The organism is Caballeronia sp. INML1, assembly GCF_023631085.1.
GTDB lineage: Bacteria > Pseudomonadota > Gammaproteobacteria > Burkholderiales > Burkholderiaceae > Caballeronia > Caballeronia turbans.
Window position 1 is genome coordinate 1 of record NZ_JALQDT010000066.1, and the last position, 57,231, is coordinate 57,231.

Annotated in this window: 53 protein-coding genes (1 of these 53 only partly in view); 23 read left to right on the forward strand and 30 right to left on the reverse strand. The window is 63.7% G+C overall.

Annotated elements, in window-relative coordinates; translation table 11 throughout:
- Positions 1–141: 141 nt before the first annotated feature.
- Entirely contained in the window at positions 142–891 is a 750-nt protein-coding gene (locus NCR38_RS26730) for a hypothetical protein (RefSeq protein WP_250477830.1), read from the forward strand.
- Between the two features lie 123 nt (positions 892–1,014).
- A complete protein-coding gene (locus tag NCR38_RS26735) occupies positions 1,015–1,992 on the forward strand; it encodes an aldo/keto reductase (protein ID WP_061116384.1) in 978 nt (325 codons plus the stop codon).
- A gap of 30 nt (positions 1,993–2,022) precedes the next feature.
- Here NCR38_RS26735 and NCR38_RS26740 read toward each other — a convergent pair whose 3' ends face one another.
- The 3 genes from NCR38_RS26740 to NCR38_RS26750 all read right to left on the reverse strand — a co-directional run bounded on the left by NCR38_RS26740 (position 2,023) and on the right by NCR38_RS26750 (position 6,162).
- Complete coding sequence (locus NCR38_RS26740; protein ID WP_061116385.1) at positions 2,023–3,579, reverse strand: phospholipase D family protein; 1,557 nt, start codon at positions 3,577–3,579, stop codon at positions 2,023–2,025.
- A gap of 14 nt (positions 3,580–3,593) precedes the next feature.
- Entirely contained in the window at positions 3,594–4,934 is a 1,341-nt protein-coding gene (locus NCR38_RS26745; RefSeq protein WP_061116386.1) for a TAXI family TRAP transporter solute-binding subunit, read from the reverse strand.
- Positions 4,935–5,103: 169 nt separating this feature from the next.
- Positions 5,104–6,162, reverse strand: coding sequence for a hypothetical protein (locus NCR38_RS26750; RefSeq protein WP_061116387.1), 1,059 nt, complete (start codon positions 6,160–6,162; stop codon positions 5,104–5,106).
- A 259-nt stretch (positions 6,163–6,421) separates the two neighbouring features.
- Here NCR38_RS26750 and NCR38_RS26755 point away from each other — a divergent pair, with 259 nt between their 5' ends.
- Positions 6,422–7,375, forward strand: a complete 954-nt coding sequence (locus NCR38_RS26755; protein WP_061116388.1) for a D-2-hydroxyacid dehydrogenase family protein — start codon at positions 6,422–6,424, stop codon at positions 7,373–7,375.
- Between the two features lie 9 nt (positions 7,376–7,384).
- Here NCR38_RS26755 and NCR38_RS26760 read toward each other — a convergent pair whose 3' ends face one another.
- Together NCR38_RS26760 and NCR38_RS26765 are read right to left on the reverse strand one after the other, a co-directional pair.
- A complete protein-coding gene (locus NCR38_RS26760) occupies positions 7,385–7,939 on the reverse strand; it encodes a TetR/AcrR family transcriptional regulator (RefSeq protein ID WP_061116389.1) in 555 nt (184 codons plus the stop codon).
- Positions 7,940–8,002: 63 nt separating this feature from the next.
- Entirely contained in the window at positions 8,003–8,428 is a 426-nt protein-coding gene (locus tag NCR38_RS26765) for a hypothetical protein (RefSeq protein WP_061116390.1), read from the reverse strand.
- A 158-nt stretch (positions 8,429–8,586) separates the two neighbouring features.
- Between NCR38_RS26765 and NCR38_RS26770 the strand changes: the two genes are divergently transcribed.
- Positions 8,587–9,726, forward strand: coding sequence for a peptidyl-alpha-hydroxyglycine alpha-amidating lyase family protein (locus tag NCR38_RS26770; protein WP_409219311.1), 1,140 nt, complete (start codon positions 8,587–8,589; stop codon positions 9,724–9,726).
- Positions 9,727–9,743: 17 nt separating this feature from the next.
- Here the strand turns inward: NCR38_RS26770 and NCR38_RS26775 are convergent, their stop codons facing one another.
- Positions 9,744–11,753, reverse strand: coding sequence for an EI24 domain-containing protein (locus NCR38_RS26775; protein WP_061116532.1), 2,010 nt, complete (start codon positions 11,751–11,753; stop codon positions 9,744–9,746).
- Positions 11,754–11,925: 172 nt separating this feature from the next.
- Complete coding sequence (locus NCR38_RS26780; protein ID WP_061116533.1) at positions 11,926–12,849, reverse strand: DNA-3-methyladenine glycosylase; 924 nt, start codon at positions 12,847–12,849, stop codon at positions 11,926–11,928.
- Positions 12,850–13,013: 164 nt separating this feature from the next.
- Between NCR38_RS26780 and NCR38_RS26785 the strand changes: the two genes are divergently transcribed.
- On the forward strand, positions 13,014–13,181 hold the full coding sequence (locus tag NCR38_RS26785) for a hypothetical protein (protein WP_250477831.1): 168 nt from the start codon (positions 13,014–13,016) through the stop codon (positions 13,179–13,181).
- A 15-nt stretch (positions 13,182–13,196) separates the two neighbouring features.
- On the opposite strand, the gene NCR38_RS26790 is transcribed toward NCR38_RS26785, so the two are convergent.
- Together NCR38_RS26790 and NCR38_RS26795 are read right to left on the reverse strand one after the other, a co-directional pair.
- Positions 13,197–13,559: a hypothetical protein gene (locus tag NCR38_RS26790; protein ID WP_061116393.1), complete on the reverse strand. Its 363-nt coding sequence runs from the start codon at positions 13,557–13,559 to the stop codon at positions 13,197–13,199.
- 84 nt (positions 13,560–13,643) lie between these two features.
- The gene (locus tag NCR38_RS26795) at positions 13,644–14,399 is read right to left on the reverse strand and encodes a GntR family transcriptional regulator (protein WP_061116394.1); all 756 of its coding nucleotides are present in this window, start codon (positions 14,397–14,399) and stop codon (positions 13,644–13,646) included.
- A gap of 164 nt (positions 14,400–14,563) precedes the next feature.
- Between NCR38_RS26795 and NCR38_RS26800 the strand changes: the two genes are divergently transcribed.
- The 7 genes from NCR38_RS26800 to NCR38_RS26830 all read left to right on the forward strand — a co-directional run bounded on the left by NCR38_RS26800 (position 14,564) and on the right by NCR38_RS26830 (position 24,531).
- Positions 14,564–15,784, forward strand: coding sequence for an alanine--glyoxylate aminotransferase family protein (locus NCR38_RS26800; protein ID WP_061116395.1), 1,221 nt, complete (start codon positions 14,564–14,566; stop codon positions 15,782–15,784).
- Positions 15,781–16,545, forward strand: coding sequence for a 2-keto-4-pentenoate hydratase (locus NCR38_RS26805; protein WP_250477832.1), 765 nt, complete (start codon positions 15,781–15,783; stop codon positions 16,543–16,545). Before NCR38_RS26800 ends, NCR38_RS26805 begins: the two co-directional genes overlap by 4 nt.
- Before the next feature lie 54 nt (positions 16,546–16,599).
- Entirely contained in the window at positions 16,600–19,638 is a 3,039-nt protein-coding gene (locus NCR38_RS26810; RefSeq protein WP_250477833.1) for an FAD-binding and (Fe-S)-binding domain-containing protein, read from the forward strand.
- 250 nt (positions 19,639–19,888) lie between these two features.
- Positions 19,889–21,175, forward strand: coding sequence for an MFS transporter (locus tag NCR38_RS26815; RefSeq protein WP_250477834.1), 1,287 nt, complete (start codon positions 19,889–19,891; stop codon positions 21,173–21,175).
- A gap of 64 nt (positions 21,176–21,239) precedes the next feature.
- A complete protein-coding gene (locus NCR38_RS26820) occupies positions 21,240–22,049 on the forward strand; it encodes an enoyl-CoA hydratase-related protein (protein ID WP_086960719.1) in 810 nt (269 codons plus the stop codon).
- A gap of 1 nt (position 22,050) precedes the next feature.
- The gene (locus NCR38_RS26825) at positions 22,051–23,289 is read left to right on the forward strand and encodes a CaiB/BaiF CoA-transferase family protein (protein WP_061116399.1); all 1,239 of its coding nucleotides are present in this window, start codon (positions 22,051–22,053) and stop codon (positions 23,287–23,289) included.
- A 93-nt stretch (positions 23,290–23,382) separates the two neighbouring features.
- Complete coding sequence (locus NCR38_RS26830) at positions 23,383–24,531, forward strand: DSD1 family PLP-dependent enzyme (protein WP_061116400.1); 1,149 nt, start codon at positions 23,383–23,385, stop codon at positions 24,529–24,531.
- Here the strand turns inward: NCR38_RS26830 and NCR38_RS26835 are convergent.
- The 7 genes from NCR38_RS26835 to NCR38_RS26865 form a co-directional block, all read right to left on the reverse strand.
- Positions 24,528–25,577, reverse strand: coding sequence for an aromatic acid exporter family protein (locus tag NCR38_RS26835; RefSeq protein WP_061116401.1), 1,050 nt, complete (start codon positions 25,575–25,577; stop codon positions 24,528–24,530). The two genes, NCR38_RS26830 and NCR38_RS26835, sit on opposite strands and share 4 nt — an antisense overlap.
- Before the next feature lie 214 nt (positions 25,578–25,791).
- Positions 25,792–25,977 (reverse strand): hypothetical protein, encoded by a 186-nt coding sequence (locus NCR38_RS26840; RefSeq protein ID WP_035505719.1) that lies wholly within the window; start codon positions 25,975–25,977, stop codon positions 25,792–25,794.
- Between the two features lie 145 nt (positions 25,978–26,122).
- Positions 26,123–27,340, reverse strand: coding sequence for a c-type cytochrome (locus tag NCR38_RS26845; protein ID WP_250477835.1), 1,218 nt, complete (start codon positions 27,338–27,340; stop codon positions 26,123–26,125).
- Positions 27,341–27,414: 74 nt separating this feature from the next.
- A complete protein-coding gene (locus tag NCR38_RS26850) occupies positions 27,415–29,154 on the reverse strand; it encodes a methanol/ethanol family PQQ-dependent dehydrogenase (RefSeq protein WP_061116402.1) in 1,740 nt (579 codons plus the stop codon).
- Positions 29,155–29,393: 239 nt separating this feature from the next.
- The gene (pqqD, locus tag NCR38_RS26855) at positions 29,394–29,675 is read right to left on the reverse strand and encodes a pyrroloquinoline quinone biosynthesis peptide chaperone PqqD (RefSeq protein WP_061116403.1); all 282 of its coding nucleotides are present in this window, start codon (positions 29,673–29,675) and stop codon (positions 29,394–29,396) included.
- Between the two features lie 65 nt (positions 29,676–29,740).
- Positions 29,741–29,815 carry a pyrroloquinoline quinone precursor peptide PqqA gene (gene pqqA / locus NCR38_RS26860; RefSeq protein WP_008347847.1) on the reverse strand — a complete coding sequence of 25 codons (75 nt, stop codon included), beginning with the start codon at positions 29,813–29,815 and terminating at the stop codon, positions 29,741–29,743.
- 206 nt (positions 29,816–30,021) lie between these two features.
- A complete protein-coding gene (locus NCR38_RS26865; protein ID WP_250477836.1) occupies positions 30,022–31,965 on the reverse strand; it encodes a sigma-54-dependent Fis family transcriptional regulator in 1,944 nt (647 codons plus the stop codon).
- Between the two features lie 347 nt (positions 31,966–32,312).
- Here NCR38_RS26865 and NCR38_RS26870 point away from each other — a divergent pair, with 347 nt between their 5' ends.
- Positions 32,313–32,507 (forward strand): hypothetical protein, encoded by a 195-nt coding sequence (locus NCR38_RS26870; RefSeq protein WP_061116404.1) that lies wholly within the window; start codon positions 32,313–32,315, stop codon positions 32,505–32,507.
- A gap of 122 nt (positions 32,508–32,629) precedes the next feature.
- On the opposite strand, the gene NCR38_RS26875 is transcribed toward NCR38_RS26870, so the two are convergent.
- The 9 genes from NCR38_RS26875 to tauA all read right to left on the reverse strand — a co-directional run bounded on the left by NCR38_RS26875 (position 32,630) and on the right by tauA (position 42,781).
- Positions 32,630–33,274: a LysE family translocator gene (locus NCR38_RS26875; RefSeq protein ID WP_061116405.1), complete on the reverse strand. Its 645-nt coding sequence runs from the start codon at positions 33,272–33,274 to the stop codon at positions 32,630–32,632.
- Positions 33,275–33,384: 110 nt separating this feature from the next.
- The gene (locus NCR38_RS26880) at positions 33,385–34,908 is read right to left on the reverse strand and encodes a sensor domain-containing diguanylate cyclase (RefSeq protein ID WP_086960757.1); all 1,524 of its coding nucleotides are present in this window, start codon (positions 34,906–34,908) and stop codon (positions 33,385–33,387) included.
- A 272-nt stretch (positions 34,909–35,180) separates the two neighbouring features.
- Positions 35,181–36,020 (reverse strand): hypothetical protein, encoded by an 840-nt coding sequence (locus NCR38_RS26885; RefSeq protein ID WP_061116407.1) that lies wholly within the window; start codon positions 36,018–36,020, stop codon positions 35,181–35,183.
- A 192-nt stretch (positions 36,021–36,212) separates the two neighbouring features.
- On the reverse strand, positions 36,213–37,970 hold the full coding sequence (locus NCR38_RS26890; protein ID WP_061116408.1) for an IlvD/Edd family dehydratase: 1,758 nt from the start codon (positions 37,968–37,970) through the stop codon (positions 36,213–36,215).
- A gap of 378 nt (positions 37,971–38,348) precedes the next feature.
- On the reverse strand, positions 38,349–39,179 hold the full coding sequence (locus tag NCR38_RS26895; protein ID WP_061116409.1) for a siderophore-interacting protein: 831 nt from the start codon (positions 39,177–39,179) through the stop codon (positions 38,349–38,351).
- Positions 39,180–39,195: 16 nt separating this feature from the next.
- The gene (locus NCR38_RS26900) at positions 39,196–39,831 is read right to left on the reverse strand and encodes a PadR family transcriptional regulator (RefSeq protein WP_250477847.1); all 636 of its coding nucleotides are present in this window, start codon (positions 39,829–39,831) and stop codon (positions 39,196–39,198) included.
- A gap of 267 nt (positions 39,832–40,098) precedes the next feature.
- Entirely contained in the window at positions 40,099–40,974 is an 876-nt protein-coding gene (locus NCR38_RS26905) for an ABC transporter permease subunit (RefSeq protein WP_096031946.1), read from the reverse strand.
- Complete coding sequence (locus NCR38_RS26910) at positions 40,971–41,750, reverse strand: taurine ABC transporter ATP-binding protein (protein ID WP_061116410.1); 780 nt, start codon at positions 41,748–41,750, stop codon at positions 40,971–40,973. The genes NCR38_RS26905 and NCR38_RS26910 overlap by 4 nt, the downstream gene beginning before the upstream one ends.
- The gene (gene tauA, locus NCR38_RS26915; RefSeq protein WP_061116411.1) at positions 41,747–42,781 is read right to left on the reverse strand and encodes a taurine ABC transporter substrate-binding protein; all 1,035 of its coding nucleotides are present in this window, start codon (positions 42,779–42,781) and stop codon (positions 41,747–41,749) included. The genes NCR38_RS26910 and tauA overlap by 4 nt, the downstream gene beginning before the upstream one ends.
- 372 nt (positions 42,782–43,153) lie before the next feature.
- Here tauA and epsC point away from each other — a divergent pair, with 372 nt between their 5' ends.
- From epsC to NCR38_RS26930, 3 genes are all read left to right on the forward strand, one after another.
- Entirely contained in the window at positions 43,154–44,098 is a 945-nt protein-coding gene (gene epsC / locus NCR38_RS26920) for a serine O-acetyltransferase EpsC (RefSeq protein WP_061116539.1), read from the forward strand.
- 217 nt (positions 44,099–44,315) lie between these two features.
- On the forward strand, positions 44,316–44,960 hold the full coding sequence (locus tag NCR38_RS26925) for a peroxidase-related enzyme (protein ID WP_061116412.1): 645 nt from the start codon (positions 44,316–44,318) through the stop codon (positions 44,958–44,960).
- A gap of 78 nt (positions 44,961–45,038) precedes the next feature.
- Complete coding sequence (locus NCR38_RS26930) at positions 45,039–46,370, forward strand: LLM class flavin-dependent oxidoreductase (protein WP_061116540.1); 1,332 nt, start codon at positions 45,039–45,041, stop codon at positions 46,368–46,370.
- Between the two features lie 78 nt (positions 46,371–46,448).
- Here NCR38_RS26930 and NCR38_RS26935 read toward each other — a convergent pair whose 3' ends face one another.
- Positions 46,449–47,624, reverse strand: a complete 1,176-nt coding sequence (locus NCR38_RS26935) for an acyl-CoA dehydrogenase family protein (RefSeq protein ID WP_061116541.1) — start codon at positions 47,622–47,624, stop codon at positions 46,449–46,451.
- 370 nt (positions 47,625–47,994) lie between these two features.
- Between NCR38_RS26935 and NCR38_RS26940 the strand changes: the two genes are divergently transcribed.
- Positions 47,995–49,053 carry an LLM class flavin-dependent oxidoreductase gene (locus NCR38_RS26940; protein ID WP_061116413.1) on the forward strand — a complete coding sequence of 353 codons (1,059 nt, stop codon included), beginning with the start codon at positions 47,995–47,997 and terminating at the stop codon, positions 49,051–49,053.
- A gap of 54 nt (positions 49,054–49,107) precedes the next feature.
- Here the strand turns inward: NCR38_RS26940 and NCR38_RS26945 are convergent, their stop codons facing one another.
- From NCR38_RS26945 to NCR38_RS26960, 4 genes are read right to left on the reverse strand one after another with little or no spacing between them, the layout of a single operon-like run.
- Positions 49,108–50,349: an acyl-CoA dehydrogenase family protein gene (locus tag NCR38_RS26945; RefSeq protein ID WP_250477838.1), complete on the reverse strand. Its 1,242-nt coding sequence runs from the start codon at positions 50,347–50,349 to the stop codon at positions 49,108–49,110.
- A gap of 18 nt (positions 50,350–50,367) precedes the next feature.
- Positions 50,368–51,372, reverse strand: coding sequence for an NrtA/SsuA/CpmA family ABC transporter substrate-binding protein (locus NCR38_RS26950; RefSeq protein ID WP_061116415.1), 1,005 nt, complete (start codon positions 51,370–51,372; stop codon positions 50,368–50,370).
- 34 nt (positions 51,373–51,406) lie between these two features.
- Positions 51,407–52,075, reverse strand: coding sequence for an ABC transporter ATP-binding protein (locus tag NCR38_RS26955; protein WP_096031947.1), 669 nt, complete (start codon positions 52,073–52,075; stop codon positions 51,407–51,409).
- 47 nt (positions 52,076–52,122) lie between these two features.
- On the reverse strand, positions 52,123–52,962 hold the full coding sequence (locus NCR38_RS26960) for an ABC transporter permease subunit (protein ID WP_061116417.1): 840 nt from the start codon (positions 52,960–52,962) through the stop codon (positions 52,123–52,125).
- An 18-nt stretch (positions 52,963–52,980) separates the two neighbouring features.
- On the opposite strand from NCR38_RS26960, the gene NCR38_RS26965 reads away from it, so the two are divergent.
- The 6 genes from NCR38_RS26965 to NCR38_RS26990 all read left to right on the forward strand — a co-directional run.
- Positions 52,981–53,208, forward strand: a complete 228-nt coding sequence (locus tag NCR38_RS26965) for a hypothetical protein (RefSeq protein WP_143756274.1) — start codon at positions 52,981–52,983, stop codon at positions 53,206–53,208.
- 64 nt (positions 53,209–53,272) lie between these two features.
- The gene (locus tag NCR38_RS26970; protein WP_086960721.1) at positions 53,273–54,355 is read left to right on the forward strand and encodes an ABC transporter substrate-binding protein; all 1,083 of its coding nucleotides are present in this window, start codon (positions 53,273–53,275) and stop codon (positions 54,353–54,355) included.
- A complete protein-coding gene (locus NCR38_RS26975; RefSeq protein ID WP_061116419.1) occupies positions 54,352–55,191 on the forward strand; it encodes an ABC transporter ATP-binding protein in 840 nt (279 codons plus the stop codon). Before NCR38_RS26970 ends, NCR38_RS26975 begins: the two co-directional genes overlap by 4 nt.
- Positions 55,192–55,281: 90 nt before the next feature.
- On the forward strand, positions 55,282–56,049 hold the full coding sequence (locus tag NCR38_RS26980; RefSeq protein ID WP_250477839.1) for an ABC transporter permease: 768 nt from the start codon (positions 55,282–55,284) through the stop codon (positions 56,047–56,049).
- On the forward strand, positions 56,042–56,920 hold the full coding sequence (locus NCR38_RS26985) for a transporter substrate-binding domain-containing protein (RefSeq protein WP_086960760.1): 879 nt from the start codon (positions 56,042–56,044) through the stop codon (positions 56,918–56,920). Before NCR38_RS26980 ends, NCR38_RS26985 begins: the two co-directional genes overlap by 8 nt.
- A 54-nt stretch (positions 56,921–56,974) precedes the next feature.
- Positions 56,975–57,231: the beginning of an LLM class flavin-dependent oxidoreductase gene (locus tag NCR38_RS26990; protein ID WP_061116421.1), read on the forward strand. It continues 1,138 nt past the right edge of the window; the window shows 257 of its 1,395 coding nt (coding positions 1–257); it begins with the start codon at positions 56,975–56,977; its stop codon lies beyond the right edge, outside the window.

Sequence of the window (57,231 nt, forward strand, 5' to 3'; positions counted from 1 at the left end):
GTTGCTTGTACTGGGTTCTTTCGTTCATCGCAACACCTTATATGAGACAGGTGTTGCACTTCAGATTTGAGGCCGCCGTTCGATTGGCTTTATAAGAGCCTGATTTATTCGGGTGTAATTTCGCGCAGCGGAATAATCGCGGTGTGCAATCCAGACATCGCAAATGCGTTGCCAGACGACGATCGCATCACGATCATTCCCAGCGTGCCCTATGCGCAACGCCATTCCGAATGGAGCGGCTACAAGTTCATCAATTCCGTCGCGAACCTGATCGAGCAACCCGTGCTCGATGCGTGCAAGCGTTTCGAATTCGTCCTCAAGACCGATTGCGATACATTCGTCACGCCCGCCTTGCGCGACTTCCGTCCATCGGGACTGTGCGCGGGCGTGGGCGGCTATGCGTACCAGGATGACGTGCGTGTGAAGTTATCGGAAGTGAGCGCGCGATGGGGTTATCCGCATTCTGGAATGCATAACGTCGGTGCGTCGGTGCTCGGTTCGGCGCAGTGCGTGACGAACTTTCTCATCGCGCAGATGCAAGCATGCAATCGCTTGTGGCGCGAAGAGTTTAGCGAGTACGAGGGCGTGTGGCCCGGATGGTGCAAGCAGGTGGTCACAATGTACGCGGGCGAGCTCGCGCTTCGCAGCACGTATCCGCAACGTTGCTCTCTCGGGCTGCTGGACGCGTTCCCTACGTCTGACAGAAAGCTGTCGAGCGACGTATTGCATGTCCATGCGTGGCAGACAGATAGCTACTGGTCCAAACACATTTATCGCGCGGGTGGGTATGCGCATATCGAGCGCGACAGCATCGACCGCGCGACGCTCGGCGGCTATTGTCACTGGCTCGCGGAAGCAAGCATCGACGAAATCAGGCGCGCGGCACAGTAATACATCGCGTTGTTCTGTCAGGGTCGTCAAAGCACGCGATGCCAACCTGAGGTAATGTCTAGCGTTTCGTCGCCATGCGCAAGCATTCGCGCATGCCTTTCGGTTTGCAAGGAGATTCGCACGATGGATTACGTGAAACTGGGTTCGACCGGCCTCGACGTATCGCGGCTTTGTCTTGGTTGCATGACTTACGGCGTGCCCGATCGCGGGACGCATCCGTGGACGCTGGACGAGGAAAAGAGTCGCCCGCTCATCAAGCAGGCGCTTGAAGCGGGTATCAATTTCTTCGATACGGCCAACGTCTATTCGGACGGCACGTCTGAAGAAATCGTCGGACGCGCGCTGCGCGACTTCACGAAACGCGATGACATCGTAATTGCGACGAAAGTCTTCAATCGCATGCGTCCCGGTCCGAATGGCGCGGGGCTCTCACGCAAGGCGATCTTCAACGAGATCGATAACAGCCTGAAGCGCCTGGGCACCGATTACGTCGATCTCTATCAGATCCATCGCTGGGATTACGGCACGCCCATCGAGGAGACGCTCGAAGCGCTGCATGACGTCGTGAAGGCGGGCAAGGCGCGTTATATCGGCGCGTCATCGATGTATGCGTGGCAGTTCAGCAAGGCGCTCTACACATCGCGCGCGAACGGCTGGGTCGAGTTCAAGACGATGCAGAATCATTTGAATCTGCTGTATCGCGAGGAAGAACGGGAGATGGTGCCGCTTTGCAAGGACCAGGGTATCGGCATGCTGCCGTGGAGTCCGCTGGCACGCGGACGTCTTACGCGCGACTGGGACGCGACGAGCGAGCGGCAGGAGTCGGATGCATTCGGCAGCACGCTCTATCGCACGGACGATGCGGATCGCGCGGTGGTCGAAGCCGTGGCGGCCGTGGCGAAGGCGCGCGGCGTGCCGCGTGCGCAAGTGGCGCTGGCGTGGGTCGCACAGAAGGCGCCGGTGACGGCGCCGATCATCGGCGCATCGAAGCCGAATCATGTGAGCGATGCGGTCGCGGCGTTGACACTGAATCTCACGGCGGACGAGATTGCGCAACTCGAAGCGCCGTATGTGCCGCATGCGGTCGCGGGCTTCAAATGATGCAGCGATGAAGGACCCTCAGCGCGCGGCTTACAACTGCGATTCGATAGGCAGGATCCCCAGCATCCAGATGCCCGCGCGCTTGAACGCAGACACGCCCGGCTCGCTGTCGAGCTCGGTCGTGTTGCCATTGGCGTCGGTGTCGATCCACACCATGCGCGTGCCGCCGTTGCCGTCATCGTGCAACTCGACACGCCACGCGATGCGATCGATATTCGTGCCGATTCCATCCGCCACTTGCGCGGCCGCTTCCGCGCTTTCGCAATAGACGCCGATTTCCGTGTTCAGCTCCACGGAACGCGGATCGAGATTCATCGAGCCGATAAAAATGCGCGTGCGATCGAACACATATGTCTTCGCATGCAGCGACGCTTTCGACGATCCGAACGTGGACTTCTTCGCGCTTCTGTCGCTTTCGGCCGATGCGACGGGCTTCAACTCGTAGAGCCGCACGCCCGCTTCGAGCATGTCCTTGCGATAACGCTGATAGCCCGCATGCACCGCGGCGACATCGGTGGCGGCGAGGGAATTCGTCAGCACGGTGACGCGCACGCCGCGCGATGTCATCGAACGCAGCCATCGCACGCCTTCCTCGCGCGGCACGAAATAGGGCGACACGATCAGCATGTCCTTGTCGGGAGCGAGATTCAATGCCTTGAATTGCGACATTAAATGGCCTTCCGTGTCGCCGGGCGCACGCGTGATCTTCGCGGGATCGTCGTAGAGCAACGTCGCCTTGCCCCACGAAAATTCGGTGTCGCGCCGCTGGATCACGCTCGCGAGACGTTCACGGACTTGCGCCACATAAGGTGAATGCTCTTCCGACAGAAGATAAGCATCGAGCTTCGCGCGATAACCCGCAAGCGCGTCAGGGTCGGCGTGACGTCGCATCAGGTTATCGATCGGATAGGCCGCATCCGAGTTCCAGTACAGATCGAACGCACTCGATACCTCGCGCACGACAGGCCCGTGCACCAGCACATCGAGATCGCCAAAGGCGACCGTGCTCGATGCGCCGAAGTACTCGTCGCCGATATTGCGGCCGCCGAGAATCGCGGCCTGGTTATCCGCGATGAGCGCCTTGTTATGCATGCGACGATTCACGCGAAAGAACTCGGCCGCGGACCCGAGCTTCTTGAAGGTGCGATTCGCCACCGGATTGAAAAGGCGCACCTGCACGTTAGGATGCGATGCGAGCGCGAGCAGGAACTGATCGTCGGCATTGGTGCCGAGGTCGTCGAGCAAAAGGCGCACCCGCACGCCGCGATCGGCGGCACGCATGATCGACGCGGCCATTTCGCGGCCCGTCAGATCGTCGTGCCAGATGTAGTACTGGAGATCGAGCGTGCGATCGGCGGTCTCGCTGAGGATCACGCGCGCGATGAGCGCATCCGTGCCATCGGATAACAAGTGAAACGCATTGTCGCCGGGATGCGCAGCCTCGCTCGCCGCGAAGGCCGTGCCGAGCCGCGTGTTGGCAGTGTCGGTGAGGGCGTGCGTCTGCACGCGTCCGGTTTGAGGCGGAAGGCTCGCGCAGGCCGTCATCAACAGCGTCAATGCAATGGCGAACCATGAACGAAGTTTCATCGCTTGACCCTTGGTTAGACCGTGCTTTTTTCCCGCCGCGCCGCTTCGGTCAGACGCGCGCGCACGAAGCTGACATGCTCGCGCAGGACATAGAGTGCATCGGCATAGGCGAGCGGCAACCTGAGCGTATCGAGCGATTCCTCGATGTAATCGAGCTCGACGAGCAGCGCGCGACGCTCGTCTTCGTTGTTGACGCGCATCGCGCCGCGCTCCACTGCGATTAACGCGCCGTAGTAACGATAGATGCGCGAGCGCACGCGCCAGCGATACAGTGCGGGCACGAGCCGCAGCGCGGGAAAGATCAGCACGGCGGCGGGCAGCAACAGCACGAGCGCGCGATCCGCGAGATTCGCGAGCCAGAACGGCAGCGTCCGATACAGGAAGCTCTTGCCGGAGCGGTAATAGCGGCTGGCATCCTCGCTGATGGGAAACTCGTGCGCGACAGGACTCGGAAACTGACCTGTGCGCTGCAGCAAGCCAGCCGTACCGTGCACTTCCTGCGCCGCTTCGATGAGCAGGTCGGACAGCGCCGGATGCAGGGTCGGCCGCGCAATCAGCTCGACCGTCGGACTGATCAGATGCACGGCCTGCGGCGGGATGCGCCGGCCGAGATCGAGTACGCCGGGCGGCAGTTCGATTTCGTCGAGATAAGGGAAAAGGCGCGTATAGGCGCGTGCTTCGTTGAAGTCCATCACAGAGATGCCGGGCACGCGCAAGAGGCGCAGCATCAGGCCGCGCGTCGCGGAGTCGCCGGAGAGAAAGACCGCGTCGGCTTCGTTGCTGACGAGTTGCGTGGCGGCTTGCAGCCCGTCCGTCGGCAGAAGCTGCGTGGTGCCGCCCGGATAGATGCCGTTGGCCTCCAGTAGCTTCAGTGAAAGCATGCGTGTGCCGCTGCCTTCACGGCCGATCGCGATGCGCTTGCCCTCCAGTTGCGACAGCAGCGTGAGCCCCTTGCCGCGATAGAAGACGACGAGCGGCACATACGACACGCTGCCGAGCGACATCAGCGTCGACGCTTCTTCCTTCGTTGCAATGCCGCCCTGCACGAGCGCAAGATCGACGTGCTGCTTCGGATCGAGCAGTCGTTCGAGGTTCTGCACGGAGCCGTCCGAGGGCAGCACTTTCAGCGTGATGCCGCTGCGCGCGAGCAGCTTCGCATATTCCTGCGAGATGACGTAGAACGAGCTGTCGGGCTGGCCCGCGCTCATCGTGATGGTTTTCGGCGGCGCGGGATCGACGAGCCAGTAGACAAGCGCGACGATGGTCGCAATGACCAGCACGACGGGACCGGCGGTCCAGGTGATGTCGTGCAGCACGCCTTTCGCATGATCTCGAGGCAGATGCGGGCGTTTCATGCGATGTCTCGTCGTGAGCGTACGGTGGCGACTGCTTGCGTGCCGTGAAAGACATCGAGCACGTCGTGCCTGTGTCGAAAGCGGCGTTGATCCGCAGTGTAACGCGAGGCGCGCGCAAAACGAGAAGGCCGGCGCGCATGCGGCCGGCCTTTAGATGTTGCTGTCCTTGTTATGCCCAGTGCGCGGGAATCCAGAATCTGCCGACCCAGTGGCCCGGGATCAGAACCGCGCGGTGCGGCACGACATAAACGGTCTTCGCGGGCGGCGGCGGTGCGATATACACGGTCTTGACCGGAGCCGGAGCCGGCGCGACATACACAGTCTTTGCCGGCGGCGGTGCGACGACGACGGTCTTGGCCGGCGGCGGGGGCGGCGTCACCACGACCGTCGACGAAGCCGGGGGAGGTGCGACCACCACGGTCGTCGAAGGCGGCGGGGGCGGCGGCACGATCACGGGCGCGGCAACGACTGTGGTTCCGGTGACGACCGGCGCCGTCGCCACCACCGTCGTGCTCGACGTGACTGTGCCGCCGCCGACCACCGTCGTGCTGTGCGAGCCATTGGCGACCGTCGCCGTGCCCGAGGTGGTGACCACGCCCGGCGCGACGCTCGTCGCGCTGCCTGAATGCGTCACCGTCCCGCCGTTCGCCGTGTTGACGGTGCCGGAGCGGTTGCATGTGTAACCCGCGCAGTTCGTCGATGCCGAGTGCGTCGACGTGTTGCCGTTCGGGCCGGTCACCGAGCCCGACGACGAGTACTGTCCAGGCGCCGTGCGCGTCACCGTATCGCTGCCGGTCGCGGTCTTGCCGTTCGGGCCGGTCGCACTGCCGGTGTGCGAGCAGCTTCCCCCGGCGCAGCTCGTATCGCCCGCGTGCTGCACCGAGCGGCCGTTCGGGCCGTAGGCGGTGCCGGAGTTCGAGAACTGGCCGGGCGCGGTGCGCGTCACGGTGCCTGAGTTGGTGGCGACGCGGCCCCACGGATTCTCGACGCCGCCCGCATGCGAGCAACTGCCGCCGCCGCAGGAGCCGACGTGCGCGCCCTGATACTCGCCGCGGCCGGTGTAGGCCGTGCCGCCGCGCGCCCAGCCGGCGAAGGCGGAACTGCTGCACAGCGTGAGAGCGGCGGCGGCCGCGACGACGAGCAAATGGCGCACGCGGCGCTTGCTGGAACTCGCGTCGCAGACGGAGGCAACGCGGCCGTTTGAAGCGAAAGTCGATCTGTTTTTCACGGGATGTCCTTCTCGGTTCTGTAGGCCACGTTGCGTTTCGTGTGGCGACGGAAGTGACTATAGAGAAGGGGCCGCGCGAAGTCCCGCGGTAACTTATTTCACGCCATGTCATGCATTTGGGATTCCCGCTAGCGCTTATGGCGCAAGGCTTTGCGGGATTTCAGAAAGGCTCGCGACGGCCGTGCGCGACATGAATTCGCGCATTGCGTCACACTAGCTCCTGCCGTTCACTCCATTCGTCATAACAAACGAAATCCCCATGACCCCATCCAACCCGATCAAAGTCGCCGTTCTCGACGACTATCAGAACATCGCGCTTTCCATGGCCGACTGGTCGCCGCTCGACGGGCGCGCGACGCTCACCGTGTTCAACGATCACATCGCCGGGCGCGAAGCGCTGCTCGAACGCCTGCGCCCCTTCGACGTCGTGTGTGCAATGCGCGAGCGCACGCCGTTCTCGCGCGACATCATCGACCATCTTCCGAACCTGAAGCTGATCGCGTCGACGGGCGCGGCCAATGCATCGATCGATCTGGATGCCGCAGCCGCACGCGGCATCGAAGTGCGTCACACGGGCTACTCGTCCACGCCGACGATCGAATTTACCTGGGCGCTGATTCTCGCGATGATGCGCAATATTCCCGCCGAAAACCGCTCGCTGAAGGAAGGCGGCTGGCAAGTGGGCCTTGGGACCGAACTGGCGGGCAAGACGCTCGGCCTGCTCGGACTCGGGCGCGTGGGATCGGCGGTCGGCGTGATCGGACGCGCGTTTCGCATGAACGTGATCGCGTGGAGCCAGAACCTCACGCGCGAGCGCGCCGAAGAAAAGGGCGTGCAACTCGTCGACAAGGACACGCTCTTCAGTACCTCCGATGTGCTCACGGTTCACCTGCGCCTGAGCGAGCGCACGCGTCATCTCGTCGGCGAGAAGGAGCTCGCGCAGATGAAGCCGACGAGTCATATCGTGAACACATCGCGCGGCCCGATCGTCGATAGCGCGGCGCTGGTCGATGCGTTGAAGTCGGGGAGGCTCGCGGGCGCGGCCATCGACGTGTACGACGAAGAGCCGCTCGCGGCGAACGACCCGCTGCGCGCGCTACCGAACGTGCTGGCGACGCCGCATATCGGCTATGTCGCGCAGGAGTTGTATCGCACGTTTTATGGCGATACGGTGCGCAATATCGTCGAATGGCTCGACGCGCGCAAGGCGTGACTACTGCGCTTATGACGTTTTCGGTTCGGCGGGCGGCAACAATGAAAACAACAATTCGATTGCGCTGCTCGCGCGGCGCTTGCCGTCCGCGCGGCCGACCGCGAGATCGATGACCGCAAGCCCGACGACGAGCGCGTGCACCATTGACACATGCTCTTTCGTGACGGCGAGGCCCATCGCTTCGAGCATGCGCGTGATCCGCACAGCGACGCCTTCCGCGAGCTCGCGAAAGAGGCTGCGTATGGTCGGCTCTTCGTCGGCGGCTTGCGCGAGCGCCATCAATACGCGGGTGTTCTCATGGCGCATCGCGACATTGGCGATCGATGCAGCCGTGACCTTGGCAGACGCTTCGCCCGCAAAGGCATCGACAGCGGCGAGCTGGCCGTCGATTGCGGTGCGTGCTACGGCTTCGATCAATGCGAGGCGCGTCGGAAAATAGTACGTGAGATGACTCTGCCGCACGCCCGCGCGCGCAGCGACGCGCGGTTGCGTGAAGCCCGAATAGCCTTCTTCGCGCAATGTGGCGAGCGCGGCTTCGAGTATGGACTGTCGACGATCCTGCACGGGGCGCGATCCATGTTTGGTTGATTTACCAAACCTTAGCGTGCGCGATGCAAGGCGTCAACCTCATGAATTGTTATACGAAGGCGGTTGCGGATTGTGCGCGGGGTTCGTGTCGAACTTGCGGATATCGATGAGCGCATCGCTTCTGAGCGATTGAAGATCGGCTTCCAGTGCATCGGCGAGCGCCTTGTCATAGACTTCATCGCCATTCACATAGAGCGTGAACGCTTCCAGATATTTCGCTTTCTTAGCGGGATTCTCGATGGTTTCGCGCGTCCAGCGATAAAGCGGATAGTGTTCGACGCCGTCGCGTTGCGCTTGCGCCACGTAGTCGGCGAAGGCGTCGTACTGGCATTTCATATGAGCGCCGTGCCGCATGAGCAGCGTGTTGATCGGCGCAAGCTTTTCGTTCGCCGGGTCCTGACGCGCCAAGGCTGCGTACTCGGGCGCGAGGCGGATTCGAACTTGATATTGCCAGGATTCGGTCATGATGTCCTTTCAGCATTGAAAGCGATAAAAGCACGCGGATGTGAATAATGCGGTTCATGCACTACACTTCCTCTCGCATCGCGAAGCAAGCCGGCCATCGGTGTTCATCATTGCAGGCGACGAACAAGAGGAGGGTAACAGTGAGTCTTCGACACCCGATGTACTGCCCATGTTGCGACATCGCGCCGGGCGCTGCAAGCCGCCGGCGCTTCCTGATGCTCGCGGCCCAAGGGGTCCAGGGCGCTGCCGCGCTCGCGCTCTTTCCGCATCTCGCGTACGCCGACAACGACGTGCCGGCCATAGCCTACGATTCCGTTCCCGATCCGGTGCGTTTGCCGCGCGACGTCTACTTCGGCGAATGCTCTGGCGTCGCGCTCAATTCGGCGGGGCATATCTTCGTGCTTTCGCGCGGCAATAGCATCGGTCCCGCATACGGCGCAGCCGCGGCCCAGCTGCTCGAATTCGATCGCAACGGCCGCTTCGTGCGCGAGATCGGCCATAATCTTTATGCGTGGTCGTTTGCGCATACGGTCAAGGTGGATCGGCAGGACAACGTCTGGGTCACCGACAAGGGCTCGGACATGATCATCAAGTTCACGCCCGAAGGCCGCGTCGCGATGGTGTTCGGACGCAAGCAGGAGGCATCGGACGAAGAGACCGCGCCGCTCAAGCATCCGAATCCGCCGCTGCCTTCGGAGCCCGGACGCTTTCGACAGGTGACAGATGTCGCTTGGGATACCGCGGGCAATACGTATATCAGCGACGGATACATCAACTCGCGCGTCGCGAAGGTCGACAAGGACGGCAACTGGCTCAAGTCGTGGGGCGAGCGCGGCAAGGAGCCGGGGCAGTTCCATACGCCGCATAGCATTGCAGTCGATAGAAACGGCATGGTCTATGTTGCCGATCGCAGTAACCGGCGCATTCAGGTCTTCGACGGCGAAGGGAATTTTCAGCGGCAATTCACGATCGACGTGCCCGTGCCGTCGGATGCGCGCCCGGCTATCGGCAACATGCCCGATGAAGCGGCAATTGCAGCGGGCACGTTTGCGCCGGGATCGCCTTGGGCCATTTGCATATCGCCGGGGCCGAATCAGGTGTTGTATTGCGCCGATGCGTTTCCCGGCCGCATCTACAAGTTATCGCTCGATGGGAAACTGCTCGGCGTGCTCGGTCGATCGGGCAAGCAACTGAAGCAGTTCGGATGGATTCACGAGATGGCGTGTCCGGCGGAGAACACGTTGTTCGTCGCGGAGTTGCTCAACTGGCGAGTGCAGAAACTCGTGCTGCATGGATAACTTCGCATCGGTCCGCATTACTTAGGCGCAGCCTTCGCCCGCATCGACATGATTGGCTTCGGCTGCGCATCGCATCGGTTCTCGCGCCATGCACGCAGCGTATCGAGCGCGACTGAGTTGCGCACATAGCGATGCCACACGAACGCGAGATCGAAGATCAGAATCGCGAGCCACCACGCATAGAGAAAGAATGCACCGCCGAGCACGACGGGCCATAACTGCTTGCCCGCCAGATCGCCCCATAACCTCACGCCGACGATCAACACCATCATCAGCGTGCCGAGCGCAACGAGAATGCGCCGTCCCCAATGCGGTTTGCGCGGAGCGAGCCATCCGCTCAACGCGCACACCAGTCCCGCGAGCACGAATACAGCCTTGCCGACGGCAGGATCGGCGACATCGCGATGCACAAAGTCCGCAAACGGACTCGCGAGAAACGCGGCCACGCCGCTCAAGAGCACGAACCAGAAGATCAGCGCGCCTGCGACGAACGCCAGAAGCGCGACGATGCGCCAGCGCAGCCACGCGCCCGTGCGTCTCACGCCGCGCGCCTTCACGAGACGCGGAAGGCGCGCGGCGACCGTCGTTCCCATCAGCAGGCATGCGAGTGCGAACACCGAGCGTGTGAGATAGATGAACTCGGGCGCGGTGCTCGTGCCCCCCGCGCCCGAATCGGACGATGCCGTGACGGCTTTGTAAATGAAGAACACCGCGAGAAGATGCAGCGAGAAGCTCAGCAGATAAGGAATCGCCGTGCTCACGATGCCACGAAAGCGCCTGTTTTGCGGGGCTTTTGCCGTGTCTTTGTCGAGCACGACGTTCTCGATGAAGTGGCCGAAGACATCGCCATCGGTCCAGTAGTCCGTATGCGCCTTGCCTGGCAACCAGTAGCGCGAGAAGCCGATGTCATGCACCGGTTCGAACTCGAACGCACGGCAGCCGCGATGATCGAGATAGGCGCGCGCCGTATCGAGTGCGAAGCCGACCGGATCGCCGAAGTCGTAATAGTTGCGCCACCTGATGCGCGAGGGCAGCGTGATCGGTCCGCCCGGACGTTCCGCTTGCGTCACGGCATCGCCCTGCATGTCGCTTTTCAGCGCCATGCCTTCCCAGAGTTTCGGCCATAGCAGGATGTGCTTGTCGATCGGCGAGCCGATGGTCATGAAGCCGCGCAGACTTTGCACCCAGTCGGTGCTGATGACCTGCTTGCCGTCCTTCGGGTCCGACACGGTCGGTGTGGACAGCGCCTGCAGAATGCCGAGAAAGCTGATGACGGTTCCCTCACTGTGCGCGACGATATATACCTCGGGCGCGCATTGGCAGCGCGCGGTGGCGAGCGCGACGAGCCGCTCCATTACGCGATGAAACCGAAAGACGATCGTCTCGCGATGCTGCCTGAAATCCGCGACCAGCTGCACGTCGCCGACATAATCGCGGAGCATCGGCGCGAGATCGAACTTGAAGATGCCGGCCTTCTCGGTAACCGCGAGCAGGCTTTGCATGACGGCCACCGTTTCGATGACCTCCTCGACGACGCCCGACGCAAGCGAGAAATCGGCGGGCTCGAGCTTGCGTTCGTCGACGTTGAGCATATAGGCGGCCTGCGCGCGACTCACGATCGAAAGTCCCCATGCCTTGCTTTCCTCGAGCGTGTCGTCCTGCTTCACGACCTCGCGCGGAATGTCGGCCCAATATACTTCCGCGAAACCGAGCGCGGAATAGAAGTCGCGCTGCTCGGCTGTGTAGGGGCCGCCCTGCGGAAGATCGAGCTGGCGGACGTCCACTTCACCGACGCCCGCGATGTCGAAATAGCCGAGCGGCATGACAGGCAGCGGCGGGTCGTAGCGCGCACCGAACTGGCTCGCCACGGAACGCACCGTGTCGCTGTGCAACTGATTGCCAATGCCGTGTATCGCGACGACGATCTTCTGCACGCGTGGCGCGATCGGCATGTCGGACGCGGCCGTCGTCGGCGATGCCGCGTGTTCGTTCTTGATGTCTTGCGCGTCAAGGGACGATGCGTTCATGAGCGTCTCCCGATGGCGTTTCGTCAGCGCTGCTTCGTATCCTGTCCCTGCGCTGCGCACGCGGATACGCGCCCGCGGCGGCGCCCGGTCTCTCGAAGCAGATTAGTCTATTTTTCAGTTTGCATGCATGCGTATTGCACGCAAGATGCGATCTAATCGAATGCATGCGATATCAGCCGCCGCGTGCAAGTCCCGTTTCCATCGCCACGCCGTTCCACAGGTGCATGGCCGCATAGGCGCGCCACGGACGCCAGCGTTCGGTGCGCGCACGCTGCAGGACGGGCCTTGCAAGCGACGGATCGCGGCGCGCGATCGCCTGCATGAGAACGAGATCGGCGTCCGGCCACGCGTCGGGATCGCGTAGCGCACGCATCGCGACATAGCCGACGGTCCACGGCCCGATGCCCGGCATCGAGAGCATGTCGCGCTTCAGGCATTCGAGATCGGCGCCGTGCTCATCGAGCGGCAGCGCGCCCGTTGCCACCGCGTGTGCGAAGCGTTGCACGGTCTCGATGCGCTTCGTCGGCATGCCGATCTTCTGCAGGTCCGCAACGGCGAGCTCGGCGGGCGTGGGAAAACGCCACGCGGTGCCTTCGTGCGGGTGGCCGTCGATCCTTCTTCCCGCGCGCTGCACGATGCGGCTCATGATCGTCGAGGCGCCTTTCACGCTCACCTGTTGTCCGACGATCGTCCGCACCACGAGTTCGAAGCCGGACCACGCGCCCGGCACGCGCAGGCCGGGTGCGGACGCGACGAGCGGCGCGAGCATGGGGTCAGCCCCGAGGCATCGGGCGATTTCGCGGGGATCGGCATGCAGATCGAACATGCGCGCGAGCGGCGCGGCGAGCGCGCCGGCGTGGCGTGCCGCTGCGCCATCGACATGCACGACGAGCCGATGCCTGCTTTCATGCGGCCTGACGTCGACAGTGCCGTCGTCGCCTTGCCATTCGATCGCGCGTCGATACACGCCGCCCTCGACCGACTCGACGCCCGCGGACGCGCGCCCGCCGATGAATGTCAGCATGCGCATCCAGTCGAAAGGCCTCTTGAAGGGCAGTTCGAGGGTGGCGGTCGATGTGTCGATGGTCGAATGCATTTTGGATGCCGTTTGCGCGATGGTCGATTGCATGCCGATCTTACTCCGGCGTTCTGCATGGTCGCCGCGCTGCGATGCTCATTCGCCGCTAACTCTGCGCGACGACAATGCCTCACATCGACAGCAAACGACCCAGCAACGTCAGCCAGCCAAAGGAGCCGAACATGAACGCCATCTCGATCAGCATCGTCGCCATCGTCATCACCGCCGCGCTTGCGGCCATTGCGCCGGTCACGCATTACACGCAGCATGAGATTGCCGTGCTGGGCGCGCATGCGGCGAGCTCACGCGCCGAGGTTCATCTCGGCGCGGGCAGCGGTCTGACGGCTTGATCGATGCGCGCCGTATCAGGGGCGCCGCGCCAGTTCCATCGTGCTCGTGTTGAGCATGGGCCTGAATTCGGGGTGTTGGGAAAGAAGCTGGGGCCCACTCGTTACGAGTTGAGGACGGCGGTCCCATTGATCGGAACGCACGACGCAACGCGCGAGAACATCGCCGTAGATGGGAGCCAGCCCCTCGCGATCGTGCAGCGCGGTCAGTCGGGCGATGCCGACTTTCTCGTCACGCGTGAGTCCACGCGTGAGGCAGTCGACCGTCTGGCGGTCCATTGCGGCCTGCGCAGTCTCGAAGTCCGACGAGTGATAGAAAGTGAAGTCCGTGATGACGAGCACCGCGCCCAGCGCAATGCATGCTGCTCGAATCCTGGTCAACGTTTTCCCCGTTTGCAGGCTCTGGCGGCCGTGAGCCGGTATCGTACCCCTACCTTTTGAGGAATCGCGCAACCGTTCTATTCGCTAGCGCTCATCCGCTGCCGACTTGTCCGCCGCACGCTTTTTCTGCGTCGCGGGTTTCACCGTTGTCATGGTGCGCTCGGCGAGCACCGCATCGCGCTTGGACAGCAGATGCTTGCGCAGAATCTCGCCCATGCGCCTGCCGTCGCGGGTCTCGAGCGCCTCGATCATCTCTTCATGATCGCGAATGGCGCTGTCCCATTTCGGCGTCTGGAAATTCGAGCGAAAACGCAGTGCCATCAAACGCCGGTTGATCGACACATAGGTCTGGCGCAAGGCCGTGTTGCGCGCGGCCTCGTTGATCTTGTCGTGAATCGCCTGATTGCGGCTGTAATAGCCGGAGAGATCGTTTTGTGCGCGGCACGCGAGCATCGCGTAGTGCAGCGCCTTGATCTCCGCGATTTCGAGCGGCGTAATGCGCTCGCATGCGAGTTCGCCTGAAAAGGCCTCCAGCCCGCTCATCAACTCGAACATCTCTCGTATTTCGAACTCGCTCATCTGCGATACCGATGCGCCCCGGTTCGGCGAGATCTCGATCAGGCCTTCGGCGGCCAGCACCTTCAATGCCTCGCGAAGCGGCGTGCGCGAAATGCCGAGCGTCTCGCACAGCTTGCGCTCGTTGAGCTTCACGCCCGGTGCCAGCAGGCCTTCGACGATGAAGCCGCGCAAATGATCGACGACGGTGTCGTGCAGGCGCAGACGCTCCACCTTGGGCAGCGGCGACGAAACATGCACTTCTGGAAGATCGGGATTTTGCATTCAATACCTCTAATCGCGTTTGCGGCAATTTTAACCCAGTGCTAGCGGGAAAAACCGCCAGCGGGTTATCCCTAGGCCGTCTGGCCTATGTATTCCTTTACGCGTCTCGATCGCTGCGTTATTGTATTTTGCATGCAAAATTACATCCAAGAGGACTCGGACCCATGTTGAAGCTCGATTTCCATCCTGCTGGCCGTCACTTCCTGCAGATTCCGGGGCCGAGCCCCGTACCCGATCGCATCCTGCGGGCGATGAGCTATCCGACGATCGATCATCGCGGCCCGGAGTTCGGCGCGCTGGGGCTCAAGGTGCTCGAAGGCATCAGGAAGATCTTCAAGACGAGTCAACCGGTGGTCATCTATCCGGCATCGGGGACGGGCGCATGGGAGGCCGCCTTATGCAACACGTTGAGTTCCGGCGATACGGTGTTGATGTACGAGACGGGCCACTTCGCGACGCTGTGGAAGAAGATGGCCGAGAACCTCGGGCTCAAGCCTGAGTTTCTGGGCTTGCCCGGCATCGAAGGCTGGCGTCGCGGCGTGCAGGCCGACATGATCGAAAAGCGCTTGCGCGAAGACACGCAATGCGTGATCAAGGCCGTGTGCGTCGTGCATAACGAAACGTCGACGGGCGTGACGTCCGATATCGCCGCCGTGCGGCGCGCCATCGACGCCGCAAAGCATCCCGCGCTGCTGATGGTGGACACGATTTCGGGCCTTGCATCGGCGGAGTATCGCCACGACGAATGGGGCGTAGACGTGACGGTCTCCGGCTCGCAGAAGGGTTTGATGCTGCCGCCGGGCATCAGCTTCAACGCGGTATCGGAGAAGGCGCGTGAGGCGTCGAAACGCGCCACGCTGCCGCGCGCGTTCTGGGACTGGACCGAGATCATCGAGATGAACAAGCAGGGGTACTGGCCTTACACGCCGAACACGAACCTCCTCTATGGGCTCTCGGAAGCGCTCGACATGATCCTCGGTGAAGGGCTCGAGAACGTGTTCGCTCGTCATCAACGGCTCGCGGCGGCGTGCCGCGCGGCGGTCACCGCATGGGGCCTCGAGATTCAGTGCGCCGATACCGCCGTGTATTCGCCGGTGCTCACAGGCGTGATGACGCCCGAAGGCGTCGATGCCGATGCAGTGCGCAAGCTCATCTACGAACATTTCGACATGTCGCTTGGCACGGGGCTCGGCAAGGTGAAGGGCCGCATGTTCCGCATCGGGCATCTCGGCGATTGCAACGATCTCACGCTGATGGCCGCGCTCTCCGGCTGCGAAATGGGCTTGAGGCTCGCGGGCATCGAATTGAAGGGCAGCGGTGTCACGGCGGCGATGGACTATCTGACGAGCCACGTCGCGAAGCCCGCATTGAAGGCGGCCGCATGAGCGCCGCGTTTGACGCCAACGCGCTCGCAAGGCTCTTCGTCGAGGCCCGCGCGCACCGCGCGAAGCTCGACGTATTGCCGGAAGGCGCACGTCCGCACGCCGCCGAAGAAGCGTACGCCGCGCAGGAAGCGACGCTGCGCGCGCTGGGCGCGGAGATCGGCGGATGGAAGGTCGGCGCGAAATCGCACGATGGCCCGATACAGGGCGCGCCGCTTCCCGCCGATGGCATTCATTATTCCGGCGCGCGGCTGTCGATGCACGCGTTCGGCAAGGCCGGACTCGAACTCGAAGTCGCTTTCAAGCTTGGCCGGCGGTTCGAACCGGGCAGCGGTCCCTATAGCGATGACGACGTGATCGCCGCCATCGAATCCGTGCATGCGGCAATTGAAGTGGTGGCGAGCCGTTTCGCCGCATGGCCCGATGTGGAGAAGCCCTGGCAACTCGCCGACTTGCAGAATCATGGCGCGTTGATCGTGGGGGATGCCGTGCCATACGACGCGGCGTTTCCCTTCGTATCGCCCGCGATGACCTTCACGTTCGAGGGCGCGCCGCTCTTCCACGGCGCTCCGGCGAACCCCGCGGGCGACCCGCGTCGCCTGCTCGCATGGACGGTGAACCACAGTGTCTCGCGCGGGCTTGCCGTCGAGCGCGGGACCGTGCTCACGGCGGGTTCGTACACCGGCATGGCTTTTCCCGATGCGCCAGGCACGGCCGTGGGCCGCATCGAGGGCTTGCCTGCCGTCGAATTGCATTTCGCATAACGCATTCATAAGGCCAGGAACCGCACAGCGCTCTGGCACTCACCGACAGCGACGATGCTCAATTCCCCCACAGACCGGCTCGTCAAGCCGATCCATCTGATGCCCGCTTCCGCGCGCGCGCGGCTCGCATCGACGCCGACGCCATTGCAGGCGCGACTGCAACGCGAACTGAAAGGCGATGTGCTGTTCGATCACGCATCGCGCGGGCGCTACGCCACCGATGCGTCGATCTATCAGATCATGCCGCTCGGTGTCGTCGTGCCGAAGGATCAGCACGATCTGCGCCTCGCTTTGCAGATCGCGCGCGACAGCCACGCGAGCGTGCTTGCGCGCGGCGCGGGCACGAGTCAATGCGGGCAGACGATCGGCGAGGCGCTCGTCATCGACACGACGAAGTGGCTGAACAACATCATCCACTTCGACAAGGACGCGCGCACCGTCACGGTCGAACCGGGCGTCGTGCTCGATCATCTGAACGCGTGGCTCAAGCCGCATGGCCTGTGGTTTCCGGTGGATGTGTCGACGAGCGCGCAATGCACGATCGGCGGCATGGCGGGCAACAACTCGTGCGGCTCGCGCTCGATGGAATACGGAATCATGGTTCATAACGTCGAGGCGATCGACGCGATCCTCGCCGATGGCCACGAAGCGCGTTTCGGCAAGGTCTCGACCATGATGAACGATGCACGCACGCGCGATCTCATCGATAGCGTGCGTGGCATCGCGATGCGCGAGCAGCAGGAAATGCGCGAGCACATTCCAAAGGTGCTGCGGCGCGTGGGAGGCTACAACCTCGATCTCTTCGATTGTCAGAGCCCGCTCGCTTTCAGCGACGACGGGGAGCCGAATCTTGCGAACCTGCTCGTCGGCTCGGAAGGCACGCTTGCGTTCAGCCGTCAGCTGACGTTGAAGCTCGCGCCGTTGCCCGCGCACAAGACGCTCGGCGTGGTGAACTTCCCGAGCTTCTACGATGCGATGGACATGACGCAGCACATCGTCAAGCTCGGACCGGTGGCGGTGGAACTCGTCGATCGCACGATGATCAATCTCGCGATGTCGAATCCCGCGTTCCGCCCCGTGATCGAAAAGGCGTTGGTCGGCCAGCCGAAGGCTGTCCTGCTCGTCGAATTCGCGGGCGCGGATCGCGATGAACAAGTCGCGCAGCTCGCGCAGCTCGTCGAGTTGATGAGCGATCTCGGCTTGCCCGGCTCGGTCGTGCAGATGCCCGACGCCGGTCCGCAAAAGGCGCTATGGGAAGTGCGCAAGGCGGGCCTCAACATCATGATGAGCATGAAGGGCGACGGCAAGCCGGTGTCCTTCATCGAGGATTGCGCAGTGCCGCTCGAGCATCTGGCCGAGTACACGAGTCGGTTGACCGAAGTCTTCAGGCAGCACGGAACCGAAGGGACGTGGTACGCGCATGCGAGTGTCGGCACGTTGCATGTGCGGCCGATTCTCGATATGCGTCGGGACGGAGCCATCAAGATGCGCGCAATCGCGCAAGAAGCCGCGGCGATGGTGCGCGAATACAAGGGCGCATTCTCTGGCGAGCACGGCGACGGTTTGTGCCGCGGCGAATGGGTCGCATGGCAATATGGCCCGCGTATCAACGAGGCTTTTCGCGACATCAAGCAGCTCTTCGATCCGGAGAACCGGCTGAGCCCGGATCGTATCGTCGCTCCGCCGAAGATGGACGATGCGCGCAACTTCCGCTTTCCGCCTTCCTATGCCGAGCGCGCGTTGACGCCGCAGCTCGACTGGTCGGCGTGGAATGTGACGCGCGATCCGTCGACGGGCGACGAAGGCGTGCCGGGATCGGGCGGCGACCTGTCGGGCGGACTCGCGAAAGCGGTCGAGATGTGCAACAACAACGGCCATTGCCGCAAGTTCGATGCAGGCACGATGTGCCCGAGCTATCGCATCACGAAGGACGAGCAGCATGTCACGCGCGGCCGTGCGAACACCTTGCGGCTCGCGTTGTCGGGACAGCTGGGCGATGACGGCCTCGCGAGTCAGGATGTGAAGGACGTGCTGGACCTGTGCGTGTCATGCAAGGGGTGCAAGCGCGATTGCCCGACAGGTGTCGACATGGCGCGCATCAAGATCGAGGCGCGCGCCGCATGGACGCAGCGTCATGGCGTGCGCCTGCGCGAGCGGCTGATCGCATTCCTGCCGCGCTACGCGCCCTATGCGAGCCGCATGCCGGCGCTGTCGAACGCATTCGAAGCGAATATGCCCGGTGTTGCACGCTGGCTCAAGTCGAAGCTCGGCCTCGCGCCGCAGCGAGCGTTCCCCCGTTTCGCGAAACCCTATCTCGCCGATGCGGCCGGCAAGCCAGTTGCATCTGCAACTAATGAAGTTCTGCTCTTCGTCGATACGTTCAACAACTTCATGGAGCCCGACAACGCGCGTGCCGCGAAGCGTGTGCTCGAAGCGGCGGGATACACGGTTCATCTGAACGTCAAGACGGGCGAGCGGCCGCTGTGTTGCGGGCGCACGTTCCTCTCGTCCGGTCTCGTCGATGAAGCGAAGGCCGAAGCGCGCCGCGCGCTCGATGCGCTCATGCCTTATGTCGAGCGCGGTGTGGCGATCGTCGGCCTGGAGCCGTCGTGCCTGCTCTCGTTGCGCGACGAATTTCTCGGGTACGGCTATGGCGATGCAGCTCGCAAGCTCGCACAAGCGTCGTTCCTGTTCGAGGAGTTTCTCGTGCGTGAAGAGGCGGCAGGGCGCTTGCGACTGAAGCTGAAGGCGCTGGATCGATCAAGCGCCTTGCTGCATGGACATTGCCATCAAAAGGCATTCGATGCGGTGCGTCCCATCGAGAAAGTTCTCGGCTGGATTCCAGGGCTCGATGTGAAGACGATCGAATCGTCATGCTGCGGCATGGCGGGCAGCTTCGGTTATGAGGCGGAACATTACGCCGCCTCCCAAGCGATGGCGGAGCTGTCGCTGCTGCCGGCCGTGCGTGCGGCCCGCGATGCGCTCATCGTCGCGGACGGCACGAGTTGCCGTCATCAGATCGCGGATGGCGCGCAAAGAGAGGCGCTGCATGTTGCGCGCGTGCTCGCGATGGCGCTCGATGCAAAGGATTGAAGACAGCTAGACGAGAGTTTCATTCACCGAAGCAAAACAGCGGACACGAACGAGCCGCGACCAGGAGACGAGCAATGACATCACCGCGCAAACCACGCATACGCAAGCTGCGCAGAAGAACGCTATAAGCAGGCTCATACCGAGCCCGCAGTCCTCATCCGACGTACCCACGCGAAGTTCCGCATGCAGTGCAGGGCGCCTCTCGAGAACCGAAGGCGTCGCGCGCACGCACGCGGCCAACAAGGAGACGATGATGTTCCGTCGAGCCACGACACGCGTTCTGCTGCTGCTATGCGCGATGTATTTCATCACCTATATCGACCGGGTCAATGTCAGTACCGCGGCGGCCCAGTTCGGCGCCGAGCTTGGCCTGTCGCACACGCAAGTCGGCTTCGTGTTTTCCGCCTTCGCGTATCCGTATCTCGTGTTCCAGATCATCGGCGGATGGGTGGGCGACCGCTTTGGGCCGCGCCGCACGCTCACGCTATGCGCCATCATCTGGGCAGGCGCCACGGTGCTCACCGGTCTGTCCGGCGGCTTCGTCTCGCTGGTCGTGGCGCGCGTGCTGCTCGGCCTCGGCGAAGGTGCGACCTTTCCGACTGCGACGCGCGCGATGTCGAACTGGATGCCCGCCGATCAGCGCGGTTTTGCACAAGGTATTACGCATGCAGCATCACGCATCGGCAATGCGGTGGCGCCGCCGCTCATCGTCTGGCTGATGGTCGCGACGAGCTGGCGCGGCGCGTTCATCATCACCGGGATCATCAGTTTCCTGTGGGCGCTGGCGTGGGTCTTCTACTTTCGCGACAATCCGCGCGATCATCCGCGCATCACGGATTCCGAATGCGCGACGCTCGCGAGCTACTCTGGCGTGAAGCAACGCGTGCCGGTTCCGTGGCGCACGCTGCTCGGCCGCATGGCTCCCGTCACGGCGGTGTATTTCTGCTATGGATGGGTGCTGTGGCTGTTTCTTGGCTGGATTCCGCAGTACTTCCTGCATAGCTACCACATGCAGCTCGGCAAGTCGGCGCTGTTCGCGTCGGGGGTGTTCTTCGCAGGCGTGCTCGGCGACTGGCTCGGCGGTTCCCTCACCGACCGCATCCTGAGAAAGAGCGGCAACGTGCGGCTCGCGCGCAACGTGATGGTGGGCGTGTGCATGCTGCTGACGCTACTGTCGCTCGCGCCGATCATGCTGATCTCCGACATTTCGATCACGCTCGCGGCGGTGTGTCTCTCGGCCGGCTTCTTCTTCAACGAAATGACGATCGGTCCGATGTGGTCCGTGCCGATGGACATCGCGCCCAAGCACTCGGGTACCGCGTCCGGCATCATGAATTCCGGCTCGGCGCTGGCGGCCATCATCAGCCCGGTCGTGGGCGGCTGGCTGATCGACCGCACGGGCAACTGGAACCTTCCGTTCACGGTGTCGATGATCCTGATGGCCGCCGGCATCATCCTCTCGTTCATGATGCGCCCGGACCGCGCGCTCGAAGTCGAGGAAACGAAAGACGCGGCAGACGCGCGCAAGTTCGTCTAATCGACGGGCGCGGCGGTTCAATGCATTTTGCATGCATTGAACCGCATCGGATAACGCATTCAGCATGCAGCATTCAATTCAAGGAGGCGATGTGGCGGAACCATCCATCCTGGTCGAGCGCGAAGGCGACATCTCGACGGTCGTGATCGATCGGCCCGAGAAGCTCAACGCGATGACGAAGCCGTTGTGGCACGCGCTCGGTGAGACCATCGAAACGCTTTCAGGCGATGACACGTTGCGCTGCATCGTGCTGCGCGGCGCCGGCGAAAAGGCGTTTTCGCCGGGGAACGACATTGGCGAGTTCCGCACGGATCGCTCGAATGTCGAGCAGGCGCGCGAGTACGGCGCCATCATGCATCGCACTTTGAATGCATTGCGCCAGTGCCGGCATCCGATCGTCGCGATGATTCATGGCATCTGTGTCGGCGGCGGCCTCGAAATCGCGGCGATGTGCGATCTGCGCATTTGCGGCGAGTCGAGCCGCTTCGGGGTGCCGATCAAGAATCTAGGCCTCGTGATGGCGCATGCGGAGATGGAAGGGCTCGTACGTCTGGCGGGGCCGGCCATTGCGCTCGAGATGCTGCTCGAAGGACGCATTTTCGATGCGAGGGAAGCGCTTGCGAAGGGGCTCGTCACGCGCGTCGTCGCGGATGGCGACGTCACCGCGCACGCATATGAAACCGCGCGACGCATCGCGGACGGCGCGCCGCTCGTCGCGCGCTGGCACAAGCAGTTCGTGCGCCGCGTGATGGACCCCGCGCCGCTCACCGGTGAAGAGCGCGACGAAGGCTTCGCGTGCTTCGGCACGGAAGATTTCCGCACCGGCTATCAGGCCTTCCTCGACAAGATCAAACCGCAATTCAAGGGACGTTGACATGACAGACACGAAACCGGCAGCCGCGCCCGGCGAGGGGCCGCTTGCGGGCTTGCGCGTGATCGAGCTCGCACACATCATGTCGGGGCCGATCTGCGGGATGATGCTCGCGGACATGGGTGCCGATGTCATCAAGGTCGAAAAAATTCCAAACGGCGATGATTGCCGGCGTTTCGCGCCGATGCTCCCGAGCGGCGAATCCGCGTCGTTCCTGATCGTGAACCGCAACAAGCGCGGCGTCGCCCTTAATCTGAAGACGGACGGCGGCAAGGACGTGCTCAGGAAAATGCTCGCGAGCGCGGATGTCGTGACGGAGAACTACCGGCGCGGCACGATGGAAAAACTGGGCATGGGTTACGAAACGCTCAGGGCGATGAATCCGGGCCTCATCTATTGCGCGATTTCCGGTTACGGCCGCAGCGGACCGATGGCCGATAAAGGCGGCTTCGATCTCATAGCGCAGGGCATGAGCGGCCTGATGAGCATGACCGGCGAGCCGGGACAGGCGCCGATCAAGGCGGGCTCGCCCGTCACCGATATCAACGCGGGCATTCTGGCGGCGCTCGGCATCAGCGCGGCCTATGCGAGAAAGCAGACGACGGGCCTTGGCCAGATGGTCGATACGTCGCTCTTCGAAGCCGGCCTGCAACAGATGTACTGGGCCTTCGCCAACTATTTCGCGGACGGCACGGTACTGCCGAAGGCGGGCTCCGCCAATCCGACGAGCGCGCCGTATCAGGCGTTTCGCACGCGCGACGGCTGGATCAACATCGGCGCGGCCAATCAGAGGAACTACGAGCGGCTGGTCGGCGTGTTGAACATTCCCGGTCTCGCCGAGGACGAGCGTTTCCAGACCAATGCGGGCCGCCTGAGGCATCGCGAGTTGCTCGTCGAGATCCTGAGCACGCGCCTCGCCGAGCGGACCACTGACGAATGGCTCGTCACTTTCGACGAAATCGGCTTGCCGAGCGGCGCGGTGCTGGGCGTACCGGAGGCGTCGTCGCACGAGCAGGCAATCGCGCGCGGGATGATCGTCGAGACGGAGCATCCGCTCGCGGGGCCGATGCGGGGCATCGGTTTGCCGATTCACTTCTCCGAAGGGTCGACGAAGGCTTCCCGTCCCGCGCCGCTTCTCGGGCAGCACACCACCGAGGTGCTCAACGAATACGGTTTCGACGATGCACGCATTCAGGCGCTCAAGGATGAAGGCGCGATCCTGGAAACGGAAGTTCCGGCATGATCTCGATATCAATCGTGCCGGTTTTTTGCATTCGACATGCAAAATTCGGCGCTATGATCGATGCCTGATCCCGCTTCATCGACACGACCCGCCATGACGCTCCTACCGCCGCCCGCCGCCCGCGTGGGCGACCCGCTCGTATCCGTTGCCACGCCTTCGCTGACGATCGACCTCGATGCCTTCGACGCCAATCTCGCGGCAATGTCGGCGTTCGTGGCGCGGCACGGCGTCGCGTTGCGTCCGCATGCGAAGGCGCACAAGTCCAGCGAGATCGCGAGGCGTCAGATCGAAGCGGGCGCGGTCGGCGTGTGCTGCCAGAAGCTGTCGGAGGCCTATCCGTTCGCGGCGGCGGGCATCGCGAGCATTCATGTGAGCAACGAGTTCGTCGGCATGGACAAGCTGGCCATGGCCGTCGAGCTGGCATCGCACGTGCGCCTTTCGGTTTGCGTGGATGCGTTGCCGCAAGTGCATGCGCTCGGCGACGCGGCGGCGCGTGCAGGTGTGACGATAGACGTGCTGCCTGAAATCGATGCCGGGCAACATCGCTGCGGCGTGACGAGCGAGGATGCGCTGCTCGCACTCGTCGATGGGATCGCATCGCAGGGCGCGTTGCGCTTTGCGGGCATTCAGGCGTATCACGGCGGCATACAGCACGTCGCCGACTGGGCGGCGCGCAAGGACGAAGCAAGCCGTGCCGCCGACGCTGCCGCACGCTACGTGCGCGCGCTCGATGTACGCGGCGTGCGTTGCGGCATCGTGACGGGCGGCGGTACCGGCACGGTCGAGTTCGATGCCGCGAGCGGCGTCTTCACGGAGCTGCAACCCGGCTCGTATCTCTTCATGGACGGCGATTACGGCGGCATCGGCTGGGGCGGCGAATTGCACTGGCGTCACAGCCTTTTCGTGCTGTCGACGGTCATGAGCGCGACGCGGCCCGGCATGGCCGTGTGCGATGTCGGCCTGAAAGGGCTCGCAGTGGATTCAGGCTTGCCGCGCAGCGTGCAGTGGCTCGATGCGATCGACGAGCCAGCGCTGACCTATATTTCTGCGAACGACGAACACGGCATGTTGCAGGCGCAGCACGAATCTGAAGGCGACTTCGCGCGACTCGTCGGCAAGCGACTTCTGTTGCCTCCCGGGCATTGCGATCCGACCGTGAATCTCTACGACGAATACGTGTGCCATCGAAACGGCCGAGTGACGGACCTATGGCCGATCGATGCGCGCGGTCTTTCACGCTAGGCCGATGGCTCCTTGGGCGGATAGATCGTAGTAGTCAGCGCATCCAGATCCGCGACGATCAGGCCGACGACGAACTGCGCCACTTCCTGCGCGCCGTGCGTTGCCTCCTGCTTCGCAAGTATGTTCTTGAGTTCATTCACGGCAAAGCGCGCGCGCGCGAGCCCTGCATCGTCCTGACGATTCGATGCAAGCACGCTTGCGAGCGTCTCGAACAATGACTGCACTTCGCGGCCCGTGGTGCCGAACCGTGCCGCGCAGGTATCGCGATCGAGGCGCGATACCGCTTTCGCAAGAAAGAGCGCATCGCTATGCAGACGCCGCAAAAAAGGCGCGGCCTTGTCGATTGCATCCGCGCGGCGATTCTGCACGAGCACGATGATGTGCTCGCGCTCCGCTTCCTTCAGCGCATCGTCGAACGCTTTTTGCGCGTCGGTGCTTTGCGTTTCGAGGCGCCTCGCACGCGCGTCGTCCCGTTCGCCCGACAGATACAGCCCGATCAACCGACCGAGGCTCTTCAAAGTATCGGCGACGCTGGCATGTGCGGCCGCGAGCGCACGATTCGGCCAGACCGCCGAGACGACGAACGACGATGCCGCGCCGATCAGAATCTCCAGCACGCGATGCATGGGCCGTTCGAAAGGCGAGCCCGGTCCTCCCGGAATCAGTACGACGATCACGAGCGTCACGCACGCAAGCCTGAACGCGGGACGTTTGGCGCTCAACGCTGCAAGCGGCACGAGCGCGACGGAGAAGACGGCGAGCGGCGGCGCGCCGCGTTCCATTGCGACGATACCGAGCACGCCCGTCACCGCACCGATGAATGCGCCGATGATCTGATCGCGGGCGATATCGACGGCTTGCGTGAGGCTCGGTTGCGTCACGATAACGAGGGTCGTGATGAGCGCCCAATAACCTTCTGGCAGCGCCGCGAGCCGCGCGGCGGCGTAGCTGATCGCGCAACTCATCAGCGTACGAAGGAGGCGCCTCGCTTCCGGTGCGCCGAAGAAGGCGCGCACGCGGCGTCGGGTGCGGGTGATCGCGATCATGCGGTCTCTATCGGTGATGAAGCGGAATGGTTGGCGAAGACGCGACGCACACGCGCGCCCGCTGCTGCATTATGCCAATGCGCAGGGCGCGAAATGAAAGAGGATGTCAGGGACGAGGAGAAACAGGGCGGCACGCATGCTCTGTGTTGCCGAGCATGCTGCCGCCCTTGTGCCGCGACGAACCGAAGTCTCGACGAAGCGTCAGGGTGTGTCGTCAGGTGAGCATCGGCACCGCTTCGATCAGTGCAAGCCCGAGTAACGCCCCGATGGCTGCGCTGATGAGCTTCGGATGCCAGCGATCCAGATGCAGCGCCGTGAGCAGCGCGCCGATCAGGATAACGCCGAGCAAAGCGAAAACGACGACAAGGTAGCCGATTTCAAACTCGTTATTGATAAGCACGACGCTGGCCTCCCGCCGGTTGGAACCGGCTGACTTGCACATTGCGCCGCGTTGCGGCCCATGTCGATCCGCCCGCGCGACAGTTCCATTATATGTCACGGTGTGATGTATTAAAAGTCGCGCGGCCGAAGTGCGGAGCTCGAAGTTAGCGGGCGGGCCCCGCGTTGAGCGGCAATTTCGACGCGCGCGCGCTGTCCGCCGTCATCTTCGCTCCGCCTGGCTTGTAGCCGTTCGACATCAAAAGGAAGGCCATGATGTCGGCGTAGTCCTGATCCTTCATCTTGCCGGGACGATCCGCGGGCATGTTGGTCGCCATGTAAGTGAAAATGCCGCCGACGGTGAGATGCGAATTCGATGGCGGCGCGAACGAAGGACCTTGCAACGCGGGCGCGGTCACGCCCTGAAGCTGCGCACCGTGGCACTTCGCGCACGAACTCGAATACAGTGTCTTGCCGTGCGTGGTTTGCGCCTGTTCGAACGATGGCGGCTCGGCGCCGCCCTCATTTGCGACCTTGATGAAGCGGCCTGCGCGCGCTGGGTTCGTATCCGCGAGCATGATGCCCGCGTGCGCGGACGATGCGGTCGACGGCGTGTCGAGATAGCGTGTTGCGGAGGCGGTTTGCGCAGACATGGACCATTGCATCGTCAATGCTTGCAAGCTGCCATCGTTGGTCATCGACGTGAGCGCGTCGTCGATACGTGTGCGCAAGGCCGCGGCCCTGTCGCCGAACGCGAAGGCAAGATGCCAGTCCGCATAGGGCGAATCGGCGGTCGTGACCGTGAAGCTGCGCTCCGGATGCGCCATGCGATAAGCGACGACGGCGGGATACCACACGATCGCACGTTGCGCGCGTCCCTTCGCCACCGCTTCGACCGTCGACGCCGATGTGTTCTCCAGATCGAACGTCACGTCGTGCTGTTGCACGGCGATCAATTGTGCGGGGCTCGCATAGGTCGCGGCGACCGTGTGCTTTGCGGCGTCCCCGAGTTTCGCACCGGGCGCTTCGATGCTGACATAACCCGCGCGCAGATAGCCGCGCGAGAATTGCATCTTGCCGCCGGATGCGTCGGCGACTGTCGAACGCGGAAAGCCCGCGATCACATCGCAATCGCGCGCGAGTGTCTTGTCGAGTTCGCTAAGCGACACGCCGTCGTCGTCGCCTTCACCGATGCCGTGCGAAACGATCGATGCCGCGATATGGGCGCGCGCGAAGACTGCCTGCGCGACGCTGCGATCCAGCGACGCCGACGGGCTGCCGGGGAACGTGCAGATCTTCACTGCTGCATCGGAGGGCGATGGCGCGAGCGCGATGCATGCGGCGAGCATGCCCGCTGCGCGTATGGAGTGGAGAGGATGATTCATGTCGAAGCGTCCGGTGATGTCGGTGAACACCGCAAGCGCGCGACGATGCGCGCTCGCGGTTCGATCAGGTTGGTTCAGGTGCGATTGAGCGCGAAGACATAGAGCGTGCCGCCGCGCGGAACCTTGTCCGCGGCCTTCGCCATCGGTCCGCCCCAGATCGGGTTCGCGCCGCCATAGCCCGCGAGAATCGCCACGTATTCCTTGCCGTCGATCTCATACACCGAAGGTTGCGCGATGATGCCGCTCGCGAGCTTCGGGCTTTGCCACAAGACCTTGCCGGTCTTTTCGTCGAACGCGTAGAGACGACCATCGAGCGAGCCGCTGAATGCGAGGCCGCCCGCCGTCGTCGCGACACCGCCGTTCCAGGGCAGCTTGCTCCAGTGGCTCCAGACCTTCTTGCCCGTATCGACATCGATGGCCTGCAACTCGCCATAACCTTTGCTGTTCGGCTCGGGCTTGATCTCGAAGCCTTCGCCGAGATAGGGCAGACCTTCCATGTAGTTCACCGACTTGCCCGACAAGGACATGCACGCATGCAGGGCCGGCACGATCGCGAGATGCGTTTGGGGATCGTATGACACGGACCACCAGTTCTTGCCGCCCAGAAAGCTCGGACATGTTTCGATGGTCGTGCCGGTCTTCGGATACTTGGCTGGGTCCTGAATCGGCTTGCCATCGTCCGTATAGCCCGTGACCGATGTCGCGGTGACGAAAGGCCGCGCATAGATCAGCTTGCCGTTGCTGCGATCGATTGCGTGAAAGAAGCCGTTGCGGTCCGCGTGAACGATCGCGTCGTAGTCCTTGCCCTGATATTTGATATTCGCGAGCACGGGCGTGTTCACGCCGTCATAGTCCCACGTGTCATGGGCCGTGTATTGGTAGTGCCACTTGAGATCACCCGTCTTCGGATCGAGAGCGAGCAGGGAATCGGAATAGAGATTGTCGCCGGGACGAAGATCGGCGAGCCACGGTCCCGGATTGCCGACGCCCCAATAAAGCGTCTTCGTCGCCGAGTCGTAGGTGCCGGTGAGCCATGCGGGCGCGCCACCATGTTCCTGCATGCCGTCGGGCCATGTATTGCCGCCAGGTTCCTTCGCGCCGGGCACGGTATAACGCTTCCAGAGCACCTTGCCGTCATTGGGATCGAGTGCGGCGATGAAACCGCGCGCGCCATACTCGCCGCCCGAACTGCCGACGACGAGCGCGCCATCGAGCGCCAGAGGTGCAAGCGAGAACGCGTAGCCGACGCCCGGATCGAACATCGCCTTCTTCCACACGAGCGCGCCTGTTTGCGCATCGAGGGCCGCCACTTCGCCGTTCAGCATCGCGACATAGACATTCTTTCCGTATAGCGCGACGCCGCGATTGACCACATCGCAACATGCGGTCTTGAAGGATTTCGCATCGAGATTCGGCTCGTATTTCCATAGCTGCTTGCCCGTTGCAGCATCGAATGCATAAACGTTGTCCTTGGGCGTCGTCACGAAAAGAAAGCGTCCGTTGACGATGGGCGTCGCTTCGAAGCCTTGCTGCAAGTCCTTCGGAAACTTATAGCTCCACACCTGCTTCAAGTTCTTTACGTTGCTCGTGTCGATCTGCTTGAGCGGCGAATGCGCATGACCGTTATACGTGCGGTAGTACGTGAGCCAGCCTGGATCCTCCTGCGCGCTGGTAAGACGCTCGTAGCTGACTTCCGGATACGGCGCCGGCGTGCCGCTCGCCGCGATGGCTTGTTGCTGCGCTACGCAGAATGCAGCAACGGCGCCTGCTGCAATGGCCGCGATGCGCATTGCCGGACTGAAGCGAATCTTCATCGTTGTCTCCTGGGTATTGTCGATGCAACGTCTACTTGAATCTCGATAGCGATGCGAACGGTTGCGGCATCTTCAAGGCAAGTCATGTGCCATTGATGATTCATGTGCCCGCTTGCCTTGCTGCATGCGGATCTCATGCACGAGGAGCTGGACGCAAGCGTCGTGCGATGTTCATGCAGGGGTGTTGCATCGTGGAGCAGTGGGGCGATCGACGTGTTGCCCGATGTGACAACGCGCGTTCAGTCGATCCAGCCGAGACGGCGCGCTTCATCGATGAAGCGATAGACATCGGCGGCGAGCCCCGCCATTCCGAAGCGCGCTTCCAGCTCGCCGATGATGTCGTCGAGTTCGCGCGTTCCATCACAGCGCGCGAGTATTTCGCCAGCGCTGCGATTCAGTTCGATGCTGCCGCGCGGATGCACGATCTCGCACGTGCGCATGCCCGCATGCCAATGCAGCTTAAGAGGCGCACGCAAGCGCGGGCGCGTGGGTGCGCCCGTATGCGCGGTCGTTGAGTTCATGTGGGACGGGAAGAGAAGGACGCAGGCCCGGGCGCTGTTCGACCCGGGCTTGCTTCATCGAAGCGTTAGCGTGTGGCGATATACATCGTGATCTCAAAGCCGAAGCGCAGATCGGTGAAGGCAGGCGTCGTCCATTGCATGTTCATCTCCTAAGGTGATGTTCGAGTCGGATCGCGAAGGATTCGCAATCGGACATCGAAAATGCAAGCTCCATGCCTTCGAAGAAAACGCAGTGCATGTGCACGGTTTAGCCTTTCAGTTTCATTTCGAAGTAGCGCGATTCACGTGCCGCGCTGTACCCCTTAGGAACAGGGGTGTCTCGAAGTGGAACACCGCATGGAACAACTCACTGCTCCATCGCTGAACAAGCGGGCATCTTGCGATAGATCGTGTTGCGCGAAACGCCGAGCGCACGCGCGGCGGCGGATACGTTGCCACGATGTCGCGTGAGCGCAGCGGCGATCACGGACGCCGTGACTTCCTGTAGTCGTCCCGAAGCGGGCGCCGATGAAGGGCATGCTTCAAACACGTTTTGCGTATTAACGCGAGGCTCCTCGAAGAAGTCATCAGGAAGATGTTCACGGCGAATGCAGCCGTCGTCGTCCACCATCGCGGCGGAGGTGCGCAGGAGATTGCACAGTTGCCGGAAGTTGCCGGGCCACGCGTAGCGCTGGAAGAGCGCCATCACTTCATCGTCGATGGACAGGCGCGTGCCCCGTGATTCGTCGGCGCTCACGGCGTGCAGCATCTTCGTGATCACAGTTGCGAGGTCGGTGCGCTCGCGCAATGGCGGCAGCTTGACGACGAGTCCGTTCAGTCGGTAATACAAGTCTTCGCGAAAGCGGTTCTGCTCGATCATCTCTCGCAAATTGCGGTGCGTCGCGCAGATGATGGCTACATCGACCGGTATCGACCTGCTGGAACCCAGTGGATCGACGACGCGCTCCTGCAGAACGCGCAGAAGGCGCACCTGCAGCGGATAGGGCATGTCGCCGATCTCATCGAGAAACAGCGTGCCGCCGTTCGCCTGCAGCAGCTTGCCGGCCGCGCCCTTGCGCCGGGCGCCGGTGAAGGCGCCTTCCTCATAGCCGAAGAGTTCCGATTCGATCAGGTTCTCGGGAATCGATGCGCAGTTCACCGCGACGAACGGTCCCGCGCGGCGCGGCGAATCGCTGTGAATCGCCTGCGCGAGCAGTTCCTTGCCGGTGCCTGTTTCGCCGGTGACGAGTATCGGTATGTCCTTGCCGATGACCTTGCGGACCTTGGCGATCACCACAGCCACTTTTGGATCGCCCGTGTCGAGTGAAGCGAGCTTCGATGACGCATCGATTGCAGCGGATGCGCGCGGCGCGGCTTTGATCGCATTGGATGTGGGCGCCACTCCGGCGAGCGGCGCACGGTTCAGGCGCACACGCGCGCACACGACGGCGCCGTTGTTCAGGTCGAGGGGAAAATGCGGAGCGCGGCTCGCATGCGAACGATCGATCAGTTGTGCGCTCGTCAGTCCGAAGAGCGACGAGAGCGTATGCGCGCGCAGCGACGCGATCGACAGGCCGAACTGAAACTGCGCGCTGCGATTGGCGGAGAGAAAGCGACCATCGCAGGTGAAGGCCATGATGCCTTCCATCAGCGTGCCGAGAAATTCGGGGCGGCTATGAAACGCGATCTGCAGCATGCCCTGAAAAGTGCTGGAAAACAGATGGTTTTCGATCATCTGCACGGACATGCGCGCGAGCGCCATCGTGTGGCGATGGTAGCTTCGATGATCGCCGGTCACATCGAGCACGCCGATCAGATCGCCATAGGGATCGAGGATCGGCACGCTTGAGCACGTCAAAAAGCGATTGGCCGCGAGATAGTGCTGATCGCCATGCACGACGGTGGGCGAGCGTTCCGCAATTGCGGTGCCGATCGCATTCGTGCCTTGCCGTTCCTCGGCCCAGTTCGCGCCGGCTCTCAGCGCAACTTTCTCGGCGCGTGCGAGGAAATCGTCGTCGCCGGTGGAATGGAGGATGAGACCTTGCGCATCGGTCAGCACGATCATGCTTTGCGTGTTCACGATCTGTTCGCGCAGCGTTTCCATTACCGGCGTCGCGTGCGCGCACAGCACACGGTTCTGTTCGAGCTTGAGCAGCAACTCGCCTTCGGTGAGCACGTCGTAATCGGGGCGGGTCGATGCGTTCAGGCCGAACGTCTCCGACCGTTCGTGCGCCTTGCGGATCGAGGGGATCAGCCAGCCGCTCCCTTGTTCATCGTGGCTCGCCGCGATTTGGTGAATAACGTCTTGCATCGCCTCCTCCTTTGCAGAACCGGTCGTATCGCCGGATATCTGAGCGCGGATAAAAGCAAGTCCTGCGCCAATGAGGGCAAACAAATTTCCGTGTTGGCGAAACGAAAGGATGGGCGATGTCGTCGCGACGCCCACAGTGCCGCGCATCGTGTGTTGGCCGGCGTCTGACCTGCCGCGTTGATGATGATGCGGGTCTGCCTGCCGCAAGGCCGCGGCATAAGGCGCAGCGGCTTCGAGACCATATACCCAAGGGTTGGCATATCAAATGCAAAAGACAGAGCGGGCGCCAACAAACGCTCGATTCGAATCTAACGAACTCTCGCTCACGCACCGCAAGGAGAAACGCCATGGCGAACCTGAAGCTCGACGATCTGCAACATGCCCAGCATCTGTCCTCTTCCGAGATGTCCCGGATCGTCGGAGGCGACAAGAAGGAGCCGGCCGGAAAGCCGATTCATATCGACGCTCAAAGCGGCGTGCTGACGTTCAAGGACGGCTCACAATGGACGATGGACCTGAACGGCAAGCTGCATCCACTGTGATGCGAGTGCGTCTAATCTCCTCGTGATAGAAGGCCGGACGTGCTCCGTGGCGCGGCCGGCCCTTCTCCTCTTGCATTCAAAACGTTTGATGCCGGTTTGCGTTATGTCTTTTGCATACGGAATCACAGACCGGTTCGGCCCGCGGTAAGTACGAGCCGCAAGCCGAGTATCGCGATCACGCTCGCGGCAATCCGGTCGATCCATTTCCTCGCGCGCAGATACATTTCGCGCGGACGCTTGCTGGAGAAACCCAAAGCGACGACCGTGTACCAGCCCGTCTCGATCGCGAAGACCATCGGCGGCAAGACGAAGTAGCACCACAGCGGAGGATGTTGCGGCAGGAGCGCCGCGAAGATGCTGCCGTACCAGATGGCGGTCTTCGGATTGCTCAACTGCGTCGTGAGGCCGAGCCAGAACGATTTGCGTGCGCTCGTCGCGAGTGCGGGCGGATCGTCTTGCGTCGACATCTGCATCGGCTGCGCGGCGCCGCGCCAGATCTTCGACGCCACGTAGAGGAGATACAGCCCGCCCGCGACCTTCAGCCCGACGTAGAGCCACTCGACGGCCACGAGCAGCGTATAGAGGCCGGCCAGAGCGATGCCGCCGAAGAAGATGCCGCCGACGCCCATGCCGAGCGCGGTCGCGAGACCATCGGCGCGAGATATGCCGATCGCATTGCGGGCCACGATCACGAAACTCGGGCCCGGAATCATCGCGCCCAGCAGCAGCGAGAACAGAATCGCGAATACGGCGGTGGATGCGGTCATCGGATTGTCTCCTCCCATTCTGAATGCACTCGAATGCGGTTTGAATGCGGCATGCAAAACGCACGATTGCATTCACGATGCATGATACGCGCGATGTTGCGCGCCTCGCTCTAGCCAGCGCCGCCTGCGACGCTGTCCTCGTGGATCGCGCGGTTGCGGCCGGTTCGTTTGGCGAGATAGAGCGCGGCGTCGGCACTATTGAGCAGCTTGAGCGCATCTTCGATCTGGCGCGGCGAGGCGGTCGCGATACCGATGCTGATCGTCAGCACGCCCTTGGGCGCGGCACTGTTGGTGATGGCGAGTTTCTCCACTTTCTCGCGCAGGCGCTCGGCGAACGTGATCGCGCCGTTCGCTTCGGCACCCGGCAGCACGACCACGAATTCCTCGCCGCCGTAGCGCGCCACGATATCCCCGGGCCGCTTCGTGGAATTCTGTATGCAATCGGCCACTGCGACGAGCGCATCGTCGCCCATCGCGTGACCGTAAGTGTCGTTGTACAGCTTGAAGTGATCGACGTCGACGAACAAGGCGGATAGGGGTTGATCGGCGCGACGGGCGCGCCGCCATTCCTCGTCGAGCCGGCGGTCCAGCGCGCGGCGATTGGACAGGCCGGTGAGCGAATCGGTGCCTGCAAGGCGTTGCAGCTTCGCTTGCGCGATCGCCCGCGACCGCAGCGAGATCGCAAGCAGCCAGGAGATGACGACAAAGCCGCCGCCGAACGTCATCGTCAGTCCGCCAATGACGATGCTGCGCTCGCGCCACGCAGCGAGCACTTCATGCTCCGCGGGCGCGACCGCCGCAATCATCTGCGTGCCGGGTACGTGCTGGAAGGTATAAAGCCGTCGCACACCGTCGAGTGGCGATTTCGATATGTACGAGCCGGACGGAGCGTCGCGCATCGCGGCGAAGGTCGGCGATCTGGCGACGTACCTGGCTTCGTCCAAGGGCAATGCAGGCTTGCGCGCGATCATCACGCCGTCCTGCTGAACGATGAACACGGACCCCGACCTGCCGACGTTCACGCGCGAAAGCAGGTTCTTGAAATAGGCCACGTCCAGCGCGATCACCGCGACACCCGCGAACGACCCGTCCGGTGCATCGATGCGCCGGCTCAGCGCGAGCGAGACCGCGCCTTTGCGCAGCCGCGACACGTAGGGTCCGGAAATGAAGAGGCCGGCGTCGGGATGTTCGGCATGCGCCTTGAAGTAATCACGATCGTTGAAGAGCAGGTCGGCGTGCTCTGAAGGATCGCGTTCGACGACGATGCGTCCTTCGCGATTCATCACGAACGCGCCGCCGACATAGTTCGTGCCGGTGGCGCCATCGAAGAGCACGAGTTTGCGCAGATCGGGAGGAAGCGTCATCACGGCGGGGTTTTGTATGCCGCTGACGATGGTGCGCAGCGACAGGTCGCTCGATTCGATGTTGCGCGCGATATCGGCGCTCAAGGTAGCGACGAGGTTGGCCGCTGCCTGATTCGCGTTCTGCAATGCCTGCGCGCGACCTTGCCAAAGCGCGGCAAACGACAACGCGGCCATGGAAACGGCGATGGCGGTGCCAATGAGTCCGGCGAGCGCCGGAAACCGCGAAAACGCATCGGCGAAGCGCATCGCGGCGGTGCTGTTGCGCCGCATCAGCCGGCGGCTGACCATGCGTCCGGTCTTGCGAACGGCGTTCAATCTGGCGGGCATTCAGGTTCTCCGCGTGACGCCATTTCCGCACGACCCGGCGCGGTATGGCCTGCGGTGCGAGCACGCTTTGCGTCGAAAAACTCCATGTTTCAGGGGGGATTCGCTGCGTGTAATCGAACGTCGATTGTAGTCGCTTGGAACGCAGCGGTTTCGCACGGGCGCCCATGAATCAGCCGTTGCGTTATCTCGTGATCAGCTGGCGTCTCCTGCACCCGCTACTTCACGAGGTGCAGCCGCTTCGTGATGATCGTACCTTCCTTGCGATCGATGAGCCACGCTGCATCAACTCTTCCATTCAATGTCGATGTCCTGCGCGTGATATCCGTGGGTTCTTCGTCGGTAGGCGCGCTGTGTTCGATGTCATCGGTCAGGTAGGGCGGCGCGAGCGAGCAGATGAGCACGATCGCGAAGTCGCCGTTGCCGTGCGCATGATCGAAGCTCGGGAGCACGATCCGGCCGCTGACGGTCGTCTTGATGCCGCTCTGCGGCTTCAACTGAATGACGTCGAAGGTCTGAACGAATCCCTTCTCCTTGGCCTCTGGCGCGACGACGAGCTTGCGGCCGCTTTGTCCCTTCACGGTCTGCTTGAGCAGGATGGCATCGGGATTTTCAGGTGCCGCGAGCGAGACATTCACTGAAAGGACCTTCTTTCTCGACAGATAGCGCACGCCATATGAAACCGGAATGACGAACGTGAACGTGCGCTCGGTCTGCTCGCGAGGCTGACTCGCGCCCGACGCCGCGGATGCGCCTTGCTGCGCCTTGTGAAACGGACGCGAGAGAAAGGCCCGTACGCGGTTCGTGATCGATGCCGATTGTCCCGGCGCAGGGTGCCCCGCGAGCGCGTCGCGGACTTGCGCGGGATCGTCGCCGGTGAAGTTCGGCGCAAGCGCGTTGGCGGACAGGATGACTTGCGCCGATGTACTGCTCGCGCCCTCGACTGCACTTGCAGCATGACCACCATGCGGCGCGGCTGCGAAAGTGCACACTGGCCCGCACGACAACGCGCAGGTCATGCACAGCGCCGCGCCACGTCCACGATTCAATAGAAGCACCTGCCTACTCCTGGCGCCAGAGCCGGTTGCGATGATGTGGCTATCTTAAAACGAAGCGCGCGAATCGGCATCTTGCATGCCTGATATTGGATGCAATCCGTCCGCGCGTAGTCGAAGATTGCCGCGATCGCATCGATATGATCGCGATGAACAGAAAAAAGCCGCTCGAAAGCGGCCACTGGTCGATCAGGTTTACCGGCGCGGGATCACGCCTCGCATCTGCGTCGCGCGCAGAAAATCGAAATCGACGCCCTTGTCTGCCTGCGTCACCGTGTCATAAAACAACTTGCGATAACCACGATCCGCGCTCGGCACGCTGACGGGCGTTGCCTTCGCGCGTGCGGCGAGTTCTTCTTCGCTGATGAGCAGACTGATTTCACGCTTCGACACGCTCAGGCGAATGCGATCGCCGGTTCGAACGTGCGCGAGCGGGCCGCCGACTGCCGATTCCGGCGTCACATGCAAAACGATAGTGCCGAACGCCGTGCCGCTCATGCGTCCATCGGAGACGCGCACGATATCCTTCACGCCCTTCAACGCGAGCTTGCGCGGAATGGGGATGTAGCCGGCTTCCGGCATGCCCGGTGCGCCCTTGGGCCCGATGTTCTTGAGCACGAGGATATCGTCGGGTGTGACGTCGAGATCGTCGGAATCGATGCGTGCCGCGAGATCCGCGCCATGCTCGAACACGACCGCCCGGCCTTCGTGTTCCATCAACTTCGCGTTCGCCGCCGATTGCTTGATGATCGCGCCACCCGGTGCGAGATTGCCTTCCAGCACCGCGATGCCGCCTTGCGGATAGATCGGTTTGTCGAAGGGACGCACGACGTCCTGCTCGAATGCCGGCCCTGCGGCTTCGATCTCTTCGCCGAGCGTGCGTCCGGTGACCGTCAATGTGTTCAGATGCAGGAGCGGCTTCAATTCGCGTAGCAGCGTGGCCATGCCGCCGGCCTTGTGAAAGTCCTCCATGTAATGCAATCCGGAAGGCTTCAGGTCGACTAGCACGGGCGTTTCGCGACCCATGCGATCGAGCGCCTTCAGATCGACGTCATAGCCCATGCGTCCGGCGATCGCGGTGAGATGCACGATGCCGTTCGTCGAGCCGCCGATCGCGAGCAGCACGCGCATCGCGTTTTCGAATGCCTCGGCCGTGAGGACCTTGTCGATGGTGAGGTCATCGCGCGCCATCTGCACGGCTTGCGTGCCCGTGAGTTCGGCGATACGCATGCGATCCGACGTGACCGCGGGCGGCGATGCGCCGCCCGGCACCGTCATGCCGAGCGCTTCGGCGATGCATGCCATCGTGCTCGCCGTGCCCATCACGGAACAGGTGCCCACGCTCGCGACGAGCTGATTGTTCACGGCCGCGATTTCCGCTTCGTCGATTTCCTCCGCGCGAAAACGCCCCCAATAGCGGCGGCAATCCGTGCATGCGCCGACGCGCTCACCGCGATGCGCGCCCGTGAGCATCGAGCCCGTGATGAGTTGAATCGCAGGAATGCCGGCCGATGCCGCGCCCATCAGTTGCGCGGGCACGGTCTTGTCGCATCCGCCGATCAGCACGACCGCGTCCATCGGCTGGGCCCGGATCATCTCTTCCGTGTCGATCGACATCAGGTTGCGAAGGTACATGCTCGTCGGCTGCGAGAACGATTCGGCGATCGAGATCGTCGGAAAGTCCATCGGCAAGCCGCCCGCCAGCATCACGCCGCGCTTCACCGCTTCGATCAGTTGCGGTGCATTGCCGTGACACGGGTTATACGCGCTGCCCGTATCGACAATGCCGATCACCGGGCGATCCAGGGCGCTGTCGGTATAACCCGCGCCCTTGATGAAGGCTTTGCGCAGGAACAGCGAGAAACCGTTGTCTCCATAGCTCGTGAGCGATTTGCGCAAGCCGCCCGGTTTCGCGGGCTCTTCGCCGGGCTTTTTCCTGAATGTGTCGGTCATGGTCGCACTACCGTTTGATGAGCGTTGAACGTCTGCGTGCCTCGATTATCGCGGCTTTGCCCAGGCTTTGTGCGCGCTTGGCGCGTGCTTCGAACCGAAGACGTTTTTGCTTTCGCAAGCGCCAGACGCAAATGGCCCCTCACGTTGTCACTTTCTTCGGACCGATTCGGCGGCGGCAAGAAACGCTTGCGCGAGGCGCAGTCGCGCGGACGAGCGTCCCTAAAGCAATCCGACGCAGCGTCTGCGCGCGCCATGCGGCAATGTCCGCTTTTCAGGGACAGTCCGCTCAATTCCTGCGATGCCCAGTGCACGGCTCTGTAGCGCGTCGCCTGAGGTCGATCAATCCGTGGCGGTCCTGCTGCGAAATCGCTCTGGAAATCAGCCGTCGATCGTCTCGTGCACGCCCTGTTCGCCGCGTTTCCAGTAAGCGGAAGCGCGAATGCGCTTCTTGTCGACGCCGCGTTCGTCGCATAGCAGCTTGCGGACCGCGCGCATCAGCGTGGCTTCTCCCGCGGCCCACACGTAGCCTTCGCCATCGGGCACGTAGGTTTCGCGCAAGGCGAGCAGCAGCGCGCCGCCGGGATGCTCGCTCTCGTTGCGATAGCGCCATTGCGCGTAGAGATCGGCGCGCGTATCGAATTCGATGCGTGCGGATTGATCGGCGACTTCGATCAGCGTCGCGACGCGCGTGCCTTCGGGCAGCTCTTCCAGACGCCGCGCGATGGCGGGCAGGGCGGTTTCATCGCCGATCATCAGATGCCAGTCGAACTGCGTCGGAATGACGAACGACCCACGCGGTCCGCCGATGCCGAGATATTGACCCGGCGCGGCTTGCGCGGCCCATGCCGTCGCGGGGCCGGCTTCGTGCAGCACGAATTCGATATCGAGCTCGCGCGCTACACGGTCGAAGCGGCGCGGCGTGAAATCGCGCGCGATCGGACGCGGCTTCGACGCATCGAATATGGGCCCGTCGGGACCGGCCTGCGGGAGCGCGGGCATCGCCTCGCCGGGCTGCGGGAAGAAGAGCTTTACGTGATCGTCGAATGAGGCGCTCACGAAGTCGTCGAGCGAATCGCCCGTGAAGGTCACGCGCACGAGATACGGATTGAGCGCCGTTACGCGCGTGACTTGCAGCAACCGGAACTTGAGCGCGTGACGAATGCGCGCGACTTCGAGATCGGGTCTGTCTTGAAGAATGGAATCTGTCATCGTGTATGGCTCCTTCTTACGCCTGCTTCGGCGCCGGGTTCTGTTCGATTTCGGCCGTCGCGCGCGCAAGGATCGCGGCGATGCGGCGTTGCTCGTCCTGCGATGCGTCGGTGCGCAAGAGCAGCGCTTTCTTCAGCGCGCGGCGCGCGGCGATCAGCTCGGGCGCCCAGCCGCTATCGGCGGCGGTGTCATCGGCTTCCTCGCCCATGTAGGCGCGGCGCACGAGATCCATCTTGCGTGCGAAGTGCGTGAGCTTCGCGAGCATGATGTCCACGCGCTCGCGGTTCGACGCGAGATAGTCGCGACCCGCATCCGAAAGCGCATAGCGCTTGCGATTGCCTTCCAGTTCGACGGTGGCGTAGCCCAGCTCTTCCAGATACGTGAGCGCCGGATAGACCATGCCGGGGCTCGGCGTGTAGAAGCCGTTCGAGCGGTCTTCCAGTGCCTTGATGAGTTCGTAGCCATGACGCGGCGCTTCGGCGAGCATCGCGAGCAGCAGCAGTTGGAGATCGTCGGAGGAGAACTTGCGTCCGCGCGGCATGCCGTCCTCGCCGCCGAATCCACCCATGCCACCCATGCCACCCATGCCACCCGTTCCGCCGGGACCGCCGCCGAAGCGACCGCCGGCGCCGTGGCGATGACGGCCGATCATGCCCCAGCGTTCGAAGATCGAACGCTCAGACCACTCGGGGGCGTCGAAGGGAAAACCAGATCCGAATGCGCGGAAGCCGGCTTCACGCGCGCGTTGAATGCAGCGGGATTTCATCAGAACACTCCAGATATGTCTTAAAACATATCTAAAGATATATATCGTAAGAGTGTCTGTCAAGCGGGAATACGAGGGGCGGGGCGCGCAAGTGCCGACGATCGCCGCATTCGCCGATACGCATCGCGCCGTCCCGGCCGTCCCGCGAGCGGCTCAGCGCCCCTTCCACGGCACGAGCCGCCGCTCCAGCGCGCGCATGCCGAAGTCGAATATCCACGCGATCGCGCCGATGAGCACGATGCCCATCACCACCACGTCGGTGCGCAGGAAGCTCGACGCGTTGAGCACCATCTGCCCGAGGCCGGCGGTCGCGGCAACCATCTCGGCAGCGACAAGTGTGGTCCAGCCGAAGCCCACGGCGATGCGCAGGCCCGTCAGGATCTCCGGCAGCGCGGCGGGCAGCACGACATGCCACACCACCTGCCGGAAGTTCGCGCCGAGCGACCACGCTGCGTTCACCTGCTCGGCGGTCGCGCTTTTCACGCCCGCACGCGCGGCCATCGCGATCGGCGCGAAGCAGGCGAGCCAGATCACGACGATCTTCGCGGTCTCATCGATCCCGAAGTAGATGACGACGAGCGGCAGATAAGCGAGCGGCGGCAGTGGCCGATAGAACTCCAGCGGCGGATCGAGCACGCCGCGCGCAATGCGGCTCACGCCCATCAGGATGCCGACCGGCACCGCCGTGACGACCGCGAGCGCGAATGCACCGAACACGCGGATCGCGCTCCACAGCAGATGTTCCGAGAGCGGCAGTCCGCCCTGAAGCCGTCCATGCCACGCATCGGTGAATGCCTGCCATACGGCTTCGGGCGAGGGCAGAAAGAGCGGCGGCAGCCAGTGAAAATGCGTGGCGGCCCACCACAGCACCGCGAGTGTCGCGACGCACAGCGCACTGGGCAGCGCCGTCGGGCCCGCGCCCGGCATGCCGCGATAGCGCGCGCGCCTTTTCGCGCGCGAAGCAGCTCGTGTGGTCTGCGGCGTCGTGACGGCGCGCGGCAGCGGGACGTCTCGAGCGGGGTGAGTCACGCCACCTCCGTGTCGGTGCGATGCAGTCGGCGCGTCAGCCGTTCGCGCCATTCGATGAAAGCGGGCGACGATTTCACGGCGCGCGCGTCGCGGTTGCGAATGTAATCGCGCGAGAAGGGCAGCTCGTGCACTTCCTCGATGCGTCCCGGGCCGGGTGTCATCAGCACGAGGCGCGTCGCCAGGAAGAGGGCTTCCTCCACGCTGTGCGTGATGAAGAAGACCGTCTTGCCGGTGCGCGCCCACACGTCGAGCACGAGTTCCTGCACGCTTTCGCGCGTGAGGGCGTCGAGCGCGCCCATCGGCTCGTCCATCAGCAGCACTTCGGGATCGCTCGCGAGTGCGCGCGCGATTCCGACGCGTTGCTGCATGCCGCCCGAAAGCGCGTAGACCTTTGCCCGCTCGGATTGCGCCAGACCGACGAGCGCGAGCGTGCGGCGCGCGATCTCGAGGCGCTCGTCGCGCTTCACGCCACGAAAGCGCAGGCCGAGCGCGACGTTGTCGATGACATTCAGCCACGGCATCAACGCATGTTTCTGGAACACGACGCCGCGCTCCGCGCCGGGCCCGGCGATCGGTTCGCCATTGAGCGATGCCTCGCCTTCGGTCGGCTCGAGAAATCCGGCGAGGCAATTCAGCAGCGTGGTCTTGCCGCAGCCCGACGCGCCGAGCGCCACCACGAACTCGCCGCTGCCGATCTGCAAATCGACGCCTTTCAACGCGGGCGTGTGCGCGCCTTCGTACGTGACGCCGAGATTGCGGATGGCAAGCGATGTCATTTCGCGGCCTGCTGCGCGAAGCGGGGATCGACGCCCGTGGAGTAATCCGCGAGCACGTTCTGGATCGTGCCCTGCTGCTTGAGGAACTGCGCGGTGGCGGCGAGCGACTTCGCCGCGCCGGACTGCTGTCCGCCGCCGAGCCAGGTCGGCGAAGCCTGCTCGCCTGCGCTCGGGAAGGCGTAGAGCGCGAGACTCGCGGGCACGTCGGCGGCGTTCGCCCCGGATTCCTGCGCGACCGCCTGCACCTGTTTCGATGCGGCGGTCCAGTCGGCCTTGTGGTCGCGGTATTGCGCATCGGTATCGGCGAGCACCTTGACGAGCCCGTTCAGGAACGCGGGATTGTCCTGCGCGAACTTGCGTGCCGCGACGAAGCCGTCGAAGGTCGCCTTGCCCGATTCCTTCGCCACCTCACCCGACGTGATGAGCACGCGGCCGCTCTGCTTGGCCTTGGCGAGCACCGGGTCCCAGATGTAAGTCGCGTCGATGTTGCCGCGCTCCCACGCCGCCGCGACTTCGGGCGGACGCAGATTGACGATCCTGACCGTCGACGGATCGACACCCGCCTGCTGCAAGGCGACGAGCGCATGAAAATGCGAAGTCGATACATACGGCACGCCGAGCGTCTTGCCCTTCAGATCGGCGAGCTTGCTCACGCCGGACCCGTTGCGCGCGACGAGCGCTTCGGCATCGTTGATGTTGTCGAGAATCCAGAACAGCGACAGATCGACGCCTTGCGAGAGTCCCGCCGCGATCGGGCTGGAGCCCGCTTCGCCCACCTGTATGGAACCGGACGCGAGCGCGCGGATGACGTCCGCGCCGCTGCCGAGCTTGCGATAAGTGACCTTGTATCCGGTGGCCTTCTCGACGGCTCCGCTTGCCTGCGCATAGCGCCACGGCACCACCATGTCCTGATAGCCGATGACGACCTCGCGTGTTTCGGCCTTTGCATGAACGGGCGCGAAAACGACGGCGGCAAGCATGAAGGCAGCGGCGCCGGCGATCAGTGTGCGGCGATGGATCGTATGTTTCATGGAGCGAACGGAGTGGTGTGGTGAAGCCTTCGACTATAGGCACTTTGTGTGCCGCGGCTACCAATCAATTGTGCGTAGCAAATGACGTGGAGCGCGCTTCGCATATACGCCTGGCCGAACCGCGAACGGTCGCGCACGAGCCGTCATTTGCAAATGAAAAATACTTGGTACCACCTCCGGCGGATGTCTCGCATAGTCGTACGTATTGGCTATCGACGGTTGACTTTGCATCGGACGAGTACCGCCGCCATCGCTTCTGTGACGAAACAAGAAATACGGCGACGTCGTGACTATGACCGGCGGCGGCGCGGCATGCAGAACCGCTGGCGCTATTCCGGCTTGCCCGGCCGACATCATGGAAAGGACTGCACTGTGGCTGTATTCGACATCGACGACATCGTCCAATCGCTTCAGACGGTCCGCCAGCAGTGGCGGGAAATGCAAAAGCGCTCGCTCGAGCCGGGCGGGCGCGAACTCCCCGCGCGCGAGGCGCTCGCCGACATCATCGGCGCGCTGAAAGGCGCACTCTTTCCGATGCGGCTCGGCCCGCCCGATCTGCGTCAGGAAAGCGAGAACTTCTACGTCGGCCATGCGCTCGATTTCGCGCTGCAGGGCCTGCTCGCGCAGGCGAAGCTGGAGTTGCAATACAAGGCACGGCATGAGCCGCGCGACGACCACGCGATCGACACGCGCGCGATCAACGCAATACGCGCGTTCGCCAAAACCCTGCCGCGCATCCGCACCCTGCTCGACAGCGACATCCTCGCGGCCTATCAGGGCGATCCGGCGGCGGGCAGCGTCGACGAAGTGCTGCTTTGCTATCCCGGCATCCTCGTGATGATCCACCATCGCATCGCGCACGAGCTTTATCGGCTCGAATTGCCGCTGCTCGCACGCATCGTGGCCGAGCTCGCACATGGCGAAACCGGCATCGACATCCATCCCGGTGCGCGCATCGGCTCGGGGTTCTTCATCGATCACGGCACGGGCGTCGTGATCGGCGAGACGGCGGTGATCGGCAACCACGTGCGCATCTATCAGGCGGTGACGCTCGGCGCCAAGCGCTTTCCGCGCGACGCGCAAGGTCAACTCGAGAAAGGGCTCGCGCGTCATCCGATCGTCGAGGACGACGTCGTGATCTACGCCGGCGCGACGATCCTCGGACGCGTGACGCTCGGACGCGGCGCGGTCATCGGCGGCAATGTATGGCTCACGCACGACGTCGCGCCGGGCGCTTCGGTCACGCAGGCGCTGTCGCAAAGCGGTGAGGCCGCGCGGCGCGCCCAGACGCAGCGGACCGAGCCTGTCTCGTCATGAGCACACCGGTGCGCCATGTCGGCGCGACCGTTCGACAACTGCGCGAGCGCTGCCTTTATGCGCAGCGCCCGCTCAGGCGATCCACTATCAGCCTGCGATATGCAATCAGCGCGGCGTGATGTGGGCGCACGCCGATTAGCTTATGAGAAATCAGTCCAACCGCGCGCCGATGGGTGCGCTAACTTGGAGCGCCTCGACAGAGCGCCAGGAAACCGCCATGTCCACGATCGCAGCATCCGATCCATTCGCCGATCATCTCAACCCCTTCGATGCCGATCTGCAACGCGAGCCGGTCTCGCGTTTCGGCGTGCCCGACGAGACGCGCCTGCCGCCGCACGTCGCGTCGATCCACGCGAAGTTCCGCAGACAGTACGGCTTCGTGCCGAACTGGCTCGCGGCGCTCTCGGTCAATCCCGATACCGCTTATCGGCTCGTCACGTTCTACGAGCATCTTTTCGATCCGCACCGCAGTCATCTGACGGCCGCGGAGCGCGAACTGATCGCGGTGGTCACGTCGGCCGCGAACGAGTGCAGCTACTGCGTGTTCAATCACACGCAGGCGCTTGCGAACGTGCTGGGCGATACGGTGCGCGCGCAGCGCATCGCACAGGGCTTTCGTCATGTGCGTCTTTCGGTGAAGGAGGCTGCGCTCGCGGAAATCTCGGAGCGTCTCACGCGCGAGCCGGGCGGCATTCGCGAAGAAGATCTTCAATCGCTGCGCTCGATCGGCTTCACGCAGCAGGCCGTGACCGAGGTGCTGGAGATATCGGCGTTCTTCAACTATGCCAATCGGTTGACGATCGCACTGAACGTGGTGCCGGACGATCAGTTTTTTGCGGGCCGCGATCTCAGGCGTGCGTGAAGCCGGCCGCTCGTTCAAGCGCGTTTTTGCGGCTTGCAGTACCTTGACGCAATCCGCCACTCGTTCATCACCGACGCGATGTCAACCACCCGACAACTCCATCTGGGCGCGTTCATGCGGCCGGTCAGCCTGCATACCGGCGCGTGGCGCTTTCCGGGTGCATGGCCCGACGCCAACTTCAATTTCAGCCATCTCAAACGATTCGTGCAGACGCTCGAAAGCGCCTGCTTCGATGCGTTCTTCATGGCCGATCACCTCGCCGTGCTCAACATGCCGGTAGACGCGTTGAAGCGCAGCCATACCGCGACGTCGTTCGAGCCGTTCACGCTGCTTTCCGCGCTCGCCGCCGTGACCGAACGCATCGGGCTGATTGCCACGGCATCGACCACCTTCGACGAGCCGTATCACATCGCGCGGCGCTTTGCGTCGCTCGATCATCTGAGCGGCGGGCGCGCGGGCTGGAACCTCGTCACCACGTCGAACCCCGACGCCGCGCGCAACTTCGGCCGCGAGGAACACATGGAGCACGACGAGCGTTATCGCCGCGCGCACGAGTTCTACGATGTCGTCACCGGCCTCTGGGATAGCTGGGCCGATGACGCCTTCGTGCGCGACACCGAAAGCGGCCTGTTCTTCGATCCCGACCGGCTGCACGTCCTCGACCACAAGGGCGCGTATCTGTCGGTGCGCGGCCCGCTGAACATCGCGCGGCCGGTGCAGGGATGGCCGGTGGTCGTGCAGGCGGGATCATCGGAAGCGGGCAGGCAGCTCGCCGCCGAAACCGCCGATGCGGTCTTCACCGCGCAGCCGAATCTAGCCGCGGGCAAGCGTTTTTATGCCGATGTCAAAGGCCGCATGGAACGCGTCGGCCGCGCGCGTGAGCATCTGAAAATTCTGCCGGGCGCGTTCGTCGTGGTGGGCGACTCGCGCGACGAAGCGCAGGAGAAGCGGGGGCTGCTCGATACCTTCGTGCATGACGACAGCGGCTTCGCGTCGCTGTCGATCGCGCTCGGTCACGATGTCTCGTCGTTCGACCCGGATGGTCCCTTGCCCGAGATTCCCGAGACCAACGCGAGCCGGAGCGCGCGCGAGCGCGTGATCGACATGGCGCGCGCCGAAGGGCTCACCGTGCGTCAACTGGCGCAGCGCGTCGGCGGCTATTCCGGCTTGCAGATGGTCGGGACCGCGACGGATATCGCCGATCAGATGGAGCAATGGCTCGTCGAAGAAGCCAGCGACGGCTTCAACGTGATGTTTCCGTATCTGCCCGCAGGCCTGGATGACTTCGTCACGAAGGTGGTGCCCGAGTTGCAGCGGCGCGGCATTTTCCGGCGCGCCTACGAAGGGGCGACCTTGCGGGAGCATCTCGGCTTGCCGAGGCCCGCCAACCGCTTCTTCGAGCATCGCTGATTCGAAGGCGCCCGGCGAAATGCGCTTCGTCACAGATAAGCGCCCCATTCTCGCGTTGCTGACCGGGCGGCATGGCGCTCACGAATAGAACGACGGCTTCGGAATCCGCCCGTTGAGCGCCCAGTCTCCCAGCTCGCGCACCTTGTAGTCGATCGGATCGTGCAGCGTATGTACCCGCACGTTGCGCCAGAAGCGGTCGAGGCGCAATGCCGCGGTGGTCGAGCGTGCGCCCGTCACTTCGAACATGCGATGCGCGACGTCCAGCCCCGCGCGCGCCGCCGCGACCTTGGATGCCGCCACCGCGACGGCCACTTCGCCCCGCTCATGTTCGGTCAGATCGAGCCCGCGCGACCACGCCTGATCGAATGCCTGCATCGCGCGCTCGACGAAGAGCCGCGCCCCTTCGAGCGCGAGCCAGAAGTCGCCGTAATGCGCGAGCACGTAGGGATCGTCGGCGGGACGCTCGGCGGCCGATGCGATCCACGGCCGCGTCTGCGCGAGCGTCGCGGCGCGCGCGGCCTGCAACGCGCCTTCGCCGATGCCCAGATAGATGTGGCTCAGGATCGACTGTGCGAGCAGCGGCCGCAGCGTGGCGAACGGGCTGGAGAGCGGTCCGGGCTGAAGCAGCAGTTCGTCCGTCGCGATGGGTACGCGCTCGAACACCACCGTGCCGCTGTCGGTCTGACGTTGCCCCATGTTGTCCCAGTCGTCGAGCACGGTGATGCCCGCGCGATTCGTCGGCGTCACACCGATGAGGAGCCGCCCGTCGCCGTCGAAAGCGGAGGCGAGCAGCTGGTCCGAATCGCGAGCGCCGGAACAGAAACTCTTGCGGCCGTCGAAGACATGGCCGCCGGCGCCATCGGGTAGCGCACGCGTGCTCTTGTCGAGCGGATTGAGCGCATTGCCCCAGAACCATCCTTGCGCGACGGTTTCGCCGAGCCAGCGACGGATCTGCACGGCGCTTGCGAACAGACGGATCGTTGCCAGTTGCAGGTGATGGAACGCGAACAGATGCGCGAGCGAGCTGTCGACCTGCGCCATGCGCCGCACGACATCGAGGGTCGTCGACCAGCTGGCGCCGTCGCCGCCGAACTCCACCGGCACCGAAAGCCTGAGCAGGCCGCTCTCGCGCAGCAGGTTGCGCTCGTGAAAGGCAGTGCCGCCCGACCTGTCGCGCGCGGCGGCCGTGGTTGCCCATTCATGCAACACCGCATTGAGCGGCTCGAGCCATGCGGCGTCTTCGGTACGATTCATTGCGCTTTTCTCCTGATCGTGATGGTTTTGGCTATGCAGAAAACCATGGATTGATTCGTCGGTTCTGGCTTTTCGTGGCTCGTTCGTATGCTTGCGGCGGATCATCGACGACCCCTGCGGCGCTCCCAGCGAAGGCGTGCGGCGAAAGTGAAGGCCTATGACAAAGTTTCGCCGATCACGAGCCGGCGCGCTCGCCAATGCGTTGAGCGGCGCGCTCGTTGTTTCTCCGGCGCGCCGCCCGATCCGGGACGTGTCCCCGTGCGCCAAATGCCGATATGGCAATTCCTTATCGATAGAAATTGGATCGCCATGAGCACACCCGGCGTTAGCATGAGCATCCTTTCTACTCTGTCTTTCGTTCATTCAAGCGATGTCCAAACTTCCCCGTTTCGGCGTCTGGGCGCTCGTGCATGGCAGCCGCGCGGCGCTGCAGGATCCCGCGGAGCCGTACGACGCCTCGTGGACGCGCAACAAGGCGCTCGTGCTCGAGGCCGAGCGCCTCGGTTATGACGCCGTGCTCGTCGCCCAGCATACGATCAATCCGCACGATGCCTCGCTCGATCAGCTCGAAGCGTGGACATCGTCGGCGGCACTGGCGGCGCTCACCTCGCGCATCGAGATCATCGCCGCGATCAAGCCTTATCTCTATCATCCGGTCGTGCTCGCGAAGATGGCGCAGCAGATCGAGCACATTAGCGGCGGGCGCTTCGCGATCAACCTCGTGAACGCGTGGAATCGTCCGGAGCTCGAACGCGCGGGCATCGGCTTTGCCGAGCACGACGAGCGCTATGCGTATGGCCGCGAGTGGATCGCCGTCGTCGAAGCCTTGTTGCGCGGCGAAGCCGTCACGCATCGCGGCGACCACTTCCGTATCGATGATTACCAGTTGCGTCCCGCCGATCCGTTCCGCGCGCGTCCGCGCATCTATGTCGGCGGAGAGTCGGATCCGGCGCGCTCGCTCGTGGCGGCGCATGGCGACGTGTGGTTCATCAACGGCCAGCCGCACGACGACGTCGCCGCCCTGATCGCCGATGTCTCCGCCCGCGCGCGTCCGGCAGGCCGCGACGCCTTGCGCTTCGGCCTGTCGGCGTTCGTGATCGCTCGCGACACGCAGGACGAAGCGCAGGCGCATCTCGAACATCTCTTCGCGCTGGCGGAACTCGACAAGCCGCTGCGCGAACGGCAGAAAGCCAATACCGATCCGAAGGCGGTCATGCACCAGACCTTCGCGCGCTCGGCGCGGGTCGGGTCGAACGGCGGCACGGCGGCGGATCTCGTCGGCGATTACGATACGGTCGCGCGGCGCATCGTGGATTTTCATCGTGCGGGGATCGAACTGTTCATGCTGCAGTTCCAGCCGTTCGAGGCCGACATGGGCCGCTTCGCACACGAAGTGATGCCGCGCGTGCGCCGTCTGGTCGGCGGCTGAGCACGCGGTCCGCTCGCCGCGTCGGTCGCGCGCGAGCGGACACGTCACGCACGATCAGAAGAACGCGCCCGTGGGCGGCAGTCGCCCGCTCAGCAGGTTCTGCCCGAGCAGACGCTCCTTGTAGAGCCGCGGATTGTGCGAGGCGATCACCTTGATGTTGCGCCAGTGCCGGTCGAGCGCGCCGATGCGCGAGACGACCGAGCCCGAGCCGAGATCGATCAGCCAGCTCGCGATCTGCGGGGCGAGATCGTCGATCACGACTTTCGCTTCGGAGGCCGCGAGCGTGGCGGCGAGCGTGGTTTCGTATTCGTCGCGCGTGCCGTGGGCATCCCATGCGCGCTGCAGGGCGCCGACCGCGCGGTCCGCGGTCGCCTCGACGCTCGCCGCGTACGCGCGAATACGGCCGAGCAGCGATTGCAGCACGGGTTCGCCGGCGGGATGCGCGGCTTCGCCGTGATAGAAGTTGCGCCCGCGCGCGCGCAGCACGTCGACGGCGTCCAGCGCCACGCGCCGCACGATGCCCGCGATGCAGTTGGTCAGATAGACCTGATGGAAGGTGTAGCCCCACGGCGCCGCTTCGTCGGACTTCGGCGGGTCCGTCGGGTAGAGGTGGGCGGCTGGCACCGTCACGTCGCGAAACCGCGCCGTGCCCGAGCCTGTCAGGCGCTGGCCAAAACCTTGCCAGTCATCCTCGTCGCTGACGCCTTCGCCGCGATCGAGCACGTATTGCACGGTGCGGCCTGCGCGACTCTCCACCGCGAGTCCGATGAACGCGTCGTTGTACAGATTGCCCGTGGCGTAGACCTTGTCGCCCGAGCCTACGTAGACGTCGCGCGATGCGTCCCATTCGAGCCGGCTCAGCACCTTCGTCGGGCGCGCGCCGGCCGCTGTCACGTCGCTGTCGACGAAGCTGAGACCGATGGTCTTCTTCTGCCCGGCGAGTTCCAGCACACGCGCATGAAAGGGATGCTCGCGCCGTCTGAGCGCGGCCTCCACTTGCCACAGATGATTGCGGAACGCATGGGCGATGTTCGAGTCCGCTGCGGCCACATCGCGCGCGAGCGCGAGCAATTCGCGCAGCGACACGCCCCGCCCGCCTGCATCGACGGGAAGACGCAGCGCGCCGAAGCCGAGCGCCTTGAGACTTGCGATTTCCTCGTGCGGCAGGCGATGCGCGCGTTCGCGTTCCGCGGCGGTCGCGGCGATATCGCCGATGATCTGCGCGAAGCCGAGGGCTGCGGACAATGGCGAGACGAGCGTGGGTCCGCCGCTCGCGGGATAGGTGAGCTCAGACATGATCGTGCGTTCCTCGAATCAGACCTTGATGCTGTAATCCGCGACCTTGATGCGCGAATTGATGATCTTGCGTTCCGCGAGCCAGTCGGCGGCGCGCTGAAACTGCGCGATGAAAGCGGCGTCGTCGGGCTCGTGGAACTGATTTACGCGCTTGAGGCTCGCCAGATAATCGCGCACCTGGTCCGGATACTTGCCTTCGCGCTGAACGAGAAGCTCGGCGTCGGCGGAATGCGCGGACTGCCATGCGCCTTCGACGTAGTACGCATCGATCACCGCGCGGATCAGCTCGGCGTTCTCTTCGGTGAACTTCCGGCGCGTCACGAGCGAGCTGTAGTCGATCAGGAAGTCCAGATCGCGGCCTTCGTTGAAGATGTCCTTCGCGTCATTCGAGAAGCGCGAGATGTCGACGCCCGGCGACCACATCGACCATGCGTCGACCTTGCCTTGCGCGAAAGCCGGTGCGGCGTCCGGCGGATTCAGATAGACGAACTGGACTTTGTCCCGATCGACGCGATGCTTTTCCAGCGCCGCGATGAGCAGAAATTCGCCGAGCCCGGAACGGTTGACGGCCACCTTGCGGCCCGCCAGATCGGCAACCGAACTGATCCCGCTCGACTTCTTCGCGATGATGGCCGTCGAACGCGGCGAATAGATATCGAACGCGTTGAAGACGATCGGCGAGCCGGCGAGCATCGCGGCGAGCGCGGGTGTCGTCGATCCCCAGAAACCAAAGTCGGCGCTGCCGCCGACCACGGCCTGAATCGACGGCGCATGGTTCGGAAACGGGCCGATCCATTCGACCTTGATGCCTTTGGCGGCGAGCGTTTTTTCGAACACGCCGCGCTGCTTGGCGATGTCGGGCAGGCTGCCGTAGCCCCAGCCGATGCGCACCGTGTCGGTATTGCGCGTGAGCTTGCGCGGCTCGGCCGCCTGCGCCGGGAAAAGTCCGCTGGTGGCGACGCCGGCCAGCAGGCCACCCGCCGCGCGCAACAACTGGCGGCGGCTCAGCGAAGAATCAGTCATGCTTTGAGGTCCTTCTGGTTGTGCGGGAAAGAGGTCAGTGAGTTCGGACACCCAGCTCGGCGAGCAGGATGGGCCGCAGCGCCAGCGGCGCGTGGTCTTTGGGCTGGAACGCAGCCGCGATGCGCCCGGCGCGCATCACGAGAATCCTGTCGGCGAGCGTGAGCGCTTCATCGACGTCATGCGTCACGATCAGCACGCCGGGTTGATGGAGCGCGACGAGTTCCTTGACGAGGCCGTGCATCCGGATGCGCGTGAGTGCATCGAGCGCCGCGAACGGCTCGTCGAGCAGCAGCAGCGCGGGATCGTGAATGAGTGCCCGCGCGAGCGCCACCCGCTGCGCCTGACCGCCCGACAGATTGCGCGGCCAGTCGTCCTCGCGTCCGGCGAGTCCGACTTCGGCCAGTGCGCGCGCCGCGCCGTCGCGGCCGATCGTGTTCTCGTGACCGAGCGCGACGTTCTGCCATAACGGCGCCCAGGGCAGCAGGCGAGGCTCCTGGAACACGACGGAGGGGCGCGCCGGCGCGCGGATCGTGCCCGCGTCGGGCCGATCGAGCGCCGCCAGCGCGCGCAGCAGCGTAGTCTTGCCGCATCCGCTTTCACCGAGCAGCGCGACGAATTCGCCTTTGCGGATGTCGAGATCCAGCGCATCGATGACGACACGGCTGCCATAGCGCCGCTGTAGTCCGCGCACCGATACGGCCATTGAAGACGATGCGCCGACGCGCTCGCGGGACAGAACCTGGCTCTGCGTCACTTGCGCGCTCCTTTGGCGTAGTTCGCGTGCCACGAGAGGTAGCGGGCTTCGAGCAGGCGCACGAGCGCGTCAGCGACGACGCCGATGATCGCGTAGATGATCACGGTCAGCAGGATGACGTTGGTGTTCAGGAATTCGCGGGCGTCCATCGCCAGAAAGCCGATGCCTTTGGTCGTCGCGAGCGTCTCCGCGATGACGAGCGCGAGCCACGCGTGGGCGAGCGCATAGCGCACGCCGGTCAGGATGGAAGGCATCGCGCCGGGAAGAATGATTCGCCGCACGACCGCGATGCGGTCCATGCCGATCACGCGGGCAAGTTCCATCAGCTTCGGATCGATCTGCCGGATGCCGAGCATGGTGTTGATGTAGATCGGAAAGAGTACCGCGAGCGCGACCAGGAAAATCTTCGCGACTTCGCCGACGCCGAACCAGACGATGACGAGCGGCAGCATCGCCAGAAAAGGAATCGCGCGCACCATCTGGATCGAGCGATCGAAGAGCGCCTGCGCGAACGGCGAGAACCCGACGACGACGCCGAGCGCGAGACCGATCGTGCCGCCGATGACGAAGCCTGCCGCGGCGCGCACTAGCGAGACGCCGAGATGAACGAAGAGCTCGCCGTTCCTGCCGAGATTGACGGCGGTGTCGAAGACGCTGCTCGGGGCCGGGAGCACCTGCGGCGCGATCAGTCCGATGCGCGATGCGGCTTCCCATGACTGGACGACGATCGCGGGAATGGCCCAGGAAAGCCATCGGTAGAGCACGACTCTCGAAATGCCCGCACGCGGCGCATGCGAAGTCACATAGCTGTTGCGGGTGGAAGTCAGGTCAGCCATTTCATTTCCGTATCAGCCATGAAGGACGGGGGCTCCGATGAACGTTATCCGCGAGTCGGGCAGGAGAGCTTCTTATTAGAAGCCGTCGAACGGCGCGACGACAAACGTTTTATTGTTCTTTGCTTTTCAGTGTTCCTGTGCGCCGCTGCCATTGCGCATCGGCTGAATTGCATTTCAGTTTTCGTCGCGGCAGCTAAGCACATTTCCTTGGTTCGCGCGCATCGCTCACGGCGTGAGAATGCGTGAGCACCGCATGGCGGCCGCGCTGCGCCAGACCATTTCTTTTTGCTGCTCTCCTCATTCCGATTCCATGAAGGCGTCCAATTCGCATCGCCGGCCATACGCTGCCGGAAAGCTCACTCTGGTGGCCTGCGCGGCCGCCGCGCTCGTTCTGCTGGGCGGCTGCAAGCCTCGCGAAGAGCGGGCGCAATCGTCGCAGACGCCGGTCGCGCAGAGCGGCCGGCAAGAAGTGGCGTACTTCAAGTATCCCGACAACCCGGCGTTCGATCTTGTCTATCTCGCCGACAAGCTCGGCTATTTCGAAGGCACGAGCACGCGGCCGAAGTATGTCGGCAAGATCGCCGCGCCGCAGATCATTCCGCTCGTCGGCACGGGCGAGATCGACTTCGGCACACGCATGGTGCCGCTCGTCATCTCCGCGATCGCGAGCGGCGCGGATATCAAGGTCGTGTCCGCGGGCGGCGAGACGCTCCCCGATGCGCCGCATATGAAGTACTTCACACGCAAGGACTCGGGCATTCGCGGACCCAGGGACTTCGAGGGCAAGACGGTGGCGTTCAACAGCTTCGGCGCGTGCGCGGAATTCGTGACGAAGAAGTATCTGTCGCAGCACGGCGTGGACGTGTCGAAGGTCAACTGGCTCGTCGTGCCCGACAACCAGTCGCAGCAGGCGCTCGTCACGAAAAACGTGGATATCGCCATCATTCACCCGCCTTTCTCCGGCGCTGCCGAGGCCGATCCGCAACTGCACAAGCTGTGGAGCGACTGGGACGAGGACGGCGGCCTCGGCGGCATGGCGCCCTACAGCGTGAACGGCGCATTCGCACGCGCGCATCCACAGGCCGTGAAGGATTTCGTGACGGCGATCGCGAAAGCCGGCAACTGGGTCAACGCGCATCCCGACGAGGCGCGCAAGCTCACGGCGGAGCGGCTCGGCATCGACGTGAAGCTGGTCGAGCGCTATGCCTACGTGAAGGATCTCGTGGTGACCGAGCCGCCGATCCAGTACTACATCGACATCCTGGAGCAGGCCGGAAAGATACCGAAGGGCAAGGTGCAGGTGAAGGACGTCTACACGAACCAGTACAACCCGTTCGCCGCGAAGCAGTCACAGGCGAATGCGACGCCGGTCGCGAACGGAAGGCCCTCATGAGCGGGACACGCGCGGCACGCGACAAGATCGTCGTGCGCGATCTGTCGCTCACCTACGTCAACGAGGCGACGGCGTCGAGCCATACCGTGCTCGACGCCTTCGACCTGCGCGTGCGCGAGGGCGAATTCCTGGCTGTGCTCGGTCCGAGCGGCTGCGGCAAGTCGACCCTGCTCAACCTCCTCGCGGGCCTGAGCGCGCCGACCTCGGGCCGGATCACCGTCGATGGCGAGCCTGTCGGCGGCGCGCGCAACAAGCTCGGCTTCGTGTTTCAGGGCTATGCGCTGTTTCCGTGGCGCACGGTGCGCAAGAACGTCGAAACCGGACTGGAGATTCGCGGCGTGAAGCGGGCGCAACGGCGCAGCGAGGCAGAACGCTTCCTGCGTCTCGTCGGCCTGCTCGATTTCGCGGATCACTATCCGCATCAATTGTCGGGCGGCATGCGGCAGCGCGTGGCGATCGCGCGGGTGCTCGCCTACGGTCCCGAGATCCTGCTGATGGACGAGCCTTTCGGCGCGCTCGATGCCCAGACGCGCGAGTCGTTGCAGCACGAGTTGCTCGGCATCTGGGAGCAGAGCGCGAAGACGGTCGTGTTCGTCACGCACAGCATCGACGAAGCGATTTTTCTGGCGGACCGTGTTGCCATCGTCGGGCGCGGGCCAGGACGCGTGAAGGAGATCATCGATATCGATTTGCCGCGTCCGCGTCCGGCATCGGTACGACACAGCGCCGCGTTTGTCGCGCTGCGCCAGCGCGCGTGGGCGAGCCTGAGCCATGAGCTGGACGATGCGCGGGGCGCGCCGCGTGAGCTCGTCGCCGAAACACTGACGGGGGCGTGAAAAGTGGCGGAACAAGAGACATTGAACGAGCTGCCCGTCTTGCTGGGCGCAAAGCGGAGCGTTGCGCGCGGGGCAAGGCGCGGGCGCGGCGTGAACCTTTCGTTCGCGTTCGAGCGCTCGATCGCGCTGATCGTTTTTGCGGTGTTGTGGGAAGTGCTGCCGCGCTCGGGCATCGTGAGCACGGCCTATTTGAGCCCGCCCTCACAAGTGGCGCTCGCGATCGCGCGCCTGTTCGATAGCGGCGACGTGTGGACGCATCTCGGCGCGAGCGCGCTGCGCTCCATCAGCGGCCTTTTGCTGGCCATCGCGGGCAGCGTCGTGTCGGGCTTCGCGCTGGGATGGTTTCGCCGCGCGGAAAGAATCATCGATCCGCTCTATCAGCTGCTGCGCCAGGTGTCCGCGTTCGCGCTGTTTCCGGTGTTCATGCTGTTCCTCGGCATCGGCGAGTCGTCGAAGATCGCCATCATCGTGTGGGCCGCATTCTGGCCGGTGCTGCTCAATACCATCTCGGGCGTGAAGCAGGTGGAGCGCGTGTTCATCGATTGCGCGCGCTCGATGGGCGCCTCGCAGGGCTTCATCTTCGCCAAGGTGGTGCTGCCCGCCGCGCTGCCCGAGATCCTGACCGGCATCCGGCTCGCGGGCGCATACAGCATCACGGCGCTGGTCGCGGCGGAGATGATCGGCGCACGCTCCGGGCTCGGCTTCTACACGCTCAATTCGCAGGAGACGTTCCAGATTCCCGACATGTACGCGGGCATCGTGCTGCTCGCGCTGTTCGGCCTGCTGATCAACAAGAGTCTTTCGCTGCTCGAGCGGCGCCTGCTGCGCTGGCGTGTGGGGCTCGCGCAAAATGGCTAGGAGCGCGCTCGCGGCGCTTCCGGGTCACGGCAGACGCCTGCGCTGGCTCGCCCTCGCGGTCATGGCGATGGTGGCGCTCTCGTCGTTGCCGCTGCGCGATGCATGGCGCAATCGCCCGGGAGATGACCGGCCTTTCGCCGCTGCGCTCACACGCGGAACGCTGATCGTCGCGGTCCCGTCGCGGCCCGCGCCGACGCTCAACGTCGGCCGGGTCGATCATTTCGCGCGCGTACCGGACGGCTTTGCCGCGGCGCTGGCCGAAGACATCGGACAGCGCGCGGGACTGCCCGTCACCCTGCTGCTCGCCGGGCCGGGCGAAGCCGCAGACGCGCTGCGATCGGGCCGCGCGGATGTCGCCGTCGCGGGGCTCGCGTTCGGCGCCGAACCGTCGCTCGCCTATGCGCCGAGCCCCTATACGTCCGGACGCGGCACGGCGCTCGTGCTTCGGCGCGGCACGGTGCGCGACTGGGGCGATCTCGCGGGAAGCCTGATCTGCGTCTCGCACGGCAGTCCGTTCGCGCGGGAGGCCGCGCGCCGCGCGCATGCGGGCGTACAGGCGTTCGACCGTCCGCTCGATGCGTTGCTGGCCTTTCAGGCGGGGGAGTGCGCGGCGCTCGTCGACGACGAGTATGTGATCCGGCAGTTGCTCAGGCAGCCCGACTGGGCGTATTACCGGCGTCTGCCCGGCACGGTCGCGGCTGCGCCCGCCTTCATCGCGACGCGCATCGGCGATGCCGCGACCACTGCGTTCACGGAACGGATCGTCGAGAGCTGGCGGCGGCAACGCTGGCTCTCGACGGTGCGCGAAGATCAGGCGACACGCCTCGCATTCGACATGTTCAACGCCCAGAACGATCTCTATTGCCACTGAGCGGGCGGGGCGTGGCTACCCCGAACGCACGACGACCACCAGAAACGATCGAACATGACTCAACGAAACGGACATCTGCATCTCGGCGCGTTTCTCTATCCCACGGGCCATCATATCGCCGCGTGGCGGCATCCTCATGCGAGCGCCGATGCAGGCAGCAATTTCGCCCACTATGCCGAGCTTGCGCAGGCGGCGGAAGCGGCGAAGTTCGATCTGATTTTTCTCGCCGACGGCACGGGGACGCGCGGCGACGATCCGCAATTCCTGAGCCGCACCGCCCACAGCTACGTCGCGCAGTTCGAACCGGTCAC

Excerpts from the sequence above, each read along its gene's own strand:
- NCR38_RS26735 (WP_061116384.1), top strand. The coding sequence starts at position 1,015 with ATGGATTACGTGAAACTGGGTTCGACCGGCCTCGACGTATCGCGGCTT.
- NCR38_RS26740 (WP_061116385.1), bottom strand. The coding sequence starts at position 3,579 with ATGAAACTTCGTTCATGGTTCGCCATTGCATTGACGCTGTTGATGACG.
- NCR38_RS26745 (WP_061116386.1), bottom strand. The coding sequence starts at position 4,934 with ATGAAACGCCCGCATCTGCCTCGAGATCATGCGAAAGGCGTGCTGCAC.
- NCR38_RS26755 (WP_061116388.1), top strand. The coding sequence starts at position 6,422 with ATGACCCCATCCAACCCGATCAAAGTCGCCGTTCTCGACGACTATCAG.
- NCR38_RS26765 (WP_061116390.1), bottom strand. The coding sequence starts at position 8,428 with ATGACCGAATCCTGGCAATATCAAGTTCGAATCCGCCTCGCGCCCGAG.
- NCR38_RS26770 (WP_409219311.1), top strand. The coding sequence starts at position 8,587 with ATGTACTGCCCATGTTGCGACATCGCGCCGGGCGCTGCAAGCCGCCGG.
- NCR38_RS26775 (WP_061116532.1), bottom strand. The coding sequence starts at position 11,753 with ATGAACGCATCGTCCCTTGACGCGCAAGACATCAAGAACGAACACGCG.
- NCR38_RS26780 (WP_061116533.1), bottom strand. The coding sequence starts at position 12,849 with ATGCATTCGACCATCGACACATCGACCGCCACCCTCGAACTGCCCTTC.
- NCR38_RS26785 (WP_250477831.1), top strand. The coding sequence starts at position 13,014 with ATGAACGCCATCTCGATCAGCATCGTCGCCATCGTCATCACCGCCGCG.
- NCR38_RS26795 (WP_061116394.1), bottom strand. The coding sequence starts at position 14,399 with ATGCAAAATCCCGATCTTCCAGAAGTGCATGTTTCGTCGCCGCTGCCC.
- NCR38_RS26800 (WP_061116395.1), top strand. The coding sequence starts at position 14,564 with ATGTTGAAGCTCGATTTCCATCCTGCTGGCCGTCACTTCCTGCAGATT.
- NCR38_RS26805 (WP_250477832.1), top strand. The coding sequence starts at position 15,781 with ATGAGCGCCGCGTTTGACGCCAACGCGCTCGCAAGGCTCTTCGTCGAG.
- NCR38_RS26810 (WP_250477833.1), top strand. The coding sequence starts at position 16,600 with ATGCTCAATTCCCCCACAGACCGGCTCGTCAAGCCGATCCATCTGATG.
- NCR38_RS26815 (WP_250477834.1), top strand. The coding sequence starts at position 19,889 with ATGATGTTCCGTCGAGCCACGACACGCGTTCTGCTGCTGCTATGCGCG.
- NCR38_RS26820 (WP_086960719.1), top strand. The coding sequence starts at position 21,240 with ATGCAGCATTCAATTCAAGGAGGCGATGTGGCGGAACCATCCATCCTG.
- NCR38_RS26825 (WP_061116399.1), top strand. The coding sequence starts at position 22,051 with ATGACAGACACGAAACCGGCAGCCGCGCCCGGCGAGGGGCCGCTTGCG.
- NCR38_RS26830 (WP_061116400.1), top strand. The coding sequence starts at position 23,383 with ATGACGCTCCTACCGCCGCCCGCCGCCCGCGTGGGCGACCCGCTCGTA.
- NCR38_RS26835 (WP_061116401.1), bottom strand. The coding sequence starts at position 25,577 with ATGATCGCGATCACCCGCACCCGACGCCGCGTGCGCGCCTTCTTCGGC.
- NCR38_RS26845 (WP_250477835.1), bottom strand. The coding sequence starts at position 27,340 with ATGAATCATCCTCTCCACTCCATACGCGCAGCGGGCATGCTCGCCGCA.
- NCR38_RS26850 (WP_061116402.1), bottom strand. The coding sequence starts at position 29,154 with ATGAAGATTCGCTTCAGTCCGGCAATGCGCATCGCGGCCATTGCAGCA.
- pqqD (WP_061116403.1), bottom strand. The coding sequence starts at position 29,675 with ATGAACTCAACGACCGCGCATACGGGCGCACCCACGCGCCCGCGCTTG.
- NCR38_RS26865 (WP_250477836.1), bottom strand. The coding sequence starts at position 31,965 with ATGCAAGACGTTATTCACCAAATCGCGGCGAGCCACGATGAACAAGGG.
- NCR38_RS26870 (WP_061116404.1), top strand. The coding sequence starts at position 32,313 with ATGGCGAACCTGAAGCTCGACGATCTGCAACATGCCCAGCATCTGTCC.
- NCR38_RS26875 (WP_061116405.1), bottom strand. The coding sequence starts at position 33,274 with ATGACCGCATCCACCGCCGTATTCGCGATTCTGTTCTCGCTGCTGCTG.
- NCR38_RS26880 (WP_086960757.1), bottom strand. The coding sequence starts at position 34,908 with ATGCGGCGCAACAGCACCGCCGCGATGCGCTTCGCCGATGCGTTTTCG.
- NCR38_RS26890 (WP_061116408.1), bottom strand. The coding sequence starts at position 37,970 with ATGACCGACACATTCAGGAAAAAGCCCGGCGAAGAGCCCGCGAAACCG.
- NCR38_RS26895 (WP_061116409.1), bottom strand. The coding sequence starts at position 39,179 with ATGACAGATTCCATTCTTCAAGACAGACCCGATCTCGAAGTCGCGCGC.
- NCR38_RS26900 (WP_250477847.1), bottom strand. The coding sequence starts at position 39,831 with ATGATCGGCCGTCATCGCCACGGCGCCGGCGGTCGCTTCGGCGGCGGT.
- NCR38_RS26910 (WP_061116410.1), bottom strand. The coding sequence starts at position 41,750 with ATGACATCGCTTGCCATCCGCAATCTCGGCGTCACGTACGAAGGCGCG.
- tauA (WP_061116411.1), bottom strand. The coding sequence starts at position 42,781 with ATGAAACATACGATCCATCGCCGCACACTGATCGCCGGCGCCGCTGCC.
- NCR38_RS26925 (WP_061116412.1), top strand. The coding sequence starts at position 44,316 with ATGTCCACGATCGCAGCATCCGATCCATTCGCCGATCATCTCAACCCC.
- NCR38_RS26930 (WP_061116540.1), top strand. The coding sequence starts at position 45,039 with ATGTCAACCACCCGACAACTCCATCTGGGCGCGTTCATGCGGCCGGTC.
- NCR38_RS26935 (WP_061116541.1), bottom strand. The coding sequence starts at position 47,624 with ATGAATCGTACCGAAGACGCCGCATGGCTCGAGCCGCTCAATGCGGTG.
- NCR38_RS26940 (WP_061116413.1), top strand. The coding sequence starts at position 47,995 with ATGTCCAAACTTCCCCGTTTCGGCGTCTGGGCGCTCGTGCATGGCAGC.
- NCR38_RS26945 (WP_250477838.1), bottom strand. The coding sequence starts at position 50,349 with ATGTCTGAGCTCACCTATCCCGCGAGCGGCGGACCCACGCTCGTCTCG.
- NCR38_RS26950 (WP_061116415.1), bottom strand. The coding sequence starts at position 51,372 with ATGACTGATTCTTCGCTGAGCCGCCGCCAGTTGTTGCGCGCGGCGGGT.
- NCR38_RS26955 (WP_096031947.1), bottom strand. The coding sequence starts at position 52,075 with ATGGCCGTATCGGTGCGCGGACTACAGCGGCGCTATGGCAGCCGTGTC.
- NCR38_RS26960 (WP_061116417.1), bottom strand. The coding sequence starts at position 52,962 with ATGGCTGACCTGACTTCCACCCGCAACAGCTATGTGACTTCGCATGCG.
- NCR38_RS26965 (WP_143756274.1), top strand. The coding sequence starts at position 52,981 with ATGAAGGACGGGGGCTCCGATGAACGTTATCCGCGAGTCGGGCAGGAG.
- NCR38_RS26970 (WP_086960721.1), top strand. The coding sequence starts at position 53,273 with ATGAAGGCGTCCAATTCGCATCGCCGGCCATACGCTGCCGGAAAGCTC.
- NCR38_RS26975 (WP_061116419.1), top strand. The coding sequence starts at position 54,352 with ATGAGCGGGACACGCGCGGCACGCGACAAGATCGTCGTGCGCGATCTG.
- NCR38_RS26985 (WP_086960760.1), top strand. The coding sequence starts at position 56,042 with ATGGCTAGGAGCGCGCTCGCGGCGCTTCCGGGTCACGGCAGACGCCTG.